Genomic DNA, 52,824 nt, shown 5'->3' on the forward strand with positions numbered 1-52,824 from the left:
GAAGCCCCAGTGACCACGACTTCTCCACTGCGCGGTGTCACACCCTGCTTCTGCAAAGCCTGTACGCACAACATGGCCGTGTAACCAGCCGTTCCCAGCGCCATGGCCTGCCGGGGGGTAAATGCTTCCGGCAAGGGAACAAGCCATTCACCCGGCACCCGAGCACGGCCTGCCAGACCACCCCAATGCTTTTCTCCCACCCCGTACCCGTTCAGCAGCACTTTCTGCCCAACAGAAAAAGCGGGATTGCTGGAGGCTTCAACCGTGCCTGCAAAATCAATGCCGGGGACCATGGGGTAAGACCGAATAATCGGCCCCTTGCCAGTAAGGGCCAGCGCATCCTTGTAGTTGAGGGTGGACCACTCCACCCGCACCGTCACCTCTCCGTCGGGCAACTGGTCTTCTGAAAGGGAACGCAGAACGACTGACGGAGTGCCTTCCGCATTCTTCTCCACGACATACGCATCGAACATGCTGTTTTTCTTTCCTGGGGTCTGAAGGCTCATCTGATCTGCATCTGAGGCCATTGGCTCCTCATGAGCAAAACACGTCCTGTTTACGGACACACTACCGGCCGCAACGCGAAACAGGCGGAGGGGATGCTGCCCAGCCCTAAAGACGCGCGATTAGCTGCCACCTGACCCGAATATGAAGCCTACGGCTTCCCCGTGCCCATCACAGAAAGGCCGGAGCTGTTATCCGTTTCCGCACATGCCACAAGAAAATGGTCTTGCAAGAAGAGAAAGAAAAAGATCAGCCGGTAAACCGCCCGCCTCTCAAGGGAAAAGAAACTAGGCGGCACGCGCTACACAAGTTATAGCTTACGGGATATTTTCATTTTTCTCTCGTTTGCAGAGTTTTCTCTTGATCCTGTTCCTGCTGGGCATTCTGGCCCTTGTCCTGCTGATTGCTGTCAGCATCCTGATTTCTCTGTCCGAGATTTCCTTCGCGGCAGCGCGGGAAGTCAGGCTTCGCTCCCGTGCGGAGGCTGGAGACAAGCGTGCGCAGGCCTTCCTGGCCCTGCGTCGCAACAGCGGGCAGGTGATGACCGTTCTTCAGATCTGCCTGAACGGGGTTGGTATTCTGGGCGGTATTGTCAGTTCGGAAATGCTGGCGCCCCCCAGTGCGGCCCTGTTGATGCAATGGGGCCTTTCCTCCGGGCTGGCGCAAAATCTGGGGTCAGCTTTCAGCTTCGTGCTGGTGACAGGTGTGTTTGTCCTGTTTGCTGACCTACTCCCCAAACGGGTGGCCATGAATGCGCCGGACAAGGTCGCGCTGGCCATTGGGTGGTTCCCCAAATTCGCACTGCGGGCGCTCTACCCATTTGTCTGGATTTTCTCCAAGGTGTCCGATGCTGTTCTGCGGGCCCTGAAAATCCCTGCGGCCTCAGCCGTGGAACCGGTTACCCCGGAAGATCTACGCGCCATTCTGGCCGCAGGCACGGCCTCTGGCGTGTTGCTGGAGCAGGAACACCAGATGATCCAGAACGTGCTGGGCCTGCAAGACCGTTCCGTTACCTCCGCCATGACCCCGCGTGATGAAATTGTGTATCTGGACGTGCAGGACACAGCCCAGAGCAACCATGAAAAAGTACGGGCCAAGCCTTATTCCCGCTACCCACTGTGCAATGGCGGACTGGATACGGTTATTGGCTCCATTCGCTCTGAAGACGTACTGGCCTCCGTAGTGGACCCATCCATTACGCCCGCTGCCGGAGAGATTGCGTTACCCAACCCCATTTTCCGCATGCGGCGTGATGTCCTGTCCGTGCCGGAAACCCTCAATTTATGGGATACGCTGGCCCAGTTTGATACGCATGGTGTGGGGTTCGCCCTGATTGTGAATGAATATGGGCTTGTTGTGGGGCTGATCACCTTCAAGGATATCATGGGGGCGCTGATGGATGGTCTGGCCAACCCCTTTGAGGAACAGGCCATTGTGCGCCGGGATGAAAATTCCTGGCTGATTGACGGCGCGGCCCCTATTGGCGATGTGATGCGCGAACTGCATCTGGCCGAACTGCCTGACAGTGCACAGTTTGATACCATCAGCGGCTTTGTCATGCATCGGCTGCGCCGCATGGCCCGCAAGACAGACCGGGTTGATGAAAGCGGCTTCCGGTTTGAAGTGGTGGACGTGGAAGGCTTCCGCATCAACCAGCTTCTGGTGACCCGCCTTTCCTGACAGAACGCTGACCTGATTTCAGCAATAGCACGGGGACTGTCGCCTGCCTTTATTTGCAGGTGATCCTTCAGCCCGCATACACTGGCACCTTTCTTCTTCTGCTGCTGTCTGGTGCCATGCCTGTTCTGTCATTTCCTCGCCTGCGCTTTCTCTCCGGGCATAGGCATGTCTTCCCGACTGTTTTGCCCGGTCTCCTTCTTTGCCTGCCGCTTTTGCTCCCGCTCAAAGCTCAGGCTCAGGCTCAGGCTCAGGCTCAGGCTCAGGCTCAGGCTCAGGCTCAGCAAAGTACTGAACAAGGTGCCGTGCTCAAACGGGTTATTCTGGTAACCCGTCACGGTATCCGTAGCCCGACCCAAACACCCGAATCCCTTGAAGCCAAGACAGGGGTTATATGGTCTGCATGGCCTGTCCCTCCCGGTGAACTGACCGAACATGGCCGCACGGATGTAGCGCGTCTGGGCGCATTTCTTCACCGCTATTATCAGGCTTTTCTCCCTCAGAACGCTCGCCCCTGCGCAACGCCCTCCCCCCTCTTTGTCTGGGCAGACGCGGCAGATAACCGCACACGGGAAACCGGAAATGTGCTCTCAAAAACCCTGAGTGCCGGGTGCCTGAAGACGGCAGCCTCTCTCCCTGCTGGGCAGAAAGATCCCCTCTTCAACGCTCTCGCCAGCGGCCATGAAACCCTTGATAAGCACAATGTTCTGAGCACTCTCACTCAGACACTACCCCACGGTGAGGCTGCACCGGAGGACGTGAGGCAGGCGACATCTTCCCTCCAGACGCTCTTCGCGCCGCAGGGCTGCACCCAATCCAAAGGCGTCTGTTTTTCCGCCCCGGCCAAATTGTCATGGAAAAAAGGAGCGCCGCATGTAACCGGCGGGCTGGCGCTCGCCTCAACCGTTTCCGAAAACCTGCTTCTGGAATATTGTGAGGGCCTTGCTTCCACCGTTCAGGCATCTGCCCTCACAAGAGAGCATGTCTCCTCAGCCTCCCCCACGTTAGATGACCACGCGCTCCCGCATCAGGCTGCTCTGTTGGCCACGGTCGTTCCCGCACATACCTACCTGAGCCATCTGACCCGACGCCTCCCAGCCATCGCCATACCGCGCGGCAGATATCTGGCGGACGCCATCGGCAGCTTACTGACAGACCCAATCACCCGGCTACCAGACGGAAGCACCATACCCGCCTCCAGCCGCATGGTTGTTTTTGTCGGACATGATACAACGCTGGACATGCTGGCCACGCTATTCGGGCTGGACTGGACCTTCACTGATCAGCCAGACCCAACCGCACCGGACACAACGCTGGGATTTGAGCTCTGGCAAGATGGTACGGGCGCGCCATTTGTCCGCTTTGTGGTGTTTCATCAAAGCCTTGAGCAACTCCGCAACGCAAGCCCAGTTGAAGACCGCACGGACAGCGGAAACCCTGTCATTCTGCGCAGTTCTCTCTGCCCGAAAGGGAAAAAAGATGAGAAATGCAGGCCATTACTCCTCGCGCACTCCCTGCGATCAGAAGAAGGCCAGATGCTCCAGAAATCTCCCTGATTCCCCGCTGTTTTCAGAACAATCTGGTTGGCATGATGAACTTCAGAGACTGCCGCGCGTTTGAAGTCTGTTGTTTGAAAATGGTCGGGGTGCCTTAAAAAAGCTAAACTAATCTGATACTTCGCTACCAACTGACAATAAGAGTTTAAGACCGATGAAACTTGGACATGCCGCCTTTTTCCTGGTTCCTGCGCTGCTGCTGGCAGCCTGCGCGGAAACTCCCATGGGCCCCACCGCCCTGGTACTGCCAGGCCCGGGCAAGGACTATGCAACATTCTCGCAGGAACAGAATTTCTGCCGTTCTCAGGCTGCCAGCAGCGTTAGCGGGCAAGCTGAACGCCAGAATCATCGCGCCATTTATGGCGGTCTGGCCGCTACGGCGCTGGGCGCTGGGCTTGGTGCAGCAGCAGGCGGTGGTGTTGGCGCTGGTATTGGTGCCGGTGCGGGCGCGCTGGCTGGAACGGCTGGCGGCGGTGCTTATTCCAACTCCCGCCAGGGCAGTATCCAGCAGCAGTATGATAACGCATACGTTGCCTGCATGATTGCTTACAAAAACGTCCTTCCGGCCCGAAACTACTAAAACCCTCTCTCGAAAGCCACGTTCTCCGGCTGCCGTATGAACGAGACTTTTCTAGCTGAAAGCCCCGCATGGTCGGGGCTTTTTGCTGTTGGTGCTGTTCTGGCCCCCGCTACCATTAGCCAACGCAGGAAGCGGGCGCAAAAGATCTTGCCCTATCCTGCGGCGTACAGGACTCTTGGCGTATGATATCTTTCCCTTCACACCCCCGCGTTGCCGCCGTCATTCTTGCGGGTGGCAGGGGCCTGCGTATGGGTGGGTGCGATAAGCCACTGCTTGCCCTGAACGAAGAACCTCTCCTCGCGCATCTTATCCGCAGTTTGATACCGCAATGCACGGCTCTGGCCCTGAGCGCCAATGGAGATCCCTCCCGTTTTGCACCCTGGGACATACCGGTTCTGCCAGACACCATGCACGACTGCGGTCCCCTTGCGGGTGTATTGGCCGGGCTGCAATGGGCGCGAACCCAGAGCTGTGACACGTTGCTGACCGTGCCGGGAGACACTCCGTTTATTCCCCCAACACTGGCAAGCGCCCTGCTGCCAGCCCCTGCCGTTGCTGTCTCGGGCGGAAGAGAACACCCGCTGGTGGCAACATGGCCCACCGCGTGCCTGGAGCAGTTACAGGACTGGCTGGCGCAGCCGCCTTCCCCCCACAGGCTACGCGTACGTTTTTTTGCAAAAACTCTTGGCGTGCGAGAAGTCCCTTTTACGGACCAGACACCTGATCCGTTCTTCAACATCAATACACCTGAAGACTACGCCGCAGCATGCCGCATGATTGAAAAAGGACTGATCAATGAGTGACCCGCTCGTGATCTCATGGCCAGCCGAGAAACTGACTGACACAGACCGCACGTCTACCCACCTGAGTCTGGCGGATGAGACCCCGGTGGGGTTTGTTTTCAACAGCGTGCCATATGCTGTGATGATGGCGACAAAAGAGCATCTTGAAGATTATGCTTTTGGTTTTTCCATAACAGAACGGCTGGTCTCTACACCTGCGTCCATCCGCTCCGTACGTGTAGAGGAGGCCGAAGATGGCGTGACGCTGCATCTTTCCATAGCGGGTGAGGATTTCAGACGTCTTCTCCAATCACGCCGGGCCATGACCGGCCGTACAGGATGTGGCATCTGCGGCAGTGATGATCTGAAAAGCCTACATACGCAACTTCCAAAAGTGCCGGCTGCCCCTCCTGTTTCCCTCAAAGCCATACAGAAAAGTCTGACTGAACTTGCCAGCCATCAGGCTTTGAACGCACAGGTCCATATGGTGCACGGCGCGGCATGGTGCGATGACACAGGCACTGTAAAGTTGATACGGGAAGATATTGGCCGTCATAACGCACTGGATAAACTGATAGGCGCAGGCTTGCGGCAAAAGACTGATTTTTCCAAAGGGTTTTGTGTTATTACCAGCCGTTGCTCTTATGAAATGGCGCAAAAAGCCATTATGGCGGGTTTTACAACGCTGGTTGCCATTTCCGCCCCCACCGTACGAGCCCTAAATCTGGCAAAAGAGGCCGGCCTGACCATTGTTGGTCTGGCGCGGCCTCCTGCACAGTTCTTATTTACCGGCGCAGTAGGATGATACAGAACATCTGTATCATCCTTTTTAAAGCCTGAAGAGTTTAGAAACCGGCCTGAACACGGGCGGCAACAGAGTTGCCCGTGCGACCATAAATGTTGGTTGCCTGCTCGCTGCGAGACACGATGAAGTGGCTGAAATCAAGCATCAGACGGAAGTGACGGTTGGGATACCAGTTCAGGCCGCCCGTCCATACTGTCTGCTGGCCACCACGGATCACGTTCTTGGCGTTTGCATCGCCCAGGTTGCTGTTCAGGTCGATCACGCTGTAATGACCCACAACTTCAAGCGCGCCCCAGTGGTTAAGAGCGGGATTGAATTCCTCGTTGTCTTTCACACCCGGAGCGGTGAACGCGCCGCTCTTTTCGCTATACATACGCGGTGTGCCGAAAATTGTGTAAGCTGCTGAACCATACCAGCCCTGGAACCCGGCAGATTTCAGACCAGCACCTTCGCGCTGAACACCGACATGATAGTATTCGCCCTTTACGAGCAGACGGTTCCAACGCACCCCGAGTTCCGGACCTGCTGCCCAGACCTGCTTGGCGTTGCTGATAGCACCCGTTGCCGCAAGATTGGCTTCCCCGATATCAAATTCAGGACGCTGCCCAAAAGACGTGGAGCGGGAGCAGGAAGTCGCCGAACTGGAGGTAGAAGACGCTGCGTTACACGCCAGACGGAAGGCGGAAATACCGGATGCACCAACGTGAACATCCCAATCTTTCGTGGCAACCGGACGACCGGCAACACGCAATGTTGCCCCTGTCTGGCTATCCATGGTGGTGCCGCTGCCGCCACCATAATAGGTGGAGCTGCTGTCAGACGCGTTGCGGTGACCCCATTCCTGGCCGGTAAAGTAGCCTGCAATCCACCAACGTTTTTCGTAATGCAGAGCACCCACGCTGAAGCGTGCGTCACCCGCCGCAATGTTACGAACCATGTCGGTAATGCTGGGACGTTCAAGGGTGAAGAAGTCGTTGGAGCTTTCAGAATCTTCTTCAGTAACGCGGGGCTGGAAGTAACCAACCGTCAGAATGGTATTCCGCAAGCCGGTGTAGTTCAGGTTTCCTTCATACAGGCCGACATACCCGTCATTATGGTTGGCCCCGAAATCTGGCGTAACCGCAGCAACAAAGTTTTTATAGCGGAAGGTAAACGGAATACGCAGGCGCCGCATGTTGCTTGTAAAGCTGTTGAATGCACCGCGACCCTCTCCACGACGCGGGCCAGCATTAAAGAACCCACCAAAATCTTCATGGAACGCCAGGCCGATGGACAGTGCATAAGCTGCGTCTTCAGAAGCGATGGTAAAGCGACCTTTGGGGAAGCCGATGATCATGCCACCAACATGCACATCTTCATCACTTGCCGTAGCTGCCTTGAAGGACTTCCAGGACATGATATCCCCACGGTCACTTGTGGGGGTGCCTGAATTGGCAAGGTGAATACGGTTTGCGCCGGGAGCAGGCTCAGCAAACTGCACGCTTGGGTCAACCGGCCCAGACGTGATCACGCGGCGGGTGGCCCGGCTATTCTCAGCGGCAGTGGTGGCAGTGCCTGCGCGCCCTGCATGATGAGCCGTTGCTTCACTACGTGCCAGGCGAACTTTCAGGGTAGAAATCTGCCCCATCATTTCCTTGCGCATTTGCGCCATTTCCAGACGGAGCGCACGGATCTGCGCATCATCCGAAGGGGCCGCAAAAGCGGAGGATGCTGCGCTGCTCAATAAAAAAGAGGCAAACGCAAAGGAAGAAACAACAGCTTTACAACGCATCAGGCCATTCCCTGAGAGAAGACGATGAGCGCTGAATACGTCGTATTCTGTTTCTTGTGCGTGATGGTTTCGTGATGGTTTCTTTACAGTTTTATGAAAAAGGGCCGCCTGATATTCAGACGGCCCTCACTTATTAAAATAACTTTTATTTATTAGGATAATCTAAAAAATAAGCACTTATTTCCAGGAAGACAGAATGGCGCTTTTCACTGCCTGCGGCAGAGCCACGTAGTCAAGTTTGGCAGCAATGGCGTCACCCTTTTCAAAGCTCCAGGTAAAGAAGCTACGCACGGCCTTGCCGCGGGCTGCATCTTTGGGCGGAACCGGGGTCAGCACATAGGTGGCGGACACGATCGGCCATGCGCCATGGCCTGCGGTATCCAGCAGATCAACAGCGAAGTGAGAGGCATTTTTCCAGTCAGCAGATTCAGCGGCATGCGCAAAGCTGGTCTGGTTGGCTTCAACATCTTCGCCCGCATGGTTGCGCAGCTTGATGGTGGTCAGGTGGTTGCGGCTGGCGTAGGCATATTCAACATAGCCAATAGCGCCTTCCGTGTTCTGCACGGTAGCGGCAACGCCATCATTCCCACGCGCACCCAGACCGCCGGGCCAAGAGATAGACGTGCCAGCCCCCAGATTGTTTTTCCAGGAGTCAGAAGACCGGGCCAGATAGGATGTGAACACAAACGTGGTGCCAGAGCCATCAGCACGGTGGATCGGCGCAATGGCCAGATCAGGCAGTTTTACACCCGGGTTCAGGGCTGCAATCTTGGCGTCATTCCATTCCGTGATGTCACCTGCATAAATACCAGCCAGCACTTCACCGCTCAGGCGCAGCGCGTTGGCCTTCATGCCCGGAATGTTCACAACAGGCACAATGCCACCCATAACGGTGGGGAACTGGAACAGATGTGCAGACTCAATTTTCTGCGCATCCATCGGGGCATCAGACGCACCGAAATCCACCGTTCCTGCCAGAACCTGATTCTGCCCGGCGCTGGAGCCAACGCTCTGGTAATTGACAGCAACACCCACAGCCGTTTTGGCGGCTTCACCCCAGGCTTCATAGATCGGGGCGGCAAAGCTGGAGCCAGCTCCCGTTACGCTTTCGGCCTTGGAGACGCCAGGCAGCGCAGCAGCAAGGCTGGTTGCCGCGAGCAGAATGGCAAGTGGCCGGAATGAAAGATGCATTTCGGTATGATCCCTGAACATCATCAAAAAAACACAGCGAAGCTGCGTCTGCCCTCTCCCTTAATGGGTCTGCCCCTTAAAAGGTAATGACGTCTTTAAGACAGTTTTATTACGTTTTTATGACAGCTGTCGCATCACCCAAGGGAAGCCAGATTTTGCAGGTTGTGCCCTCTCCCACAGTGCTGTCCACCACAAACCGGCCGCCATGACGGGTGATGATATGCTGCACAATGGCAAGCCCCAGCCCACTTCCCTGCACGATGGCGGATGTTTTGGGCACCCGATAGAACCGTTCCGTTAAACGAGGCAGATGCCGCGCGGCAATACCCGGCCCATTATCCGCCACCTGCAGCACAACGCCCGGTCCCGTTGGCCAGCCGCCACCGGATGGAACCTCCGCACAGCTTACTGTTATTTTCAGCCCGGTCTCCCGTCGGTCCTTGCCATGGCAGGCGCCGTATTTCAGAGCGTTTTCAACAAGGTTGATCAGCACCTGCAACATCTGGTCTTCATCGCCCGCCACACACAGGTCCGGATTATCGGGGGGCACAACAACCAGTTCTGCTGCATTCTTCTGCCGAAACAGAATGCTCGTCTCGCTCTGGAGTCTGCTGCACAGTTCCCCCAGCCGTATCTGTCCGCGCGGGCGCTGATGTTCCAGCATCTGCACACGGGAGAGATACAGCAGACCATCAAGCAGCCGCTGCATGCGACGACCCTGCGCGGCCATGATGCCCAGAAACTCCTTTTGGGCTTCCGGATCATCCGCTGCCGGGCCTTGCAAGGTTTCGATAAAACCCATCAGGGCCGCAAGCGGGGTTCGGAGTTCATGACTGGCAAAGGCGACGAAATCCGCATGCTGACGTTCCGTGATCTCGGCCTCGGTCACATCATAAAGGACAACAAAGGTCAGCAGAACGGTGCGGCGTTCCTCGCTCCTTTCCTCTTCAGACGCAAAAATGTTCTTGGGAAATGCCTTCTTCTGGAAAAACCCTCGCACAATGCGATGCATGGGCACATCGAGAACAATGCGGGCTTCTTCTATTTCTTCCCCCCGGGTGGGGCTGCGCGTCGCCAGCCGGTCCAGCGCCCCCTGAAACGCCGGATGCCGTTCAATACTGCCTACGCTTTCTCCAAACTGTCGGTACGCCTGGGGGGAAGCATAAAGCTGGCGTCTGTCCTGATCGAGCACCAGACTGGCCGCCGGGAGAGAAGACACCACCTGTTCCACAGCCATAAGCAGTCGCGCTCTGGCGGGAAGAAAGGGCGGAGGTTCCGGCAGTTTTTCTGGAGCAGGGTCCTGACCACGCCGTAAAGCCAGGGCCGTCAGTCCGCTTGCCAGCAGACCTCCCGCCAACGCACCACCAGCCGCAAAAAGCAGGGCGTGCATCATGAGTCAGGCCAGTTCGGGCAATCGGACAAAATCAGTCCTGCGGCAGATCAAGCGCGTAACCGCGCGCCCGCACTGTTCTGATCAGGTCTTTTTCATCCCCTTCATTCAGCGTCTGGCGCAGACGACGAATGTGTACATCCACAGTACGCAGCTCAACGTAGGAACTGCGCTCCCATGCGTGCTCCAACAGTTCCTCGCGGGAGAAAACCTGCCCAGGATGGCTCATCAGAAATTCGAGCAGCCGGTATTCGGTTGGCCCAAGCGCCAGCAGACGACCATTGCGTTCAACCTTGTGCGCTACCCGATCAAGCACCAGCGTTTCAAACTGCAAGGTTTTGCTGGGGGGGGGCACACGCCGCAAAATGGCCTTTACACGCGCAAACAGCGTTTCCATGCCAAAGGGCTTGACCAGATAATCATCCGCGCCGGTATCCAGCCCGCGCACGCTATCAGTCTCCTGCCCACGGGCACTGAGCATGATCACGGGCAGCGTGCGGGTTTTGGGCTGTTCCCTCAAACGGCGGCACACTTCAATGCCGGAAACCCCAGGCAGCATCCAGTCCAGCAGGACAAGATCAGGCATACGGCGCGCAATCTGCTCCAGCGCGTCCTGCCCATCTGCTGCCAGCCGGACCTCGTAATCCTGTTTTTCAAGATTGTAACAGATAAGCCGGGAGAGTGCCGGATCATCTTCAACCACAAGAATGTTCGTTTTCTGCGTCATGACCTACCCATAACGATTCGGACGGAGAATAGGCTGTGGCCGGACAAAAAAACAACTGCATGGCGGAAATCCGCCACCGCTGCCGCCCTTGCGAAAAACACCCTGCTGATGTGCAAAATCTTTATATACATCACCAGACTTCCTGGATTATGGGACCGGAAAGGAGCTGGACCGGCAATCGTGCCGGATGCACCTCCAGGATACGCTCGCATGAGTATTTTTCGCACTTCTCTGCCGCATAGCGGCAAAGCGTCCCGCCCCTCCGTGACAGTTTTATTAAAAACCTTCGGGAAGCAGTTTTCCCAGGCTTTCTCTGCACGCGGTATGCTGCAACTGGGTATGCTGGAAGGCATTGTTGCCACGCTGGATGAAAATGCCCGCAAAGAGCGACTGCATGCCCTTTACCCCACATCCCGCGTGTTTGGCGGGTTTGCGGAAGGTCCGGCTGCCACAGCCATGCAGCAGAACCCTGCCCAGCCACGCTGATACAAAAAAGCCCGGCTCTGCCACTTCCGCGCCAGAACCGGGCCTTCACGATACCTTGACCCAAACGTGCTTCCCTTACCTTAGCTGGCCAGGGGAAGATGTCTGTGTGCCTCAGTCTTCAAACGGGTCACGCATCAGGATGGTATCATCACGGTCAGGACTGGTGGACAGCAGGGTGACCGGTGCGCCTACCAGTTCTTCAATCCGACGCACATATTTGATGGCCTGCGCAGGCAGTTCTGCCCAGCTCCGTGCTCCGTGGGTTGTATCTTTCCAGCCTTCAACCGTTTCAAACACCGGTTTGATACGGGCTTGAGCCGCTGGAGAGGACGGAAAGCGATCAATGGTCTTACCGTCCAGTTCATACCCAACGCAGATACGGATTTCATCAAACCCGTCCAGCACATCCAGCTTGGTCAGGGCCAGACCGTTCACGCCGCCAACACGCACGGCATGACGCACCAGAACGGCATCAAACCAGCCGCAGCGACGCGGGCGGCCCGTAACAGTGCCGAATTCATGCCCACGCTCACCAATCTTGCGGCCCACATCATCATGCAGTTCAGACGGGAACGGGCCTTCCCCCACGCGGGTGCAGTACGCCTTGGCAATACCCAGCACAAAACCGGCAGCACTTGGGCCCATACCTGAACCCGTACCTGCGTTGGAGGCGACCGTGTTGGAGCTGGTAACAAACGGATAGGTGCCGTGGTCCACATCCAGCATGACAGCCTGAGCGCCTTCAAACAGGATACGGCTGCCTGTACGGCGCGCTTCATCCAGAATGTCCCATGTGGGCGCGGCAAACGGCAGCACCTTGGGGGCAATATCCGTCAGGAAGGCCAGCAGGTCTTCCTTCTTGAAGGTTGGTGCGCCAAGCCCCGCCAGCAGGGTGTTATGATGCAGCAGCAGTTCGTCCAGCTTCCAGTCCAGCGTTTCCGGCTCGGCCAGATCACACAGACGGATGGCGCGGCGGGCCACTTTGTCTTCATAGGCGGGGCCAATGCCGCGGCCGGTGGTGCCAATCTTGCGATCGCCGCGTGCTGCTTCACGCGCACGGTCAAGCGCACCATGCACGGGCAGAATCAGCGGCACGTTTTCCGCAATTTTCAGGGTATCGGGGGTCACAACCAGCCCCTGTTCCTGAATGCGGCCAATTTCTGCCAGCAGAGCCTGCGGGTCCACCACCACGCCGTTGCCGATCACACCAATCTTGCCGCTGACAACGCCGGAAGGCAGCAGGGAAAGCTTGTAAACCTGATTGCCCACCACCAGCGTATGGCCCGCATTGTGACCGCCCTGAAAGCGCACAACAATGTCTGCCCGGCTGGCCAGCCAGTCAACAATCTTACCTTTGCCTTCATCGCCCCACTGGGCGCCAATTACGGTGACGTTGGACATAAACAGTCTGCTCCTGGAAAATCTGCCTGATTACGCCCCGCATGGGGCAGAGAGGCCGCCTGAGGCTGGCAACCGTTACTCAAGCTCCGTGCACGTGGCACCTGAAAGAATATGGCTGCACCCAAGGCGTCTGGCCTCGGCCCGATCATACTCCGGCCCGTGGGCTTCTGCCTGTGTGGAAGCGGCTCCTTTTGCCCCGGCGGCAGAGACGCCTCCAAGGGCTGCAAGCGTGGCATAGCCCTGCTTGCGCAGGCTGGCAGCAACCTGACGGTCCGCCCCTGGGGCCAGATAGACACGCGGACGCGCTGCGGCGGGCGGAATCATGCGGAACAGCACGTCTGGCCGGAACGTAAGGCCACAGGCGGGTTCGTTATCATTGCACAGGTAGCGTCCGCCACGGCCCAGTTCTTCAGACCGACCAACGGCAAATACCGTAACGCATACGCCGGTGTGGTACTTCCAGCCCCGAAACTCAACCGGATCGACTGTCAGGCGCAGGGTGGGGTTCAGCGCCCGAACCGCTTCCACCGTATCAGCGAGACGCTGGATAATAGCGCGGGAGCGCGGCGGCAGATTGATACGCGCCAGCAAGCTGACAGCCTGTTCCGCCGGGCCAGCCGCCCGCAGCAGAGTAATCAGCGTTTCAGCCAGAGTGCCCCCAAGTTCCGCCACGGCGGCGGCATCCTTGCGGTCCAGTGCACGCATCAACGCAGGGCGCACGGCCGCAGGAACCTTTGCCTCTTCAAGCAAGGCAGGCACAAAAGGAGGCATGGTCAGGTCAAACGAGACACCCGGCACACCCAGTTGCGCCAGTGCTTCCGCCGCAACGGAAACAACTTCCGCATCGGCCTGAGGCGTATCCGGCCCGATCAGCTCGATCCCTGCCTGCATGATCTGGCGACCGCTTTCTTCCGCCGCTGCAGGCAGAACCACCACGCAGGAGCCGGAATAGGACAGACGCAGCGGGCGCGGGGCGCCACCAAGGCGAGTCGCGGCCATACGGGCAATCTGGGGCGTGATATCAGGCCGCAGCACCATCATGCGGCGCGTATCCGGGTCCATCACCCGGAAGCTCTGGTCAGCCAGGGAGGCCCCAGAGCCCGCCAGCAGAGTTTCTTCAAACTCCATAAGCGGCGGCCGCACCCGGTTATATCCGTGTGAGGCAAATACGCCCATAAGCGCATCCACACCTTCTGCCTCGGTCCGGGCATCAGGCGTGAGCAGATCTACAAAGCCGGCCGGCAGCAAGGCCGGGCTGAAAGGCGGGTCATCCGTCATGCTCCGGGCTATAGCACCGCAGGCCGCGCCCGTCATGCCCGCAAGGCGGCACTTTTTTGCGTATTACGCCTGCGGCGCGCCGGGCAGGGTTTCCCAACCCGGACCAATGACCGTAATCACCCGGCGACCCATGCCATCCGCCTGCAAGACAATCACGTTGCGGTCTTCCAGCCATTCCAGCAAACGGCGCGCTCTGCCTTGGGAGACAGTGCCATACACCCGGGCAATTTCCGCATCTGAGGGGCACGGCTGCCGATCAATGGCCGCGCGGGCCAGAAACAGAAACACGGATTGCAGATCTTCCGGCAGAGCATTGGCTAGCGCTTCTGCCTGCTGCCATTCCGGCGTGACGGACAGATCTTCTGTCACACCACTCCGCGCCGTGGCCAAAGCGCGATTGAAGCCTTTCAGGTCCAGCGCATTGCGGCCCAGCCCGGCAATACGGCACCGCACCAGAAAATCCTGATACAGCACAGCAGCGGAGCGAAATGCTGTTTCATCATCCGCCAGCATGTCCCGCACAATGGCGGCCATGCGGGACTCGCGTTCGCCCTGATCTTCCGGCGTTTCTTCCTGCTCCTGCTCCACCTGTGCGGCTGCTGCCTGCGCCTCGCCATGGGCGGCAAGCTGGGAAAGCAGATCAGGCGGCGGGGTGGCAGGCGCTTTTCTGGGGCGCACAAATGTTTCCGCAGCAGGCAAAGGGGCCAGAATCAGATCATGCAGCGGCTCGGAAGGGGGCTGAAAGGGTGTAAGTACCGGCCCGGCGGAGCGGCTTTCTGTTTCAACCGAGCCGATACGCACGGGTGTTGGCCTGCGGCACATTGCCGGACCCAGCGCCACAAACGTGCCGCGGGGCAGATCACGGAAGGCTTCCGCCTGCCGCCGCTCCATGCCCAGAAGGTCTGAGGCACGGGCCATATCAATATCCAGAAAGGTGCGGCCCATCAGAAAGTTGGACGCTTCGGCCGCCACGTTCTTGGCCAGTTTGGCCAGACGTTGGGTGGCGATAACGCCTGCCAGCCCACGCTTACGGCCACGGCACATCAGGTTGGTCATGGCCCCCAGCGAAGACCGCCGCGCCTCGTCCGAAACCTCACCCGCCGCTGCGGGAGCAAAAAGCTGGGCTTCGTCCACCACCACCAGAACAGGGTACCAATAGTCACGCGGGGTTTCGAACATGCCACCCAGAAACGCGGCGGCCCATTTCATCTGCTGGTCGGCATCAAGCCCTTCCAGATTCAGCACGACGGAAGCCCGATGCACGCGCATCCGCTCACCCGCCGCATGCAGCGCCATTTCAGAACATTCGGCCCCATCAATCACCAGATGGCCGAATTTGTCGGCCAGACTGACAAAATCGCCTTCCGGATCAATAATGGCCTGCTGCACCAACCTCGCAGACTGCTCCAGCAAACGCCGCAGCAGGTGCGACTTTCCTGAACCGGAATTGCCCTGCACCAGCAGGCGCGTGGCCAGAAGTTCGGCAAGGTCCATCTGTGCGGGACCGCCGCCCGGCACTTCCCCCATTGTGATCATGTTGGTCATGGGGCATCCGATACCGTCAGGAACGGGTTTCCCGCAACCATTGCAATGCACCCTTTGCTGCAGCGCGCCCTGTGGCAAGACAGGCATGCAGCAGATAACCGCCGGTTGGAGCCTCCCAATCCAGCATTTCGCCTGCAACAAAAACACCCGGTTTGGCGTGAAGCATGAAATTTGCCTCACACGCGGCCTGAGCCACCCCCCCAGCCGAGGAAATAGCCCGCTCAATAGACTCGGGCCCAGTGAGGAGAACGGGCAGCGCCTTGAGCCGCTCCGCCAGCGCCTGAGAGGTGACGGGAACCTCACCCGCCTCACGCAGTAACGCCGCGACCACGGGCGGCAGACGCAGCGCCTTGCGCAAACGATTAGACAAACTCTCGCGCGGGCGCACTTTGGCCAGTCGGCTCGCCAGAGTCGCGACACTCAGATCAGGCCGCAGATCAAGAAGCAATTCTGCCTGCCCATGCTGGGAGATGTGGTTCCGCAGCACGCCAGACAGCGCATAAAGCGCGCCGCCTTCCAAGCCAGTGGCCGTCACGACCACCTCCCCACGCACGGTATGGTCACCAAACCGCAAGGCCACAGGCTTGAGCGGCGTTCCAGCAAAACGGTCCCGCATGGCCGCGGACCAGTTAGTACGAAATCCGCAATTGGCTGGCTGCAAGGGCACCACGGTCGCACCCTGCGCCTGCAATGCTGGAACCCATGCGCCGTTGCTGCCCAACCGGGGCCAGCTTGCGCCGCCCGTGGCCAACACCACGGCATCCGCTCGGCAGGGTTCTACAAGGTCAAGCGGCAGATCAGAGCGCCCTTGTGCCGGTGTAAAAGTCAGCCTTCCGGTTGTGGCATCCCAGCCGGTCCATTCCACGCGGGTATGAAACTGCACGCCCTGCTGCTGCAAACGGGCAAGCCACGCCCGCAGAAGCGGAGAGGCTTTCATGCTTTTGGGAAAGACACGACCGGAGGAACCGATGAAGCTTTCCTGCCCCAGTCCGCTCATCCAATGGCGGATATCATCCGTTGTCCACGCTGCCAGTGCCGGGGCAAGCCACGGGGCTGCCGCACCATAACGCGCCAGCAGCTTTTCCTGCGCTTCAGAATGGCTGATATTCAACCCGCCCCGCCCGGCCATAAGGAATTTACGGCCAAGGCTGGGCATGCGTTCCACAACATGAACCACACACCCGGCGTTAGACAGCACTTCAGCGGCGGCCAGACCGGCTGGGCCGCCCCCAATAACGAAAACCCGATACGGTGTGCTCATCCGTTCAGGGCTGAACTACGCAGGGTCATCAGGCGGTTTGGTCCGCAGCGGGAACATCGGCGCGCACGGCAGCAGCCAGATCGCGGATCTGCTCCAGCACGCGCGGCAGGGTTTCCGCTGTGGCCTTGCCATCCGCATCCAGCGTTTCAGCCAGAGTTGCCAGCAGGACAGAAGCGACAACCGCGCCATCTGCAATACTGGCCGCCGTTGCCGCCTGTTCCGGAGAGCGAATACCAAACCCGATGGCGACCGGCAGATCTGTTGCCGCACGCAGACGCGGCAGGGCTTCTTTCAGATCATGCTTGCTTGCCGTGCGGGTGCCCGTAATGCCGGTGATGCTGACATAATAGACAAAGCCGGAGGCGTGGGAGAGCACGTAGCGCAAACGCTCATCAGACGTGGTGGGCGCCACCAGCCGGATAATGTCCAGCCCCGCTTCCTCGGCAGGTTTTTCGATCACATCCGCTTCTTCGGGCGGCAGATCGACAATAATCAACCCATCTACACCGGCTTTGGCGGCGTCTGTGCAGAACCGGTCATACCCGTAGGCTTCAATCGGGTTGAGGTAGCCCATCAGGATGACAGGCGTTTCCGCATTCTCCTTGCGGAATTCCGCCACCATGGCCAGCACGCCCGGCAATGTGGCTCCTGCCTTCAGTCCCCGGCGTGCTGCCGCCTGAATAACCGGCCCATCTGCTGACGGATCGGAAAACGGCATACCAACTTCAATCAGGTCCGCCCCAGCGGCAGGCATGGCCTTGAGCAGCGCCAGAGACGTTTCAAGGTCCGGATCATACGCTTCCAGATACGGGATGAGCGCGCCGCGCCCTTCGGCGGCCAGAGATTTAAAACGGGCGGCGATGCGGCTCACAGTTTCACTCCCAGATGTTCGGCTACGGTGAAGATGTCCTTGTCCCCCCGGCCGGAAATATTCACAACCAACAGGGTATCCTTGGGCAGGGTGGGTGCAATCTTGGCCGCATAGGCAATGGCGTGGGCGGATTCCAGCGCGGGAATAATGCCCTCCGTGCGGGTGCAAAGCTGGAAGGCATCCAGTGCTTCCGTGTCCGTCGCGCCCACATATTCCGCACGACCGATGTCACTCAGCCAGGAATGTTCCGGCCCAACCCCCGGATAATCCAATCCGGCGCTGATGGAGTGTGCTTCATCAATCTGGCCATCTGCATTTTGCAGCAGGTAGGTGCGATTGCCATGCAGAACGCCAGGGCGGCCACGCTCAATGGAGGCCGCAGTCTTGCCGCTATCCAGCCCACACCCGGCGGCTTCCACGCCGATCAGCCTTACGGAAGAATCATCAAGGAACGGATGGAAAATACCCATGGCGTTGGAACCACCGCCAATGGCCGCTACTACCACATCCGGCAAACGCCCTTCTGCGGCCTGCATCTGCTCCTTGGTTTCTTCCCCGATCACGCTCTGGAAATCACGCACCATGGCGGGATACGGATGCGGCCCGGCCACCGTGCCCACCAGAAAATACGTATCCGCCACGTTGGCCACCCAGTCCCGCATGGCTTCGTTCATGGCATCTTTCAGCGTGCCGGCACCTGCCGTAACAGGCACCACTTCCGCACCAAGCAGCCGCATACGGAACACGTTGGGAGACTGACGTTCAACGTCTGTCGCACCCATGTAGATCACGCATTTCATGCCAAACAGCGCGCAGACGGTGGCCGTCGCCACGCCATGCTGGCCTGCCCCGGTTTCCGCCACAATACGGGTGCGGCCCATGCGGCGCGCCAGCAAAATCTGGCCCATCACGTTGTTCAGCTTGTGGGAGCCTGTGTGGTTCAGTTCCTCACGCTTCATGTAAATCTTCGCGCCGCCCAATTCTTCCGTCATGCGGCGGGCGAACCAAAGCGGGCTGGGCCGCCCCACATAATCCCGCAGGTAGAAATCAAGTTCTTTCTGGAAAGAGGGATCAGCCTTGGCGGCGTTATAAGCCTGCTCCAGCTCCAGCACGAGCGGCATCAGCGTTTCCGCCACAAAGCGCCCGCCATACCAGCCACCAAAATGCCCACGCTCATCCGGTCCATGCCGGAGGGAATTGGCCTGATTTGCTGTTATGCCGTGTTCTACCGGGTCCGCCATTGCTGGTTCTACCGCTCCTGTGCCGCGTTATGCCGGGGCCACCCATGGCCACCTGGCAGTGTTCTGGCTTACCAGAAGCCATTGCAGCTTGCACAGCCCCCGCATGCGCAAAGCGCCATACCCTTGCCAGCCGGATGCAGACACGGGCATATCCCTCAATAGTCTTGTGGGCGCGGCACCCCGCCCGGTTCCACACCCGCACGGCCCGCAGGCTTGATGTGAATGCTGCTAGAATTTCAGGGAGATTTGCATGTTCCTGGCCCACAGGCCCGGCATGCCCGCCCGGGCGGTCGAAAACGAGGCAGACGCCCATGGCGTAACATGGCTTGATCTGCTGAACCCCACCCCACAGGAACAGGCTCTGGCCACCGCCCTGTGCGGCCAGCCCATTCCCACATTTGATGATCTGAATGAAATTGAAAGCTCATCCCGCATAAGTGTCCGCAACGGGGCGGCTTTTCTGTCCACCCCCCTGCTCAAAAAAATTGGCACCGAGTTTCAGACCTCGCCCGTCGGGTTCATTCTTACAGCGGAGCGGCTGATCACCATCCGCTTTCAGGCCTATCCCTCATTTGAAGCCGTAGCGCAGATGGTGGCCGATCACGCTGCCCCTCCCGAACATCGTGCTCCCGAGTCCCTGCCCGAGACCACCATGGCGCTTCCCCCCGGCCATATGGCTGAATCCCCCACGCCTGCGGCCGTTGTTGCTCCCCGGGCAGAAATCACACTCGGTAGTGGTGAAGTGCTGGTGGCCCTTATTGAAACCATTGTGGACCGCTTGGCCGATATTTTGGAAAGTGTGGGCAATCTGCTGGACAAACTCTCGCACGATATTTTCCGACGCCAGCGTGAACAGCCACCTTTGCGCAACGTTGCCGCATGGCAGCGGGATCTTTTGCAACGCGTTGGCAGTTCAGGTGATTTATGCTCCCGCATGCGGGATACACTGCTTGGGCTAGAGCGCATCACCATTTTTCTGGGAGAAAGCAAAAAGGACGGCGCAGCACCAGCCTCCGGCTTTCCGCTGACAACACGCCGATTTGAAGCGGGCGTAACCACCCTGCCAACGGAAAACGCGCCCTATGCACTCTCCGGCATGTTGCGCACCCGCATGACAACCGCCAACCGGGATCTTTCATCCCTTACGGATTATGTTTCACAAGCCGCAGGCAAGGTAGAGTTTCTGCTGGACGCCACATTGGGCTTTATCAGCATTGAACAGAACGGCGTGATGAAAGTTCTGACTGTTGTCAGCTTCATTGGCGTGGCCCCGACCCTGATCGCCGGGGTTTATGGAATGAACTTCAAGGATATTCCTGAACTCGATTGGCGCTTTGGCTACTGGTATTCTCTGGGGCTGATGGCGGCCTCAGTCATTCTTCCACTTCTCTGGTTCTGGCGCAAAGGCTGGTTAGGAGGCATCAAATGAACCGTTCCCTGTTTTCATTCCGCCCGGGTTTTGCGCTGGGCGCTGCTGTTGCCCTGCTGCTTTCAGTCCCGGGAGTGACCACACCAGCGCGGGCTGCCTCCTCTGCTGCTCCGCAGGAAAATTATCAGGCGTTTTTCAACCAGATGGCGGCAGAACCCCTCCGTTATGGTGGTCTTTCCTCGCATGGTGATACGCGCATTCTGCTTGGCATGCACCAGACGCAGGGTGGTGGGCTGGAAGGGGAAATGATGCGGCTGGATTCCAGCATGCGCCCGCTTGTTGCCGGTCGCCTGAAAGGACATATCAGCGCCACGGCCCTGAGCCAGACCTCCCGCTGCACATTCAGCATCGCCCTGCCCCACCGCACGTTAACACTGGATGGCCCCTGTTCCGAGGCCCAGATGTCTGGCGCGCTCACCAACCACCCTCGCCCGACGCAACTGTGGTCTCAGGTCACGCAGTTCATCTCACCTGATACGTCCATTTCCGAATACTGGCTGACACGTTCGGCATGGCAGGCCGCAACCACATCAGCCACCGCCCGCTGAAAACGGCCCGCCGCGCCATGTTGCAACACGCGGAAGGTTGACGAACGGGCCGGTTCCCACTATCTTCCCGGCCCAGACACTGGCTGACTTCACCTGTCCAGTGGCCCTCCTCCCTAAGTCAGGACCATCCTGCGTCGGCACGCTGGCGTAACACGCTGTTGTTATGCACCGGCACCTCCGATGGCAGGCTTTTCCCGGTCCAGACCTTCCCCTTCTGAACTATTGCCAGTCAGGGCATTCCTAGATGCATCTTGCGGAACTCAAGGCCAAATCACCGGCCGATCTTTTAGCCTGCGCCGAAGACCTGAATATCGAAAACGCATCGTCTCTGCGCAAACAGGACATGATGTTCGCCATCCTGAAAGCCTTGGCCGATAACGACCAGGCCATATACGGCGACGGCACGCTCGAGATCCTGCATGACGGGTTCGGTTATCTCCGCTCCCCCGAATCAAACTACCTTCCCGGCCCGGATGACATTTACATCTCCCCCACCCAGGTGCGCCGCTTCGGCCTGCGGACAGGGGATACGGTTGAAGGCCAGATCCGCGCCCCACGTGATGGCGAGCGCTATTTCTCTCTTCTGAAAATCAACAGCATCAATTTTGAACCGCCGGAGGCCGTACGCCACCGCATCAATTTTGATAACCTGACCCCGCTTTACCCTGAGCGCCGCCTCCAGATGGAAGTGGAAAACCAGGCTCCGGCCGTAAGCGAAACCAAGGGTAAAAAAGGCAAGAGCACGCAGGATTTCACGCCGCGCGTGATTGATCTTGTTGCCCCCATCGGCATGGGCCAGCGCGCCTTGATTGTGGCGCCGCCGCGCACCGGTAAAACGGTCATGCTGCAGAGCATTGCCTCCTCCATCAGCGCCAATCACCCGGAATGCTTCCTGATTGTGCTGCTGATTGACGAACGCCCGGAAGAAGTGACCGACATGGCCCGCTCTGTGCGGGGTGAAGTGATTTCTTCCACCTTTGACGAACCAGCCCACCGCCACGTGCAGGTCACGGAAATGGTGCTGGAAAAGGCCAAGCGTCTGGTGGAACACAAGCGCGATGTTGTGATCCTGCTGGATTCCATCACGCGTCTGGCCCGTGCCTACAACACCGTTGTGCCATCATCCGGCAAGGTGCTGACCGGTGGTGTGGACGCCAATGCGCTGCAGCGGCCCAAGCGCTTCTTTGGTGCAGCCCGTAACATTGAAGAAGGTGGGTCACTCACCATCATCGCTACGGCGCTGATTGATACCGGCAGCCGCATGGATGAAGTGATCTTTGAAGAATTCAAAGGCACCGGCAACTCCGAACTGATCCTTGACCGCAAGCTGGCTGACAAGCGCACCTTCCCGGCCATTGACATCACCAAGAGCGGCACCCGTAAGGAAGAAATGCTGGTTGACCGCGCCACCCTGTCCAAAATGTGGGTACTGCGCCGTATTCTGGCACCCATGGGCACTATGGACGCCATGGACTTCCTGCTGGACAAGCTGAAATACAGCAAATCCAACAATGACTTCTTTGAAGCCATGAACAACTGACCATGCGCAGGCGGAAGGGGGCCATGTTTCCCTTCCGCCTGCATCAAGGCCAGCCTGAGTGCTGGCAGTGGTCTCAGGCGGTCTTCGGGCCGCCTTTTTTCTGGATGGTCAGAACCACGCTGCCATCCGCGTCTTCCTCTTCAGAAAGAATGAGATGCCCAAGCGCCCGCACGGACCGGCTGACATTCCTGCGCGGCTCCTCCCCTTTCAGCCTGACAGCCAACAAGCTACCAGGAGGCAAACCATCCAGCGCCAGACGGGTTCTGACAAAGGTCATGGGGCACTTCTCTGCCGTGATATCCAACATCATGGCACTTGGACTGGCCCCATCCTGATGGTCGAAAAGGGCATTATGCATTGTTTTGAAACTCCTCAGGCCCACAGCAGGGGCGGGAAACTTTCTTCCTGACCGCAGCATAGAAAACCTGTAGGTCTGTGTAAAATTGGACAAACCCCTTCCATTTCGGCTACCTGATACAAGAATGAATGCAGGTGGTAATAAGCAGGATTTGCGCCCTTGAAGTCTCAGTCGGCAGAAGAATCGCGAATCGCGCAGCTCTGTGTGGAACATGGCCTGAAAATGACTGGGCAGCGTCGCGTTATTGCGCGCGTTCTGTCAGACGCAGATGATCATCCAGATGTGGAAGAACTCTATCGCCGGGCCTCGGCGCTGGATTCCCGTATCTCCGTTGCCACCGTCTATCGTACGGTCCGGCTACTGGAAGAAAAAGGGATTCTGGAGCGCCGGGATTTTGGCGGAGGTCGCGCCCGTTATGAAGCAACGGAAGGCGGTCGCCACCATTATCACCTTATTGACGTTGATAACGGCAAGGTGATCGAGTTTGAAGACCCTGAGCATGAGGAACTGATGCGCCGGGTTGCGGAACGGCTTGGATTCGATTTTGTATCCATGCGGCTTGAGCTGTTTGGCAAAAAGCGCCCACAGCCCGCCAAGGAAACCAAAGCTCCGGCCCGCGCCCGCAAGAAGAAGGAAGCAGGCTCATGAGTGCGGCCCAGCAGCCTCCGGCCGGTTCCCTCTCCACCCTTGATCTGGAACGCAATGGCTTTCCGGAACTGCGGGGAGGAAATCTGAGTGTGCGCATTGCCGCCACGGAAGCGGAACGCGATGCCGCGCAGGCCCTTCGCTACCGTGTGTTTTATGAGGAAATGGGGGCCCACCCCAGCCCGGAAACCCTCCGCCTGAAGCGCGATATTGATGAGTTTGACGAGGTAGCAGACCATCTGCTGGTGATTGATAACGCCATTGCCTCGGATGCCCGCGGCGTGGTGGGCACGTATCGCCTTGTGCAGAGCGATGCCGCCGCCAAAATCGGCCATTTCTACTCTTCCAGCGAATATGACATTTCCGCCCTGACGGAATTTCCGGGGCGTCTGCTGGAAGTCGGTCGGTCCTGCGTGGATAAAAACTACCGCGGTCGGGCCGCCATGCAGTTGTTATGGCGGGGTATTGCCTCCTACATCTTCCTGCACCGGATTGATGTGCTGTTTGGCTGCGCAAGCCTGCCTGGCACCAACCCGGATGATCTGGCTGATGAACTGACCTATCTTTATCATAATCATCTTGCGCCCCCGGCCTTGCGCGTAAAGGCCCTGCCGGAACGTAAGGTGGAGATGCTGCGGGTTGATCCGCACGCTCTTGATTACCGGAAATGTCTGGCGCGCCTGCCTCCCCTTATCAAAGGCTATCTCCGCCTTGGGGGATATGTGGGGGATGGCGCGGTGATTGACCCACAGTTCAACACAACCGATGTTGCTGTTCTGGTGAAAAGTGAACTGATGGCTGATAAATACTATCGCCATTACGAACGCCGCCTGCGTGATGCACTGGACTGAGAGAGCCCTGCCTCTCTCTTGTCTCCATTTTTTGAGTTCTCTGCCAGCATGGGCCTGATCCTGTTGTGAAACGCCCTGCTTTTTTCCGCGCCTCTTCTTCTGAAAAGCGTCGTTCTGCTTTACGCCGGGCGGCACTCATGCTTGGCATCGGGGCTTTGACAGCCCTTGCTCTGCCCCCCGTCCATTTTCTGCCCATCCTGCTTTTTACCTTCCCCATGCTGGGGCGGGTAATCAATCGCGCCACCACATGGAAAGAAGCCGCATGGGCTGGTGGGCTGTTCGGGTTCGGGCTCTACACCGCCAGCCTTTATTGGCTGGTCAATGCCGTCATGATCCGTGCGGAAGAATTCTGGTGGTTTGTGCCATTTCCGTCCCTTGGCTGCGCCCTCATCCTCGCCCCCATGACAGCAGCCCCAGCGGCACTGAGCCTGCTGGCGCGCCCCGGCCCTCGGCGCATGGTCTTTTTTGCAGGTGCATGGACCCTGTTTGACATGGGCCGTGTGTTTCTGTTCAGCGGATTTCCATGGAATCCGCTTGGAAGTTCTCTGGCCATACCCGGACGCGTGGGAGATGTGCTGATCCAGCCTGCCGCGTGGATTGGTGTTGATGGCCTCACGCTTCTTCTGGTGCTTGGAGCGTTGTTCTGTGGCGAAGCCTTGCAGGATGCATGGCGCACCCGGCAGGGAAAACAGTGCGTGCTGTTGCCTACCCCCACATCCCGCTGGCGCGTTCTGGCACTTGCCGCCTTGATTGTGGGGGGAGGACTCAGCGCAAGCCTGTTCCGACTCCATGCCGTCCACCCATCCGGAGAGAATGGACCCATTGCCGTGATTGTGCAGGGCAATGTGCCGGAAACGGAAAAAGTGGGCCACCAGAACCCACGCGATATTTTTCTGCGCTACCTCAGGCTGACAGCCAGCGGCGTATTACAGGCCCAGAAGCTGAAGCAGACCACACCCGCCCTCGCCTCCAGCCCAATCGTCTTTCTCTGGCCGGAAACATCATTTCCCGGTTATGATCTGTTGCAGGATAGTCCCCGCGCCCGTCAGCTTATCATGGCATGGGGGGCAGGCGCAGAAGCCGGAATTATTGGCGCGCTGAGGCTGGATACAGACAACCGCTACCGTAACTCCGTAATGGCCCTTGCGCCGGATGGCGGCATTGAAGCTGTTTATGACAAAGCACGGCTGGTTCCTTTTGGGGAATATCAGCCTCCGTTCATCCCGCTTCAGATTGTACCGCAGGGCGGAATGGCGGCTGGCCCCGGCCCGCAAACATGGCATCTGCCCAACGTGCCGGGTGTTGGGCCATTGATTTGTTATGAGGTCATTTTCTCTGGTGCGGTCGTGGATGAGAAAGACCGCCCCCGTTGGCTGGCCAATGTGACCAATGATGGGTGGTTTGGAAACAGCGCGGGGCCACGCCAGCACCTTTCCTCGGTCAGACTACGGGCTGTAGAAGAAGGTTTACCCGTGGCGCGCGCAGCAAATACAGGTATATCTATTGCCTATGATGGATATGGGCACGAACTGAAACGTATAAATTGGGGAAAAGCTGACATTTTAATTGTGGCTTTACCGCCTGCCTTAAAAAAGACGTTTTTTGCTCAATTTGGCAGAATTCTGCCACTTATTTTGTGCCTTATCTGTATGTTCTCTGCTTTGATTACTTACCAAAAAGACACAAAAAGCACATTGAAGCGTTAATTATTCCTTTATAATGTCTTAATATAGGATTTATATGTCGGTCTCTTCATCCGTGAGAGGCACCGTGACACACACTCCATCTCCAGAGGAACCGGTCAGTTCGTCCAGTTCTCCACGCGCTACATCCATGGATACGCATATTGGCAAACGTATCCGCCTCCGTCGCATGCTTCTGGGCTTGTCTCAGGAAAAGCTGGGCGAAGCCGTTGGCATTACATTTCAGCAAATCCAGAAATATGAACGCGGTACCAATCGCGTTGGGGCCTCTCGCCTTTATCAAATTGCCGCCGCACTGGATGTGCCTGTCAGTTTCTTCTTTGATGATCAGGAAAAACCGTCCTTCCCCCAGCGGGCAGACACGCATTCCTCCCATTATTTCGGGCTTGCGGAAAGAAAAACGCTATTTGAAGGAGCAGCCCCCAGCCGTCCTCTTCCCGGTTTTGCCCAGGACGACATGCCCTTGCTTGCCCGCAAGGAAACACTTGAACTGATCCGCGCTTACTACAGCATACCAGATGCCACGGTACGCAAACACATGCTGGACCTCATCCGCTCCATGGGGCCCGCCAAGGACAAGAAAGAAACAGATCCGTCCTGATACAAAAAAGGGCGGAAGATCCGCCCCTTTCCGGTTGATCAGAAGTTATCGTCACCCCAGCCGCCGCCAAAATCTCCGCCGTCACCGCCCGCATCCTGGCCACCCCAGTCTGCATTGTTTCCGGCATCAAAATTCGGATCAGCCGTAGTGCCCTGCCCGGCAAACGGATCAGCGGCGTCTCCATAATTATTGATAATGGTTTCGTTCTGCGGCGCGCCCGCACCCCAACCACCATCACCCATTCCGGCCCCCGCACCGTGATGATCACTGAACAGGCTGGTTAGCGCATTGGCCGCCAGCATCCCGCCGGCAACGCCCGTGGCCGTTGTCAGCGCGGACCCAAGGAACCCGCTGCCCCCGCGCTGGAACATGCCTGGCTGCATACCATACGGCATCTGTTGATACTGCGGCGGCGGCACGGCACCCGGATTCCCACCCCAACCCGGAGGAGCCTGCTGCGGCTGGGCCTGCTGAGGACGCTGGCCTCCACCAAAAAGCCCCCCCAGAAAACCACTTGAAGCAGGTTTCTGCTGCTGGGCCTGCTGCAGTTGCTGTTGTGCCTGCTGAAGCTGGAACTGAAGCTGCTGGATACGGTTCTGCGCCTCTACCAGCGCGGCTTCCTGCACAACCGCCATCTGCGTGATCCGATAGCGGGCTTCCGGATATTTCTGGAATTCCTGTGCAATGAAGTTATCTGCTTCCGGGTCGATCGGCGGCAGGTTGGGCCGGGTGCTGGGCACGCTGCCAAAGCCACCCTGTGGCGCACCGCTCACCCGTGCGACAAATTTCGAGATAAGGTCGCGTTCTTCGTTGTTCATCACATACCTTCCTGCCTGACTGCGGGCTGTTTCCATACGAACATAACATTACGCATGCTGCCACGTCACTCTCTTCAAGATGTGGCGCGCGGGCAGGAGCGTTGCAAGAGGGCTACGGCACGAGTTCACCAGGTTCTCTTCCTGTATGCCGCGCACATCTGTATGGTGTGGCGCATCATGCGCCCGGCTGGTTTACGGCTGGGCGTTTATCTGACTGTACCACGTCATCAAGCCACACTACGGAGTTTCATCCTGACCATGGACCCGGCGTCTCCCAGCCCTACTGAGCGGCCTCTTTCCTTTCAGGACCTGATCCTGACCCTCCATCAGTTCTGGTCCAGGCAGGGATGCGCCATTCTCCAGCCTTATGATCAGGAAATTGGAGCGGGAACGCTCTCCCCGCACACCACATTACGCGCCTTGGGTAGCACACCGTGGAAGGCCGCATATGTACAGCCGTGCCGCCGTCCGTCTGATGGCCGCTATGGGCAGAACCCCAATCGGCTCCAGCATTATTATCAGTACCAGGTTCTACTCAAACCCACGCCGGAAGAGAGCCAGAAACTGCTGCTGGACAGCTATCGCGCCATCGGGATCGATCCTGACAAGCATGACATCCGCTTTGTGGAAGATGATTGGGAAAACCCGACCATCGGCGCATGGGGGCTGGGTTGGGAAGTATGGTGTGATGGGATGGAAGTCACCCAGTTCACGTATTTCCAGCAGGTTGGCGGTATTCCCGTTGTGCTCCCTTCCACGGAACTCACCTACGGGCTGGAACGCCTGGCCATGTATGTGCAGGGCGTGGAAAATGTATACGACCTTGATTACAACGGTGCGGGCCTGACTTATGGCGATGTCTTTCTGCGCGCGGAGCAGGATTACTCACGCCACAATTTTGAACTGGCCGATACAGATCTTCTGTTCCGCCATTTTGCTGATGCCGAAAAAGAAAGTGCTGCACTGGCCGAAGCCGGTATAGCCCAGCCTGCCTATGACCAGTGCCTGAAGGCCAGCCACCTGTTCAACCTGCTGGATGCGCGCGGCGTGATCAGCGTGAGCGAACGTGCGTCCTATATCGGGCGTGTGCGTACCCTGGCGAAACTCTGCTGCGAGACCTGGCTGGCTGGCGAGGACAAATAAGATCATGCCTGAACTGCTGATAGAACTGTTTTCTGAAGAAATTCCTGCCCGCATGCAGCAGCAGGCTGGCGAAACGCTGGTGCGGCTGCTGACTGAAGCCCTGGCCCCCCTCAAGCCTGAAGGCCTGAAAGCCTATACCGGGCCACGCCGCATTGCCGCATCCTGCACGCTTGATGCCATGGTGCCGGGCCGCACCCTCTCCGAACGCGGCCCGCGTGAAGGCGCGCCGGACAAGGCGCTGGACGGCTTTACCCGCAAGCATGGCGTCTCCCGCGAGGCCCTGACCCTGCAAAATGGCTTCTGGGTGCTGGAACGCGAGGAACCCGCCCTGAGTGCGCAGGACCATCTTGTTGCGACCCTGCCTGATCTGTTACGGCGTTTTCCGTGGCCGAAATCCATGAGATGGGGAGCAGGTAGCAGCTTTACGTGGGTGCGTCCGCTGCGCCGCATCCTGTGCCTGCTGGATGGAAACGTGATTCCTTTCACCTTGGCGCACGGCGATGATAACGGCCACAACCTGAAGGCAGGAGACCAGACAGAAGGCCATCGTTTTCTGGCTCCGGGGGCCGTGACCGTTAGTGGAACAGCCAACTGGCAGGAAACACTGCGTAGCCGGTTTGTCATGGTCAACGCTGCTGAAAGACGCACGGTTATTAGCAAAGGGCTGGCCGAACTGGCTGGAAGCGAAGGCCTTTCCGTTGTGCCTGATGCCGGACTGGTGGATGAAGTGGCCGGACTGGTGGAATGGCCGGTGCCCTTCCTGGGCCGGATTGATGAACAGTTCATGGATCTGCCTGCTGAAGTGATGCAGGTTTCCATGCGCGTGAACCAGCGTTATTTCGCTCTGCGCAACAGTGATGGCACAGCCGCCCCCCGCTTTGCCTTTGTGGCCAATATTGTGCCAACGGATGGCGGCGCGCTTGTTGTGGCGGGGAACGAACGTGTGCTTCGTGCCCGCTTTGCCGATGCCCGCCATTTCTGGGATCTGGACCGCAAGCAGACCCTTCACTCTCGTCTGGTAGCGCTCGATAACATCACGTTCCATGCCAAACTGGGCACGCAGGGGGAACGCACACAACGCATGGTGCGGCTGGCCGGGCTGATAGCGCCCATGGTCGGTGCATCCAAAGAAGACTGTGAACGTGCAGCGCTGCTGAGCAAAACGGATCTGACAACCGGCATGGTTGGCGAGTTTCCTGAACTGCAAGGCGTGATGGGTGGCTATTACGCCCGTCATGATGGTGAAACACAGGCTGTTTCAACCGCCATCAGTGAACAGTACATGCCGCGCGGCCCCGGAGACACCGTGCCCACAGCGCCGGTTTCCGTTGTGCTGGGTCTGGCTGATCGGTTTGATATGCTGACGGCATTTTTCGCGGCTGGTGAAAAACCGTCCGGCTCTGGCGACCCGTTTGGCCTGCGCCGTGCAGCATTGGGCATTATCCGCCTGATCCGTGAAAACACCCTGCGGCTGGATCTGGTTAAGCTCTTCACGCTGGCAGCAGAAGCGCTGCCCGAAGCCTTGCAGAATGCGCCTGATCTGGGCTTGTTGCCTCAGTTCATTGCTGAACGGCTGCGCGTGCAACTGCGGTCAGAAGGCGCACGGTATGATTGTCTGGCTGCCATCTCGGTCGGCAATACGGACACAGATATCGTGCGGCTGCTCGCCCGTGCCCAGGCATTGCAGGACATGCTGGAAACGGAGGATGGCAAGAATCTGCTGGCGGCCACCCGTCGCGCCGCCAACATTCTGCGCATTGAAGACAAAAAGGATGGCCCGCACGAAAAAACGCCAGATGCCAGCCTGTACACCCAGACCGAAGAGCGCGATCTGGCCAGCGCACTGGATCACGTTGAACCGGCTGTGGAAAAGGCGTTTGCAGAAGAACGCTTTACCGATGCGATGAAGGAGGCCGCAACACTCCGCGCGCCACTGGACAAGTTCTTTGAGGCCGTGACGGTCAACGCGCCTGAACCTGAACTACGCCTTAACCGACTGCATCTTCTGGCCCGACTGGTCCGCATGATGCGCCTGATTGCCGATTTTACCCAGATTGAAGGGTAATCTTCTTCCCCCGTTGGCATCTGCTGCCAACGGGGGTTTTTCTTGTGACGCCTGACAACAAAGAAAAAGTCACTCGGCTCTCCTGCATTCCCTGCCCTCAGCCCGCTTTTTCTTTCCTTCTGCCTGATTGACGCTATCTGATTGAGGAAAGTTCTCTTTTCATGACCTCATCCAGAACATTGCTGGCCGGATTGGCCAATGGCGTGATGGCAGGTGCCCTGTGGGGCATTGTTTTTCTTGTCCCTCGGCTCCTGCAGGATTTCAGTCCGCTCCAGATGGCAGCGGGACGCTATATCCTGTACGGCATCCTTTCCTGTGTGATGCTCGCCCCTCGCTGGAAAATGGTCAGCCAGCAGGTCAATCAGGAAGAATGGCGAGCGTTGTTCTGGCTCAGCCTGCTGGGCAATCTTATTTACTACGTGTTTCTGGCCGCCGCCGTCCCGCTGATTGGCGGCCCGGCTACCTCCCTGATTATCGGGTTTTTGCCCATTACTGTGCTACTTTGCGTCTCACGCGATCAGGACAGCATGCCGCTCAGGCATGTTGGGGCACCTGTTCTGCTCAGCGTTTTGGGCATTGTGTTGATTGTCTGCGGATCATGGCTTCACACGTCAGCGTCCAGTTCTTCCCCTCTGCCTTCCTCGATGTGGGACTATGCGCTGGGTATTCTCTGTGCGGTGGGGGCTCTGGCCTCTTGGACGGCGTATTCTGTCATGAACAGCCGGTGGCTTCGGCGGCGGCCACACATCAGTGGGCATGACTGGTCTTTATTGACGGGCGTTGTCACTGGCGCACAGGCACTGGCACTCGGTCTTCCTGCTTTTTTCTACCCTGGGTCTGCAGGGTATCCACCCCACGCAGGCATGGACTGGCTCCGCTTCTGGACCATATGCGGTGGTGTGGCGATTTTTTCATCCATCATTGGTAACGGATTCTGGAACAGGGCAGCCCGCCTTCTGCCGCTCTCCCTGAGTGGGCAGATGATCGTGTTCGAAACCCTGTTCGCCCTGCTCTATAGTTTTCTGTGGGAACACCGTTGGCCCACCGGTACCGAAACCTTCGCCATGATCTTTTTGGTTACCGGAGTATTGTGGTGCATGGCCGCACATAGAAAACAGGCCTGAACCTGCCGGAGCTTTATGCCCCCGCTGCCCATCCTGCATCAAAAGCGGTAACCATTTGGTGAAGCCGCATCAGCCCGCTTTCTGCACGTCCTTTATTCGATGTCAGGCCATAAAAAAAGTGTGGGGCAAAGAGCCACCACACTTTTGTCTCGTCCTATCCGTTCGTGAAAATGCTGTTATGGAGAGCGACCAAAGAAGAAGCTGATCACCAGCAGAACCACAAAGACAAACACCAGAATTTTGGCAATTCCAGCAAAGCTGGACGCCGCGCCGCCAAACCCGAAAACGGAAGCGATCAGCGCCAAAATCAGAAAAACAAGAACCCATCTCAAAATCGCCATCGCGTCTCTCCTCAAGAAAACCGTTGCCCCTGTTCAGAGAAAGCTTCGGCATGCTTATGCTTCTAAGGATACAACGCGCTAACGGCCTGAAAGTTCTCCAAAAAAGAAACGATAGCAAACTGAAGAGACGGCCTCAGTGCTCCTCTGACCCAGGAATGATATCATACCCTGCACTCCCCGGTGCCGGGCCGGGGGGCGGACCATTACCAACAGCAATGCCTGTCAACTGGTTGGCAGAAGGCCCGATCTCACGCGCATCAATTGCCGTGCCGAGTTCCCCGCTGCTGCCGGTGCCTACCGCATAGAGGGGCTGACCCGGCTTGAGCCATGCCGCCACGCGGCCCGCTTCACGCGCAGAAAGATAGACAACGGAGTGATCTTTCAGCACCGCCCCCGTTACCTGCCCATCCAGATTATAGAGGGAGAGCCAGACCTCGCCATGCAGGACAATATCCGGCCCTGCAATCATCTCGGTCGATTGCTGCGGCATGGAGATGAAATTATCCTGCATGCCACGGCCGCGCGGGCTGGTAATGCCAAAAGCCCGAATAAGCGGAAGAGTACGCGCCTTCAGCCCGCGGATGGAAACCGTATCACCCGGCTTTACCAATCCGGCCAGTGTATGCCCCTGCTCCGGCGAGACGAGAACCTGCGTTCCATCTTCCAGCACCAGCCCTGTCACACTGCCATGAGGAGAGGGCAGAAACTGCGCCACCTTGCCACTGAACTGCGGCAGACCGGACAGATCATACACGCCAACAGCCTGTTGCTCCGTAACAGTCTGATGCGCGGCATATTGTGAGGAAGAGGCATGGTGTGCGGCCGGTGCGGCCACCGCAATGGAAGAAGCCAGCAGCGATGCTGGAAAAGAAAGCAAAAGGCGCATGGGATCAACCAATGAAACCATCTCCGCCCGGCATCTGATCGACACCAGACAGAGATGTGTGAAACTTTACGCCATTGTTCGACAGGAAAGCCGTTCCGGCAAGAGCCGGAAAAGCGTGTCAGTGACGGAAATGACGCATACCAGTGAAGACCATGGCAATTCCAGCGGCATCCGCCGCAGCAATCACCTCATCATCCCGAATGGAACCACCAGGCTGAATAACAGCCGTGGCCCCTGCCGCAACAATGGTTTCAAGGCCATCAGCAAACGGGAAAAAGGCATCAGACGCCGCAACTGAACCTTGGGTCAGCGGCGCATCCAAGCCAGCGGCCTTGGCGGCCTCCCCGCTTTTGGACGCCGCAATTCGGGCGGAATCAACGCGGCTCATCTGCCCTGCGCCAATGCCCACAGTTGCGTTGTTTTTGGCATAGACAATGGCGTTGGACTTCACGTGCTTGGCCACACGGAAGGCAAATTCCAGATCTGCCATTTCCTGTGCGGACGGCGCGCGTTTGGTCACCACACGCAGGGAGTCTGGTGTAATGCGGCCGTTATCGCGCGTCTGGGCCAGGAACCCACCCGCCACGGAACGCACAACCACCCCTGCTGCTGCCGGATCAGGCAGAGCACCCGTTAGCAGCAGACGCAGGTTTTTCTTGCGGGCCAGAACCTCTTTAGCGGCCTCTTCGGCATCCGGGGCAACAATCACTTCAGTAAAGATACCGGCAATCTGTTCCGCCGTTGCGGCATCCAGTGTGCGGTTCAGCGCTACAATTCCCCCAAAGGCGGAAACTGGATCACAGCGCAGCGCACTCTGCCACGCTTCCGTCAGGGAAGAGCCGATAGCCACCCCACACGGGTTGGCATGCTTCACAATGACAACGGCAGGTTTGTCAAATTCCGACACGGCTTCAAACGCGGCATCCGTATCATTGATGTTATTGTAGGAAAGCGCCTTGCCCTGCACCTGCACAGCGGTCGCCACGCCGGGGCGGGTACTGCCATCACGGTAGAAAGCAGCCTGCTGGTGGGGGTTTTCACCATAACGCAGCACTTCTGCACGCTGGCCAGCCAGTGTGAAGCGTTCGGGCAGAACCTCATTCGCCTGCTTGGCAAACCACGCAGCAATAGCGGCATCATAAGCCGCAGTCCGCGCATAGGCGGCACCCGCATAAGCGCGCCGTTGATCCAGCGTGCTGCCGCCTTTGTTGAGGGCGTCAATCAGGCCGGCGTACTGGGCCGTATCCGTCAACACCACAACATGATCATGGTTCTTGGCTGCCGCACGGATCAGGGCCGGGCCGCCAATATCAATATTTTCGATGCAGTCTTCAGCCCCTGCGCCAGAGGCAACCGTCTTTTCAAACGGGTAAAGATTGACCGCCACCAGATCAATCGGGGCAATGCCGTGTTCTTCCATCTGCGCCACATGGGCAGGCAGATCGCGCCGACCAAGAATGCCGCCATGGATCTGGGGCACCAGCGTTTTGACGCGCCCATCCAGAATTTCAGGAAAACCCGTGTGATCAGAAACTTCCGTAACCGGAAGGCCAGCCTCCCGCAGGGCCTTGGCGGACCCCCCTGTGGAGAGAATTTCCGCCCCGTGCGCCACAAGAGCGCGCCCAAGGTCAAGAAGCCCCGTTTTATCGGAAACAGAAATCAGAGCGCGGCGCACAGGCTGCGGGGACTGGCTCATAAGCGGAGACCTTTCGCACGGCTAAAAGCTGTAAAGCGGCTGCTTACCCAACCTGCCGTGCCAGAGCAACCGTATGCTGAGGCAGGTCAGGCACTCAGCGGCGGGTAAATGTCCAGTAAAGCGGTTGCCGGCCTGCGGCGATGGCTTTTGCCTCATACCGCGTGGGGAACCAGCCTTCTGGCCGTTCGGTGGCAGGTGGGGGCGCTTCAAAATAAGGCTGCGCCGCCATCACCTCTTCCACCCATGCCTGATAGGTTGGGTCATCACTGGCAACCCGCCACACAGCACCGGGTTTGAGCACGCGGGCAACCAGTTCAACATTCTGGGGATGCACAAAACGGCGTTTGGCATGCCGTGCCTTGGGCCATGGGTCCGGAAACATCAGGAACAGCCGGTCCAGCGAGGCGTCCGGCATGGCCTTCAGCAGTATGCGGGCATCATCATCCCACAAACGCAGCATGTCCGGAATGAGTGCGGTTGCTTCCTGCCCAACCGGCACAAGGCGGGTCAGGAGCGAGCAAAGCCCGTTATCAAAAACTTCTGAGGCAATATAGCCAATATCAGGATGTGCGGTGTGTTGGGCGTAGGAGTGTTCTCCTCCCCCAAAGCCGACTTCAAACCAGATCTGCCGGGGCGGCTTGCCAAAACCGGCAACCGGTGTGGCTGCCTTATCAAGCGGGAAGCGGAGCCGGGGCAACGCTTCCTCCAGCAGACGTTCCTGACGCGGGCGGAGCGGATGGCCGCGCTGCCGTCCATAGAGTCGCTCAGGGGGCGGCTTTACATCAGGCGCGCGGGCATCGTCCGTCATAGGTAACGTCAGGCTTTTCTTCTTAGCGGTTCAGTGCGCTGCGCAGGGCGTCAACCAGATCCGTGCGTTCCCACGTGAAGTTATCACGCGCATCATCCGGCTTGCGGCCAAAATGACCATAAGCAGATGTTTCAGCATAAATCGGACGGTTCAGACGCAGATGCTTCCGGATACCGCGCGGAGACAGATCCATCACATCACGCAGAATCTTGCCCAGACGGGCTTCATCCACATCCTTGCCGGTTTCATCCAGATCCACATAAACGGACAGCGGATGAGACACGCCAATGGCGTAGGAAAGCTGAATGGTGCAACGATCAGCCAGACCAGCAGCCACAACGTTCTTGGCCAGATAGCGGCAGGCATACGCGGCAGAGCGGTCAACCTTCGTGGGGTCCTTGCCGGAGAATGCGCCGCCGCCGTGCGGGGCTGCACCACCGTAGGTATCCACAATGATCTTACGACCGGTCAGCCCACAGTCACCGTCCGGGCCGCCAATCACGAAAACACCGGTCGGGTTAACGTAGAATTCGTTATCTTCCGGCATCCAGCCTTCCGGCAGAATACCACGCACCACACCGCCCAGACGATCGCGCAGTTCTTTCTGATCAATACCCGCATCATGCTGGGTGGAGATCACCACGGACGTTGCCTTGACGGGGCGACCATTGGAATAATGAAGCGTAACCTGGCTTTTGGCATCCGGCTGCAAGCCCGCAACGCGTGCATCGCCAGCGCGACGCAGATCACGGATTTCGTGCAGAATGCGGTGTGCATAATAAAGCGGAGCCGGCATCAGGGTGTCGGTTTCGTTAGACGCATAACCGAACATGATGCCCTGGTCGCCTGCGCCTTCGTCCTTCTCACCGGCACTGTCAACGCCAACAGCAATGTCAGCGGACTGTGCGTGCAGGTAATTGGCGGCATCAGCCGTACGCCAGGAGAAACCTTCCTGATCGTAACCAATGTCCTTTACCGCATCACGCGCGGCCTGAATCAGGCCTTCTGAGGTAACGGAAGCCGGGCCACGCACTTCACCGGCCAGAATGATCCGATTGGTGGTAACCAAGGTTTCACAGGCCACGCGAGCTTCAGGGTCTGCTGCAAGATAGGCATCGAGAACAGTATCGCTGATCCGGTCCGCAACCTTATCGGGATGACCTTCGGAAACAGATTCCGAAGTGAACAGGAAATCGCCGTCTTTACGCATGATGGTGCCGTCTGCCCCACGCACTGTGAAATAGGAATTGTGATATCACCCTTGAGGAAAGGGGACGAAACCGTGTGGCGGAATAGTGACCAATGGTCAAGTGTATTGCCGCCATGCGTAGAAAATGTCCGTCGCTCCCGTGCGGGTGGATTAGCGGATAACCGCCGCTTTCATGAGCATTTACAACTGCAAAGCCATTTTTGCCGTTATGAAAAAAACGGCTAACTATTTTTATTTACAGCAAAACTTCGTAAATCATACGCCCCGGCAAAGGGCTGGGGCGCGTTCCAAAAAGGCCGCCTTTATTAAAGAGGCGGAAGCCCCAGAACATCTTCCATACCAAAATATCCCGGCGCATGGCCTTCCACCCAGAGAGCCGCTCTTACCGCTCCGGTCGCAAAAATACGCCGGTCAAACGCGCGATGCGAGAGTGTGATCTGCTCATCAGCCGAGGTAAACAGAACATCATGCTCCCCGACAATCTGCCCACCGCGCAGAGCAGCGAACCCGATAGCGCCGGTTTTGCGCGGACCGGTATGCCCGTCTCGCCCACTTTCCTTCACATCAACCAGAGCCACACCACGCCCTTGGGCCACAGCTTCCCCAATTGCCAGAGCCGTGCCTGATGGAGCGTCCACTTTCTGCCGATGGTGCATTTCCAGCACTTCAACATCATAGGACTCAGCCGGTAATGCACGGCCCATCATCTGCGCCAGACGCTGCACCAACGTCACACCTGGCGAAAAATTGGCCGCATGCACAATAGCGATGGTCTGCGCGGCCTTATAGACGGCAGCACTCTGTTCAGCAGAAAGACCCGTGGTGCCCAGAACCCACGCCGTACCGTGCTGAGACAAAGCCTGAGCATGAGGCACGACTGTCTCTGCATGAGTGAAATCAATCACCACATCGCTGATTGCTGCCAAAGATGCCATGTCCGAAAAAACAGGGACATTTTCCGGCAAGCCGACAACACCACCCGGCTTGCGGGCCGTGCCCCCCGCCAGAATGGCCCCGGCCGCCTGTACTTCTTCTACCAGCAACTGGCCCACACGCCCTGAAATACCGGCAATCCCGACCCGAAGGGATTTTTCTGTCATGCGGGCTGTTCCTTTAGTGTCAAAATTCAGCTTTTGTTTTCAAAAAAATCACGCACGCGGGCAAAAAAGCCGGAGTGTTCCGGGCTGCCCTTCACGTTTTCACCGGCTTCTTTCTCAAACTCCTCCAGCAATTCGCGCTGGCGCTTGTTCAGATGCTGCGGTGTTTCAACAGTGACCTGAATATACATATCCCCCCGCGCACTGGAACGCAGGACGGAGAACCCTTTGCCACGCAGACGGAAATGTTCGCCCGTCTGCGTGCCTGCGGGAATTTTTACCTTTGCGCGGCCGCCATCAATAACGGGAACTTCAATTTCCGTGCCTAGAGCAGCCTGGCCCATGCGCAACGGCACACGGCAATAAACATTCGCACCATCACGCTGGAAGATGGAATGTTCCGAGACAGACACATGCACATACAGATCACCCGGCGGCACGCCCTGCCCGGCTTCGCCCTCGCCAGAGATGCGGATACGGGTGCCATCTTCCACGCCAGCGGGAATCTGCACGCCAATTGTGCGCTCTTTTTCCACCGTGCCCGCACCATGGCAGGCCTTGCAGGGGTCTTTCACACTTTTGCCGGTACCGTGGCAGGTGGGGCACGGCCGTTCCACCACAAAGAATCCCTGCTGGGCGCGGACTTTCCCCGCACCATGGCAGCTTGGGCAAACCGTCACACCTGTCGCACCATCGTTGGACCCGGTGCCATGGCAGGACTCACAGGCCACACGGGTAATGACCCGCACATCTTTTTTCACGCCGGAAAACGCTTCTTCCAGCGTGATCTCAACATGGGTCTGGATGTCGCTGCCGGTACGGGCACGGCCACCGCGACGGCCACCCATCATGTCCCCGAACATCTGTTCGAAGATATCGCCCAGACCACCGCCACCAAAACCGCTGAAATCAAACCCGCCGGGGCCACCGCCACCGCCGCCTTCAAAAGCAGCATGGCCAAACCGGTCATATGCGGCGCGTTTCTGCTCGTCTTTCAGAACATCATAGGCCTGGTTGACGTCCTTGAACTTGGCCTCGGCCTCTTCATCACCAGGATTCCGATCCGGGTGATATTTCATGGCCATCTTACGATAGGCTTTCTTGATTTCGTCAGCCGATGCTGTGCGGGAGACCTCAAGAAGTTCGTAGTAATCAACCTGGGTGGCCATGAAAATCCTCTTACGGAGTTCTGCCTCTTACTGAGCGCAGCATGTGTCAGATATGACAAAGGCGTCCGCCTTCCAGGAAGCACGGACGCCAGAGAAAAAACGGTCATGGCAGGGGAAAGTCACCCCCGCCACCCGTGGTAGTCGCGCCCGATCAGGCTTTTTTGTCGTTTACGTCCTCAAAGTCCGCATCGACAATTTTTTCCTCATTCGGGTTGGCACCAGCCGCACCGGCACCGCCCGGAGCAGCACCTTCGCCAGCCTGACCAGCCTTATATACAGCCTCACCAATCTTCATGGCAGCCTGTGTCAGACGATCGCTTGCGCTCTTGATGGCTTCGGCATCGCTGCCTTCCAGAGCCGTCTTAACCGCAGCAATAGCGCCTTCAGCTTCTGTCTTGTCAGCAGCAGGAACCTTGTCACCCGCTTCAGACAGAGACTTTTCAACCTGATGCACAAGGCTTTCAGCGTTGTTACGCACTTCAACCTGTTCACGCTTGGCCTTGTCTGCTGCCGCATTGGCTTCAGCATCCTTGACCATCTGTTCGATATCGCCTTCAGACAGACCACCAGATGCCTGGATCTTGATCTGCTGTTCCTTGCCGGTTGCCTTATCCTTAGCGGACACGGACACAATACCGTTGGCGTCGATGTCGAACGTCACTTCAATCTGCGGCACACCACGCGGAGCCGGGGCAATACCCGTCAGGTCAAAGTTGCCAAGCAGCTTGTTATCAGCCGCCATTTCACGTTCGCCCTGATAGACCTTGATGGTCACCGCGTTCTGGTTGTCTTCCGCGGTGGAGAAGGTCTGGCTCTTCTTGGTCGGGATGGTGGTGTTGCGGTCGATCAGGCGGGTAAACACGCCACCCAGGGTTTCAATACCCAGAGACAGCGGGGTTACGTCCAGCAGCAGAACGTCTTTAACGTCACCTTTCAGCACCGCACCCTGAATGGCTGCACCAATGGCCACCACTTCGTCCGGGTTCACGTTACGGGCCGGGTCCTTGCCGAAGAAGCTTTTAACAGCCTCAATCACCTTCGGCATACGGGTCATGCCGCCAACCAGAATGACTTCATCTACTTCAGAAGCAGAGACGCCAGCGTCTTTCAGAGCAGCCTTACAGGGTTCAAGCGTGCGCTGGATCAGATCATCAACAAGGCTTTCCAGCTTGGCGCGGGTCAGCTTCAGCACCAGATGCTTCGGACCAGAAGCGTCTGCGGTGATGAACGGCAGGTTGATTTCCGTTTCCTTGGAGGAAGACAGTTCGATCTTCGCTTTTTCAGCAGCTTCTTTCAGACGCTGCAGAGCCAGCTTGTCAGCGCGCAGGTCAATGCCCTGTTCGCGTTTGAACTCATCCGCCAGATACCCGATGATGCGGTTATCAAAGTCTTCACCACCCAGGAACGTATCCCCGTTGGTGGATTTCACTTCGATCACGCCGTCAGAAATTTCCAGAACGGAAACGTCGAACGTGCCGCCACCAAGGTCATAAACCGCAACCGTGCCGCCGCTCTTCTTTTCCAGCCCGTAAGCCAGAGCCGCTGCTGTAGGTTCGTTGATGATACGCAGCACTTCAAGACCGGCGATACGACCGGCGTCTTTCGTTGCCTGACGCTGGGCATCGTTAAAGTAAGCAGGAACGGTAATAACGGCCTGCGTCACTTTTTCACCAAGGTAAGCCTCGGCGGTTTCCTTCATTTTGCCGAGCACGAACGCGGAAATCTGGGAAGGGGCATATTTCGTGCCGCGCGCTTCCACCCATGCATCACCATTGTCACCCTTGACGATGGTGTAAGGCACCATTTCCTTGTCTTTCTGAACGGTCGGATCATCAAATCGACGACCAATCAGACGCTTCACGGCATAGAATGTGTTTGCCGGGTTGGTGACAGCCTGACGTTTCGCAGCCTGTCCAACCAGCATTTCACCACCTTCGGTGAAAGCAACCATGGACGGCGTTGTGCGTGCGCCTTCGCTGTTTTCAATAACCTTGTTTTCATTCCCTTCGCGCACGGCCACGCAGGAGTTGGTTGTACCAAGGTCAATACCAATAACTTTGCTCATTCATACTCTCCTTCAGCGACCTAGCCTGGCCCGAAGCACCGGACTGGGTCCTTAGTCTCTCACCTGATTTTCCTTTGCCGGAAAACAGGTTGCGAGTGTTAAGCCTGATGTATGGTGCGGCCTGCGCTCTTTCAAGTAGAAGCAAGCCGTTGGCAAACAAAATTTTTACCACCCATACCCTTGCCAGAAACCCGGCTTATTCCGGTGCTTTGGCCACCACCACCATGGCAGGCTTGAGAAGACGCCCGTGCAGCGTCCATGTCGGCGTCCATGCCTGCATTACAGTGCCCGGCGCATGCTCAGCACTCGGCTGTTCCGCCATGGCCTGATGCAAATTGGCGTCAAACGTCTTGCCTTGCGCGTCTTCACACTTGATGCCGTGACGCTCAAGAATGGAGATGAAAGAACGTTCAGTGCTTTCAATGCCTTCACGCATCTTGGTCAGAACGCTGTCTTCCCCTTCCTGATGCGCAGGCAGACTGGCCAGCGCACGGCGCAGGTTTTCAGCCGCTTCCACCACATCCCGCGCAAATTTCTGCACGGCATATTGCCGGGCGTCTTCCACATCCCGCTTGGCACGGGTGCGTAGGTTCTGGTTATCGGCCTCGGCCCGCAGCCATTTCTCCTTGAACTCGGCAGCTTCCTGCTCAAGCTCCTGAAGACGGCCCTCGGCAGCAGAGGACGGCTCGGCATGGGTCTCCGCTTCAGGTGCAACCGCTTCCTGAGGCTGGGAGATCTGGTCGGTTTCAGCCGGCTCTGCCGGCGTGCCGACCCGGTTGGGATCTGTATCGTGGGTCATGCACCAAGAAGTAAGCAACCCGTCCGGAACCGACAAGACCCGCACGGCACCGCGATGATGATTTTACAACGCATGCAAGCCGTGCTCAAAAAACGCGGCAACATGAAAGACTCTGCCCCCATGGCGCAAACAGGGCGAACCCCGTATGCTCATGGGCTGGCGTTGAAGGCGATGAAGGAACACGCACACAATGGTAGAGCGTACCAAGCAGACGATTGCGCTGGTTGATGACGACCGCAACATCCTGACCTCGGTACAAATGACGCTGGAAGCCGAAGGCTTTCACGTCCGCACCTATACTGATGGCGAATCGGCCCTGCAGGGCATGACGGCTTATCCTGTTGATCTGGCCGTGCTGGATATCAAGATGCCCCGCATGGATGGCATGGAACTGTTGCAGCGCCTGCGCGCCCGGTCCAATCTGCCGGTCATCTTCCTCTCCTCCAAGGATGAGGAAGTGGATCAGCTTATGGGGCTGCGCCTTGGCGCTGATGACTACATCACCAAGCCCTTTTCCCAACGCCTGCTGCTGGAACGCATCCGCGCCCTGCTGCGCCGGAACGAAGTCAGCCGTGCGGAAGCCAATGGCACGCCAGTTGGCGGTGCACTGGTCCGCGGTCCGCTCTCTCTGGATGAACTGCGCCACAAATGCACGTGGAACGGGCAGGATGTCCCGCTGACGGTTACGGAGTTCCTGCTGGTAAAAACGCTGGCCCAGCGCCCCGGGCTGGTGAAGTCACGCGATCAGTTGATTGATGCCGCCTATGGGGACACGGTTTATGTGGATGACCGCACAATCGACAGTCACATCAAGCGTGTCCGCAAGAAATTCCGGCAGGTTGATGACAATTTCAACCAGATTGAGACCCTCTACGGCATTGGCTACCGATACCGGGAAGACTGAGGCCCGCTGGTGACACAACGGACACGCATGTCTGTTTCTTCCTCGCTCTCCAGACTGAAAAGTCTGAAGCTGCCGGGGCAGGGCAACAAGCAGGGTGGCATTGAGGCCACCGCCGCGTATGAGGCCTCCAAAACACGGCTGGTCTCTCCGCTCATGCGGCGCATCATGCTGGTTAATATTCTGCCGCTCGCGCTGCTGGCAGTCACCATGCTGTTTCTCAATCAGTTCCGAAACAGCCTGCTGACCACAGAAGTTGCAGGCTTGCGGGAGCAGGCGCGCATCTATGCCGGAGCCCTTGGGGAAAGTGCTGTGCGCAATACGCGCGCGCGCAGCACTGGATCGGATGGTGAATTTTCACTGGAATCCTCACAGGCCCGCCGCCTGTTGCTGCGCCTGACCGAGCCCAGCCCCAGCGCACATGCCCGCCTTTTTGGCCCGGATGGGCAGTTGGTGGCGGATAACCTGGCTGATCAGCCGGACCATCCCCCCCACTCCTTTCCGTTCCGTCATGGCTATCGCCCTCCGCCGCCAGGCGGCGTGAATGACCCAAGCGGGCCGCCCCCTTTTGGCCCCAGCTTTTTTGAACGCCTGCTGACATGGGTGTGGCGCAGTAACGAAACCAATATTGTCAGGCTCGACACAAACGAGGCCGACATCCCCGCAGACCCGGCCCGTCCGCCAGAAGCCAACGGTCCCAATTTTCGCCCGCCGCCAGAAGCCCCTCCCTACATCCGCCGCACAGCCAATGGCCGCCTGATCATCACCGTGGCGGAGCCCGTTATTCGTGATGGCCATACGGTCGGGATTATCCAGCTTACCCGCGCCGCATCTCAGGTTGATCGTTCGGTTTTTGCCGTGCGTTCCTCCATTTTATCCCTGTTCCTCACGGTTCTGGTTATTACCATCCTGCTCTCATGGTATCTGTCCCTTACAATCGCCCGCCCCCTGTTGCGGTTGGCAGCGTCCGCCCAGATCATGCGCGAATCTTCGGGGCGCACAGGGACCGTGCCAGCCCGCCTGCTGGCGCGGCGCGATGAAATTGGCGATGTGGCCCGCGCCCTGCAGGCCAGTGCGCAGGCGCTGTGGAAACGGATGGACGCCATTGAGCGGTTTGCCGCGGATGTCAGTCACGAGATCAAAAACCCGCTTTCTTCCATCCGCTCCGCCATTGAAACCCTGCTCCGTATTGAAGACCTAAATCAGCAGCGTCGCCTTCTGACCATCATCAACGAAGACGTTCGCCGTCTGGACCGTTTGATCACCGATATCTCTGACGCCAGCCGTCTGGATGCCGAAATGTCCCGCGCTCAGGCCGAGCCGGTTTCCATCAAACCGCTTCTCTCTGTTCTGGCGGAAATCCATCAGGCCACCCGCAAGGAAGGTCAGCCGATCATCACCACAAAAGTGGAAGGCGATTCCCCCGAACATCCCCTCCGCGCTCTGGCGGTGGAAGACCGGTTGGTGCAGGTGCTCCGCAACCTGATTGGCAACGCCATTTCCTTTTCCCCACCCAACGGCCACATTCTGCTGGAAGCAGCACCTGCCGGGAACATGATCTCGATTTCCGTTTCGGATGAAGGACCGGGCATTCCACAGGCCAAACTCGATTCCATTTTTGACCGCTTTTATTCAGAGCGTCCCAAGAACGAGAATTTTGGCCAGCATTCCGGGCTGGGTCTTTCCATCAGCCGCCAGATTGTGGAAGCGCTGCACGGCACAATCGCTGTTGAAAACCGGCATGACGCACAAGGCAATGTCGCCGGGGCCCGCTTTACAGTGCGCTTGCCCAAAGTCACCACCTGACAGCTCATCCTACAAGCAAAACCGCACGCAAAGCCGGATTTGAGAGCAGCCAGACCTCTGTCAGCTATTTTTTGAAGGGAGAGCGCGTTGGCTGTTATGGCCTGTCACCAACGCGAAAAGGCGTCTGCGTTTTTTAGACGGGCTCCGCTTCAACGCAGAGTTCGAGTTCTATTTTCACGCCAGCAGGGGTCATGCTCTTGACCCACATAAAGGTCAGGGATGGCGAAAAATTGGAGAAAACCTGCCTTAACAAGGGAAAGCAGGAAGGGAAATCGGCTGCCCCTTCAATGATATACACCACCCGCGTGACATCTTTCAGGGACAGATCATCACGCGCCAGAATAGCCGTTCCCGTCTCCAACGCCGCCGCACATTGCTCCGCTATGGTCTGCGTTTGCGGAGAAGAGGACCGAAGCCCCCTGATCCGTATCCCTGCCGGTGTGTGCTCTACCCGTGGCATAGCGGCAGAAGGAGAACCAAAAGGAGTGTGGTGTAACGCGTCAGTCATGAGCATCCATCATACCGTCAGGCCTGTAAAAATCGCAAATTGCTCTTTCGTAACAATACATACATCATAATGGTGTAAAGCATGGCATGCACGCGGTGCAGGCAGGCATTGCCACACCAAAGCTGTGCAGACATATTGCGTAACATGGGGTGACCCGAGCATAATGCCGCTACCGTAATTTGGGTCAGTGCTTTATTCAGGACCGGATGCCTGCTTTGCCCACCGCAGGCGCTGGCTCCCCGCTTGCCATGCAGGCCTGAAAACTTTTTGCCCGCCTCAGGCCACAGAAAGGAACAGATGTAATGTGCGCGGATGATACACTTGTTCCACGCCGTATCCTGCTGGTTTCAGGGCTATCTGGTGCTGGCAAGTCCTCAATCCTGCGCATTCTGGAAGATCTGGACCACGAGGTTATTGATAATCCCCCCTTGGGAATGCTCGATGACATTGTGGCGCGCGCGGAACGCCCCGTGGCCATTGGTGTGGATTCCCGCACCCGGGGGTTTGATGCCTCTGCTGTGCTGGAGGCACTGGCGCGGCTACGCGTGAACCCCAACCTGCGGGTTGAACTGATCTACGCCACGGCGGAAGAAAGCGTGCTGCTGCGGCGCTATACAGCAACCCGGCGCCGTCACCCCCTTGCCCTGCACGGCAGCATCAAGGAAGGGATTGAGGAAGAAACAATACTGACCGCGCCCCTCCGCGCTGCGGCAGATCTGGTCATTGATACCTCGGACATGCCGCCACCAGAACTACGGCAGTTTGTAGAAAGCCGTTTCAGCCCGTGGCAGGGAGGATCAGCCGAAGGGCTGACCGTAGCCCTGATGTCCTTCGCCTTTCCTGCAGGTTTACCGCGTGAGGCCGACATTGTGTTTGATGCGCGCTTCCTACGCAATCCTCACTACGACCCTGCCCTAGCCCCCAAAACCGGGCTGGATGCTGATGTAGCGGCTTATGTGGCTGAAGATTCGGATTATCTTCCGTTTCTGGATCAGATTCACACCATGCTGCAACTGGTGCTGCCGCGCTTTGTGCAGGAAGGAAAGAAATACGCCACCATCGCCATTGGCTGTTCTGGCGGACGCCATCGCTCCGTGACTTTGGTGGAAGCCCTTGCCAAGCGCCTTGCGGCACCGGATGGCATGGGCACCTATCAGGGGTCCGGCCAGTGGCCCATCATGATCATGCACCGCGAACTGGCCCGGCAGGGGCTGGGTGCGTGGCGATGGGCCAGAAAGCCAACCGGCAGCCTTGCGGATGAAGCTCTTCCACCTGTCAGTTAAAGAAATTCCTCGCCTCTTCCGTCCCTCTGAAGGGACTTTTACTGCCGCTGCAACGCAGCTCAGCCTGAACCTCTTTGTTGCTCAGGCGTCTTTCATCTAGCCCCCTCTCTCTTTTTTTAACGCTGGCATTTCAGGAGCAGCGTAGCGCCCGCATTTTTTATTCGTTTACGGCAAGGTTCCTACTTCTCTTTATGTCCATCACATCCACCACCCTCCAGCATGAACCCATGGCGGAGACCATTCAGACCAAACTGACTCCTCTTGTCTCTTCCTTCCGCACATGGCTGAGCTGGCTTCCTCCTTCGCTGGTCTCTCTTCTGGTCCTTGCCCTCATCGGTCTTTGCGCAGCGCTTCTCAGCCGTCTGGTCACAGACCGCATTCTGATGCGTATTCCCGGTGCCAAACGCGGGGCCTTTGTTCGGTCCTTCACACGCACCATGCGGCGTCCTGTCCGGCTGACCGTTGTCATTCTGGCCATGAGCGTGGCCCTTCCCGCCTGCGGCCTGCGCGGAGACCTGCTGGATACGGTCGCGCATCTCCTGTTGATGAGTTTTGTGGCCGTCATGGGCCTGGGCACCCTGCTGACAACACGGGTGATTTCAGACGCCTATCTGGTGCGCTTTGCCGAAGCCGATCAGGATGATGATATTCTGGCCCGCAAACATGCCACACAGGTACGTCTGCTCCGCCGGGTGGCGGAAATTCTGATCTGCGTACTCACGGTCAGCGCGGAGTTGATTACGTTTGAGCCGGTCAGGGAATATGGGCTCAGCCTGTTTGCTTCGGCAGGTGCCGCATCCCTGATTGCGGGCCTTGCGGCGCGCCCCATTCTGGTCAACCTGTTTGCCGGTGTTCAGATTGCCATGACGCAACCCATCCGCATGGGGGACCTGATTGCGTTTCAGGGAGACTGGACATGGGTGGAGGAAATCACGTCCACCTATGTGGTGCTGCGTTCATGGGACTGGCGCAGGCGTATTGTGCCTATTGCCTATTTTCTCGACACACCTTTTGAGAACTGGACCTACAACTCGGCAGAGCTGATTGGCGCAGTCTATCTGCATGTGGACTACCGCGCCCCCATGGATCGTATCCGCGCCAAGCTGGAAGAAATTGTACGGGGCTGCCCACAATGGACAGGAAAAGATTTCAGCGCGCAGGTTGCTGACTGCACAGACCAAACCATGATTATCCGCGTTACGGCCAGCGCACGCACGGCCATCAGAAGCTGGGATCTCCGCTGCGAGATTCGGGAAAAAATCATTCGGTGGATGTGTGACGATTGCCCGGAAGCCTTGCCCCGCAACCGCTTCGCCATGACACCAACGGAACAGGGTGCGCTACAAGCGCCATTCCCTACGATGGATCATCCCGCCATGAGCAACTGGCCTGCCGGTGTGCCCAAGGGCCCGTTTGGACCATTTGACACGCCCCCGGCCCCATCAAAATCAGCCTCTCAGCCACCCATCCCACCCCAAACAGCATTCCGCCCTCTCTAACTAAAGAGAACATTCTGTTCAGGACGGTCAGCCAGAGGTTTTTATATCAGAAAAGGAAGCGGCCCCTCTGGGCCGCGCCTGCCATCAGAACGTCTTTTCCGCCTGTGTCAGCCCTGATAAATCTGATCAAAGATGCCGTTATCGCCAAAATGCTTTTTCTGAACTGTGGCCCACCCGCCCAGACTGGCAATGTCAAATGTTTCCACTTTTGGAAAACGGCTCGCGCTTTCAGCCGCGACAGTGGGGTCCACCGGGCGGAAATAATGTTTCGCGCCAATCCGTTGCCCTTCGGGCGAAAACAGAAACTCAACATAGGCCTGTGCCGCGGCCTGAGTGCCATGCTGGGCCACGTTTTTATCCACCACAGCCACTGGCGGCTCGGCCAGAATGGTCATTTTGGGCACGACAATATCAAACTGGTCCGGGCCGATATCCTTGGCAGCGAGAAGAGCCTCATCTTCCCACGCAAGCAGAACATCCCCCAATCCGCGCTGCACAAAGCTGTTTGTCGCGCCCCGCGCGCCTGTATCCAGCACGGGGACATGCTTGAAAAGCGCCTTCAGATAAGCACGTGCAGTTTCTTCAGACCCACCAGGTTGACGCAGTGCCCATCCCCACGCAGCCAGATAGTTCCACCGCGCCCCACCGGATGTTTTGGGGTTAGGCGTAACAACCTTCACATCATCCCGGATCAGATCCGGCCAGTCATGAATGTTTTTGGGATTTCCCTTCCTGACCAGAAAAACAATCGTGCTGGTAAACGGCGTGGAATTATGTGGCAGGCGCTTCTGCCAGTCCTGCGCAAGCAGGCCATGCTGGGCTAGGATATCAATATCATAGGCTAAACCAAGCGTAACAATATCTGCCGGAGCGCCTTCCAGAACGGAGCGCGCCTGCGCCCCGGAACCACCATTGGAGGTTCTTACAAAAACAGAACTATCTGCATGTGCTTTGGTGTATGCTGCTGCGAAGGCCTTGTTGATGTCCGCATACAATTCACGCGTAGGATCGTAAGATACATTCAGCAACCGGAGCGTATCCGCCTTTGCGGGCCGGAAAGCAAAACCGGCGGTTACACCACCAACCAAAGCTGCGGCACCCAGAAACGCGCGCCGTGACAGGATATCTGACACTGTAATTGTCTCTCCATCTTCCTTGCGCGTGTCTTTTCGGTAGCCTTGGCAAACCTTGGAACGTCAGCGCCTAATTCACGGTATCATTTGTATATTATTCGTCAAGTAAAAACATAACTCATAGTATTTTTTGATAACCCTTATCCTTCATCCTCATACGCCTTTTGAACCGCCACCTTTCCGCCAATTTGGCGCGTTTTTTGGCTGAACTCCATATAATCATCATAAATCGTTGTTATTTGTATATTGCGTTCATATTCGTGATATGCATATTCTTTTTTGTTACGATTAGATTTCGTTCAATTTGTGTCTACGCCTTTTCTGGAAAATCCCATGGTCGGTTTTCAACCTTCTGCAGTTCAGCGCCTCCTCTCTCTCGCCTCCTCTTCGGCGCTCTGCCTCATGGCGTCTCCAGCCATGGCAGCGCCCCCTACTTCTGCCGGTCTTTCCACCCCTGCACCGCCCCCGGCATCAGTACAAACGGCGCCTTCTGCGGCAAAGGCTGCTGCTCCGCTTCCATCCCATTCAGGGGAACAGATCACCGTTCACACCGCACCGTTGCCCCACATTGTCCTGTACCCTCACGCAACCCCAACCGGACAGCCCATCCGCACAACCGGGGCGCAAGGGCGCTCTTCCGGACGGCAATATGACTGGGGCGTCTTCAACCGGGGTAATGGTGAAGCAGCAGGATTCGGCCCTGTGGGGCAATACGGCGTTGCCCCTTGGGCAGAAGACTGGAGCCGCCTGCGTGACAAAAGCAAACGGACCGATCCTTTTGATATTCTGAAATATATTGCCCTGAACAACAGCGGCTCAATCTGGCTCAGTTTTTCTGGCGAGACCCGGTTACGCAACTGGTTTGAAAGCCGCCCCAATCTGGGTACACAGAAAAATAATGATTCCGGCCGCTTCGGCGTGAGAAATCTGTATGGCGCGGATCTGCACCTTGGGTCCCACGTGCGCCTGTTTGGTCAGCTTATCAATGCGGATGCAGGCGGATGGAACGGATACGGGTACGGCACCACTTACAGAAAACGCCTTGATGTCCAGCAGGCCTTCATTGAAACCCGCTGGAGCATGCTTGGCGCAAAAAGTGGCTTCATGTTTGGCCGCCAGCAGTTTCTGGATGCTCCTTCTTACATGCTCTACAATCGGGAAACGCCGAACGTCCCGCTCTCGTGGAACGGGTTTCGCGCCTATATGGTCTGGCCGCGCCTGCGCATTGATGGGTGGGATTTTGTCCAGACCAATGACAGCTATACAAAAATGTTTCGGGATACCGAAAACTATAATACCCGCCTTTATGGTTTCAACATGACATGGTCCGCACCGGATGGACATTTCATGGGAGACCGGACCTATTCCTTTCTGGATGCCTTTTATATTGGCTATAAACTGTCCGGCTCCAGCGGCGCCATTGCAACCGCTACCGGTAGCAGCAATGGCTCCAACACCCGCAACAATTTTGGCATCCGCTGGCATGGTATTGCCGGACCTTTTGAATTTTCCCTTGGCGGAATCTGGCAGGGTGGCGTCTTCCGGTATGCCAAAACCAATGAAGCCCGCTCTGTCAGCAGTTATGCCATCAACACCCTTGTCGGATACCGCTTGCCCAAAAATCCGTTCCACACCTTTCTGGGGCTACAGACCGATGTCTATTCCGGGGGAAACAAAAACAAGAATTCCGGCACCATTGGTACTTATATTTCCCCCTTCAATCCGCAGACCAACTATCTGGACACCACAACCTACATGACAGGTTCCAACCTGATCAGTTTTGCGCCATTAGTGCGGGCCACATTTGTGAAATCTCTCAGCCTACAAGTTAAATATCCTCTTTTCTGGCGTTACAGCACGCAGGACCCCATTTACCGGTCCTCAGGGTTTTATACGTTCGCCCACAATTTTGATGGAAAATTCATTGGCATGGCCCCTCAGGCCTCGCTGACATGGCAGATCACGCCCCATCTTTCCTGGACGCAATATGTGTCCCGTTTCATGACGTCGCACAGCCTCAACCGTGCAGGCGGATCAAGCGCGACCTATTACCAGTCAAACTTCGTTTTCCGGTTTTAACATGTTCATAGCAGGCACCCCTGATTGCACGACATCCTGTCAGCAAAAAATCAGGGAGATGCCTGCTTGAACCCCATTCGTAAATTACAAAATCACTGAAAAATAATGATCTTTGCGTAAAGTTTACCATTTACTTGAACAGAGAACCTGCAAAACAACATTAGGCGAGACGATGGCCATTGCAGCACGACCCTCGTACTCTTTCACCGGCACCTGAAACCGGTTGCCCATAAGAATGGCGCTCTCTCAACCCTTCCGGCCTGTCTGGAATGACGCATTCAAGCCAGTCCCCCAAGGATAGCAGTTGCCAAGCGGCGTTCATCCCTTCTTTCTCTTCATACCATGATCCGCAATCAACGCTCCGCTTTCCGAAACTAGACGCCCTGTGCGCTATCGCCCATCCTTACTGAGCGCCCCTCACTTTTCCTTCCAGCGACTGCTCACAATACAGCCCGCAAGTCGGGAAGCAGGGCACTCAAGTCCCCTCCGCTTATTCATTGGCCTGCTGACACACTACAAACCAATGACAAATGCTTGTTCGGTATTGCAAGCCCAACACCGCCATGCTGGATCACATAACCAGGTTCGTTGAATAACGCCCGCGCGTCATGATGGTGCAAGCCGCTGTTCAATCAGAAGACAATATGAATATCAAAGACCGGTTTGAGCACTATACTCAGATAAACATCGCCTCATTCAAAAAAGTTTACATGTAAATGTACAAATAATGTCACATTAAATGGAATAAACATAAACTATTCATAGAAATAATTTAATTAACTGAAGAATATCATTAAAAACCCAAACATATCTCCAATCCATTTTTATGGAATACAATATCATCCAGCATTGCCCCACAACCTTTCCCTATGCATCGACCTCTGCATGAAATGGGGCCGCCCCACGTTCGCCTCCAATACCTGACCATTTGCACAGATGCTCCGGGGCAGGAGCCACAGAAACGTCCCGGCTCAGCGGAAAGACTGTTACCAATTTGACACGACCATGCATGAAACACATCTCTGCCCTGATTTCTGTGTGTTCCTTGATGTTGTTTTATCGTAATGATGCGGCCTTGTCATTCTGTGACTTCACGCCCCCATTTTTCCAGCTGATGTGGACAGTACCCAATGCCCTCCTTCATGCGCCGCCTTCTTACAACCTCAGCATTGATCAGCTTTGCCATTCCTGCGGCAAGCGCACTCGCCGCTCCAGCAAGCGTGCAGAGTGATGGAAGCGAAAAACCTGTCCGCCAGGTCAAACCGGCAGTAGCGGCTGCGTCTTCTTCTCAGCCATCGATGATGGGATCGACAGCGCCGACGGATCAGGCGCCTGAGAACCTTGATGTCAAAGGGGCGCGGCATCGGTCAGTGGGCGGCGGTCTGATGATCAAGGAAGACGCGGCCAAGTCACGCTCCACCGTCACATCCGAATTCATCCAGAAACAGGCTCCCGGCCTGAACCCCATGCAGCTCATTGAAATGCTGCCAGGCGTGAACACCACCTCCACCGACCCGATGGGGCTTTCCGGCGGCCATGTCAGCATGCGCGGTCTGACCGAAAGCCAGATCGGCTTCACGCTGGAAGGCTTCCCCATCAACGATATCGGCAGCTATGCCGTCTATCCGCAGGAAATCGTCGATCCGGAAAACC

Annotated in this window: 46 protein-coding genes; 22 read left to right on the plus strand and 24 right to left on the minus strand. The window is 57.4% G+C overall.

Features of this window, described 5'->3' with window-relative positions:
• Positions 1-473, minus strand: a 473-nt coding sequence (locus AD948_RS07380) for an alcohol dehydrogenase catalytic domain-containing protein (protein ID WP_156478979.1), incomplete at its 3' end; no start/stop codon positions are given.
• Between the two features lie 391 nt (positions 474-864).
• Between AD948_RS07380 and AD948_RS07385 the strand changes: the two genes are divergently transcribed.
• From AD948_RS07385 to fdhD, 5 genes are all read left to right on the plus strand, one after another.
• Positions 865-2,184: a hemolysin family protein gene (locus AD948_RS07385; RefSeq protein WP_039905704.1), complete on the plus strand. Its 1,320-nt coding sequence runs from the start codon at positions 865-867 to the stop codon at positions 2,182-2,184.
• A gap of 116 nt (positions 2,185-2,300) precedes the next feature.
• Entirely contained in the window at positions 2,301-3,737 is a 1,437-nt protein-coding gene (locus AD948_RS07390; protein WP_156478980.1) for a histidine-type phosphatase, read from the plus strand.
• A gap of 154 nt (positions 3,738-3,891) precedes the next feature.
• Positions 3,892-4,317 (plus strand): glycine zipper family protein, encoded by a 426-nt coding sequence (locus tag AD948_RS07395; protein ID WP_006560162.1) that lies wholly within the window; start codon positions 3,892-3,894, stop codon positions 4,315-4,317.
• Between the two features lie 182 nt (positions 4,318-4,499).
• On the plus strand, positions 4,500-5,120 hold the full coding sequence (gene mobA / locus AD948_RS07400) for a molybdenum cofactor guanylyltransferase MobA (RefSeq protein ID WP_061471355.1): 621 nt from the start codon (positions 4,500-4,502) through the stop codon (positions 5,118-5,120).
• The gene (gene fdhD, locus AD948_RS07405; protein WP_152834719.1) at positions 5,113-5,904 is read left to right on the plus strand and encodes a formate dehydrogenase accessory sulfurtransferase FdhD; all 792 of its coding nucleotides are present in this window, start codon (positions 5,113-5,115) and stop codon (positions 5,902-5,904) included. Before mobA ends, fdhD begins: the two co-directional genes overlap by 8 nt.
• Positions 5,905-5,944: 40 nt before the next feature.
• Here the strand turns inward: fdhD and AD948_RS07410 are convergent, their stop codons facing one another.
• The 4 genes from AD948_RS07410 to phoB all read right to left on the minus strand — a co-directional run bounded on the left by AD948_RS07410 (position 5,945) and on the right by phoB (position 10,983).
• Positions 5,945-7,675 carry an OprO/OprP family phosphate-selective porin gene (locus AD948_RS07410; RefSeq protein WP_006560159.1) on the minus strand — a complete coding sequence of 577 codons (1,731 nt, stop codon included), beginning with the start codon at positions 7,673-7,675 and terminating at the stop codon, positions 5,945-5,947.
• A 177-nt stretch (positions 7,676-7,852) separates the two neighbouring features.
• Complete coding sequence (pstS, locus tag AD948_RS07415) at positions 7,853-8,866, minus strand: phosphate ABC transporter substrate-binding protein PstS (protein ID WP_006557886.1); 1,014 nt, start codon at positions 8,864-8,866, stop codon at positions 7,853-7,855.
• A 109-nt stretch (positions 8,867-8,975) separates the two neighbouring features.
• The gene (locus AD948_RS07420; RefSeq protein WP_061471356.1) at positions 8,976-10,259 is read right to left on the minus strand and encodes a sensor histidine kinase; all 1,284 of its coding nucleotides are present in this window, start codon (positions 10,257-10,259) and stop codon (positions 8,976-8,978) included.
• Between the two features lie 31 nt (positions 10,260-10,290).
• Positions 10,291-10,983, minus strand: coding sequence for a phosphate regulon transcriptional regulator PhoB (gene phoB / locus AD948_RS07425; RefSeq protein WP_006557884.1), 693 nt, complete (start codon positions 10,981-10,983; stop codon positions 10,291-10,293).
• Between the two features lie 210 nt (positions 10,984-11,193).
• Between phoB and AD948_RS07430 the strand changes: the two genes are divergently transcribed.
• Positions 11,194-11,469, plus strand: a complete 276-nt coding sequence (locus tag AD948_RS07430; protein ID WP_006557883.1) for a hypothetical protein — start codon at positions 11,194-11,196, stop codon at positions 11,467-11,469.
• A gap of 111 nt (positions 11,470-11,580) precedes the next feature.
• Here AD948_RS07430 and AD948_RS07435 read toward each other — a convergent pair whose 3' ends face one another.
• From AD948_RS07435 to trpB, 6 genes are all read right to left on the minus strand, one after another.
• Positions 11,581-12,870: an adenylosuccinate synthase gene (locus AD948_RS07435; RefSeq protein WP_006557882.1), complete on the minus strand. Its 1,290-nt coding sequence runs from the start codon at positions 12,868-12,870 to the stop codon at positions 11,581-11,583.
• 75 nt (positions 12,871-12,945) lie between these two features.
• Positions 12,946-14,184, minus strand: a complete 1,239-nt coding sequence (locus tag AD948_RS07440; RefSeq protein ID WP_006557881.1) for an ATP phosphoribosyltransferase regulatory subunit — start codon at positions 14,182-14,184, stop codon at positions 12,946-12,948.
• 27 nt (positions 14,185-14,211) lie between these two features.
• A complete protein-coding gene (locus AD948_RS07445) occupies positions 14,212-15,693 on the minus strand; it encodes an ATP-binding protein (RefSeq protein ID WP_061471357.1) in 1,482 nt (493 codons plus the stop codon).
• 16 nt (positions 15,694-15,709) lie between these two features.
• The gene (locus AD948_RS07450) at positions 15,710-16,954 is read right to left on the minus strand and encodes a TIGR03862 family flavoprotein (RefSeq protein ID WP_061471358.1); all 1,245 of its coding nucleotides are present in this window, start codon (positions 16,952-16,954) and stop codon (positions 15,710-15,712) included.
• A gap of 28 nt (positions 16,955-16,982) precedes the next feature.
• Entirely contained in the window at positions 16,983-17,825 is an 843-nt protein-coding gene (trpA, locus tag AD948_RS07455) for a tryptophan synthase subunit alpha (RefSeq protein ID WP_061471359.1), read from the minus strand.
• Positions 17,822-19,066, minus strand: coding sequence for a tryptophan synthase subunit beta (gene trpB, locus AD948_RS07460; protein WP_006557877.1), 1,245 nt, complete (start codon positions 19,064-19,066; stop codon positions 17,822-17,824). The genes trpA and trpB overlap by 4 nt, the downstream gene beginning before the upstream one ends.
• Positions 19,067-19,316: 250 nt before the next feature.
• Here trpB and AD948_RS07465 point away from each other — a divergent pair, with 250 nt between their 5' ends.
• The 3 genes from AD948_RS07465 (at position 19,317) to rho (ending at position 22,583) form a co-directional block, all read left to right on the plus strand.
• Positions 19,317-20,495 carry a magnesium transporter CorA family protein gene (locus AD948_RS07465; RefSeq protein ID WP_231948450.1) on the plus strand — a complete coding sequence of 393 codons (1,179 nt, stop codon included), beginning with the start codon at positions 19,317-19,319 and terminating at the stop codon, positions 20,493-20,495.
• Positions 20,492-21,043, plus strand: a complete 552-nt coding sequence (locus AD948_RS07470) for a hypothetical protein (protein WP_052427141.1) — start codon at positions 20,492-20,494, stop codon at positions 21,041-21,043. The genes AD948_RS07465 and AD948_RS07470 overlap by 4 nt, the downstream gene beginning before the upstream one ends.
• Positions 21,044-21,287: 244 nt before the next feature.
• Complete coding sequence (gene rho / locus AD948_RS07475; protein WP_006557874.1) at positions 21,288-22,583, plus strand: transcription termination factor Rho; 1,296 nt, start codon at positions 21,288-21,290, stop codon at positions 22,581-22,583.
• Between the two features lie 73 nt (positions 22,584-22,656).
• Here rho and AD948_RS07480 read toward each other — a convergent pair whose 3' ends face one another.
• Complete coding sequence (locus tag AD948_RS07480) at positions 22,657-22,941, minus strand: sulfurtransferase TusA family protein (RefSeq protein WP_006557873.1); 285 nt, start codon at positions 22,939-22,941, stop codon at positions 22,657-22,659.
• A 222-nt stretch (positions 22,942-23,163) separates the two neighbouring features.
• Between AD948_RS07480 and AD948_RS07485 the strand changes: the two genes are divergently transcribed.
• From AD948_RS07485 to AD948_RS07500, 4 genes are all read left to right on the plus strand, one after another.
• The gene (locus AD948_RS07485) at positions 23,164-23,589 is read left to right on the plus strand and encodes a Fur family transcriptional regulator (protein WP_039903643.1); all 426 of its coding nucleotides are present in this window, start codon (positions 23,164-23,166) and stop codon (positions 23,587-23,589) included.
• Positions 23,586-24,437 (plus strand): GNAT family N-acetyltransferase, encoded by an 852-nt coding sequence (locus AD948_RS07490; protein ID WP_006557870.1) that lies wholly within the window; start codon positions 23,586-23,588, stop codon positions 24,435-24,437. The genes AD948_RS07485 and AD948_RS07490 overlap by 4 nt, the downstream gene beginning before the upstream one ends.
• Positions 24,438-24,502: 65 nt before the next feature.
• Positions 24,503-26,143: an apolipoprotein N-acyltransferase gene (gene lnt, locus AD948_RS07495; protein ID WP_061471360.1), complete on the plus strand. Its 1,641-nt coding sequence runs from the start codon at positions 24,503-24,505 to the stop codon at positions 26,141-26,143.
• Between the two features lie 127 nt (positions 26,144-26,270).
• Positions 26,271-26,741: a helix-turn-helix domain-containing protein gene (locus AD948_RS07500; protein ID WP_061471361.1), complete on the plus strand. Its 471-nt coding sequence runs from the start codon at positions 26,271-26,273 to the stop codon at positions 26,739-26,741.
• Between the two features lie 38 nt (positions 26,742-26,779).
• On the opposite strand, the gene AD948_RS07505 is transcribed toward AD948_RS07500, so the two are convergent.
• Positions 26,780-27,559, minus strand: a complete 780-nt coding sequence (locus AD948_RS07505) for a DUF2076 domain-containing protein (RefSeq protein ID WP_058987893.1) — start codon at positions 27,557-27,559, stop codon at positions 26,780-26,782.
• Between the two features lie 177 nt (positions 27,560-27,736).
• On the opposite strand from AD948_RS07505, the gene AD948_RS07510 reads away from it, so the two are divergent.
• From AD948_RS07510 to AD948_RS07520, 3 genes are all read left to right on the plus strand, one after another.
• The gene (locus tag AD948_RS07510; RefSeq protein WP_408736057.1) at positions 27,737-28,702 is read left to right on the plus strand and encodes a glycine--tRNA ligase subunit alpha; all 966 of its coding nucleotides are present in this window, start codon (positions 27,737-27,739) and stop codon (positions 28,700-28,702) included.
• Positions 28,703-28,706: 4 nt separating this feature from the next.
• Positions 28,707-30,767 (plus strand): glycine--tRNA ligase subunit beta, encoded by a 2,061-nt coding sequence (gene glyS / locus AD948_RS07515; RefSeq protein WP_061471362.1) that lies wholly within the window; start codon positions 28,707-28,709, stop codon positions 30,765-30,767.
• 161 nt (positions 30,768-30,928) lie between these two features.
• Entirely contained in the window at positions 30,929-31,891 is a 963-nt protein-coding gene (locus AD948_RS07520) for a DMT family transporter (RefSeq protein WP_061471363.1), read from the plus strand.
• Positions 31,892-32,067: 176 nt separating this feature from the next.
• Here the strand turns inward: AD948_RS07520 and AD948_RS17700 are convergent, their stop codons facing one another.
• From AD948_RS17700 to AD948_RS07560, 9 genes are all read right to left on the minus strand, one after another.
• Entirely contained in the window at positions 32,068-32,232 is a 165-nt protein-coding gene (locus AD948_RS17700; RefSeq protein ID WP_006557861.1) for a DUF1328 domain-containing protein, read from the minus strand.
• Positions 32,233-32,365: 133 nt separating this feature from the next.
• Positions 32,366-33,118: a hypothetical protein gene (locus AD948_RS07525; RefSeq protein WP_035377143.1), complete on the minus strand. Its 753-nt coding sequence runs from the start codon at positions 33,116-33,118 to the stop codon at positions 32,366-32,368.
• Positions 33,119-33,236: 118 nt separating this feature from the next.
• Positions 33,237-34,814 carry a bifunctional phosphoribosylaminoimidazolecarboxamide formyltransferase/IMP cyclohydrolase gene (gene purH, locus AD948_RS07530; protein WP_061471364.1) on the minus strand — a complete coding sequence of 526 codons (1,578 nt, stop codon included), beginning with the start codon at positions 34,812-34,814 and terminating at the stop codon, positions 33,237-33,239.
• A gap of 94 nt (positions 34,815-34,908) precedes the next feature.
• Positions 34,909-35,622: a tRNA (guanine(46)-N(7))-methyltransferase TrmB gene (gene trmB, locus AD948_RS07535; RefSeq protein ID WP_061471365.1), complete on the minus strand. Its 714-nt coding sequence runs from the start codon at positions 35,620-35,622 to the stop codon at positions 34,909-34,911.
• A gap of 22 nt (positions 35,623-35,644) precedes the next feature.
• Positions 35,645-36,832, minus strand: a complete 1,188-nt coding sequence (metK, locus tag AD948_RS07540; RefSeq protein WP_039903637.1) for a methionine adenosyltransferase — start codon at positions 36,830-36,832, stop codon at positions 35,645-35,647.
• Between the two features lie 305 nt (positions 36,833-37,137).
• Entirely contained in the window at positions 37,138-37,932 is a 795-nt protein-coding gene (gene dapB / locus AD948_RS07545; RefSeq protein ID WP_061471366.1) for a 4-hydroxy-tetrahydrodipicolinate reductase, read from the minus strand.
• A 26-nt stretch (positions 37,933-37,958) separates the two neighbouring features.
• Entirely contained in the window at positions 37,959-39,098 is a 1,140-nt protein-coding gene (dnaJ, locus tag AD948_RS07550) for a molecular chaperone DnaJ (RefSeq protein WP_061471367.1), read from the minus strand.
• Positions 39,099-39,249: 151 nt separating this feature from the next.
• Positions 39,250-41,163 carry a molecular chaperone DnaK gene (gene dnaK / locus AD948_RS07555; RefSeq protein WP_006557854.1) on the minus strand — a complete coding sequence of 638 codons (1,914 nt, stop codon included), beginning with the start codon at positions 41,161-41,163 and terminating at the stop codon, positions 39,250-39,252.
• 196 nt (positions 41,164-41,359) lie between these two features.
• Positions 41,360-41,962: a nucleotide exchange factor GrpE gene (locus AD948_RS07560; RefSeq protein ID WP_006557853.1), complete on the minus strand. Its 603-nt coding sequence runs from the start codon at positions 41,960-41,962 to the stop codon at positions 41,360-41,362.
• Between the two features lie 190 nt (positions 41,963-42,152).
• On the opposite strand from AD948_RS07560, the gene AD948_RS07565 reads away from it, so the two are divergent.
• Together AD948_RS07565 and AD948_RS07570 are read left to right on the plus strand one after the other, a co-directional pair.
• Complete coding sequence (locus AD948_RS07565) at positions 42,153-42,866, plus strand: response regulator transcription factor (protein ID WP_006557852.1); 714 nt, start codon at positions 42,153-42,155, stop codon at positions 42,864-42,866.
• Positions 42,867-42,893: 27 nt separating this feature from the next.
• Positions 42,894-44,669, plus strand: a complete 1,776-nt coding sequence (locus tag AD948_RS07570; RefSeq protein WP_006557851.1) for an ATP-binding protein — start codon at positions 42,894-42,896, stop codon at positions 44,667-44,669.
• Between the two features lie 133 nt (positions 44,670-44,802).
• Here AD948_RS07570 and AD948_RS18150 read toward each other — a convergent pair whose 3' ends face one another.
• On the minus strand, positions 44,803-45,177 hold the full coding sequence (locus tag AD948_RS18150) for a RidA family protein (RefSeq protein WP_140385918.1): 375 nt from the start codon (positions 45,175-45,177) through the stop codon (positions 44,803-44,805).
• A gap of 302 nt (positions 45,178-45,479) precedes the next feature.
• Here AD948_RS18150 and rapZ point away from each other — a divergent pair, with 302 nt between their 5' ends.
• Both rapZ and AD948_RS07585 read left to right on the plus strand, forming a co-directional pair.
• A complete protein-coding gene (gene rapZ, locus AD948_RS07580; RefSeq protein ID WP_061471368.1) occupies positions 45,480-46,460 on the plus strand; it encodes an RNase adapter RapZ in 981 nt (326 codons plus the stop codon).
• Between the two features lie 191 nt (positions 46,461-46,651).
• The gene (locus tag AD948_RS07585) at positions 46,652-47,959 is read left to right on the plus strand and encodes a mechanosensitive ion channel family protein (RefSeq protein ID WP_061471369.1); all 1,308 of its coding nucleotides are present in this window, start codon (positions 46,652-46,654) and stop codon (positions 47,957-47,959) included.
• A 107-nt stretch (positions 47,960-48,066) separates the two neighbouring features.
• On the opposite strand, the gene AD948_RS07590 is transcribed toward AD948_RS07585, so the two are convergent.
• Positions 48,067-49,092: a sulfate ABC transporter substrate-binding protein gene (locus tag AD948_RS07590; RefSeq protein ID WP_006557846.1), complete on the minus strand. Its 1,026-nt coding sequence runs from the start codon at positions 49,090-49,092 to the stop codon at positions 48,067-48,069.
• A 417-nt stretch (positions 49,093-49,509) separates the two neighbouring features.
• On the opposite strand from AD948_RS07590, the gene AD948_RS07595 reads away from it, so the two are divergent.
• Positions 49,510-51,171: an alginate export family protein gene (locus tag AD948_RS07595; protein ID WP_248845959.1), complete on the plus strand. Its 1,662-nt coding sequence runs from the start codon at positions 49,510-49,512 to the stop codon at positions 51,169-51,171.
• A gap of 1,298 nt (positions 51,172-52,469) precedes the next feature.
• Positions 52,470-52,824: TonB-dependent receptor plug domain-containing protein (locus AD948_RS07600; protein ID WP_156478981.1), on the plus strand; the 355-nt coding region annotated here is incomplete at its 3' end.

It is taken from the genome of Acetobacter senegalensis, from assembly GCF_001580995.1.
GTDB lineage: Bacteria > Pseudomonadota > Alphaproteobacteria > Acetobacterales > Acetobacteraceae > Acetobacter > Acetobacter senegalensis.

What these genes read in the sequence shown, in the direction of transcription:
- AD948_RS07485 (WP_039903643.1), top strand. Translation starts at nt 23,164, where the DNA reads ATGACTGGGCAGCGTCGCGTTATTGCGCGCGTTCTGTCAGACGCAGAT.
- metK (WP_039903637.1), bottom strand. Translation starts at nt 36,832, where the DNA reads ATGCGTAAAGACGGCGATTTCCTGTTCACTTCGGAATCTGTTTCCGAA.
- AD948_RS07445 (WP_061471357.1), bottom strand. Translation starts at nt 15,693, where the DNA reads ATGACCAACATGATCACAATGGGGGAAGTGCCGGGCGGCGGTCCCGCA.
- phoB (WP_006557884.1), bottom strand. Translation starts at nt 10,983, where the DNA reads ATGACGCAGAAAACGAACATTCTTGTGGTTGAAGATGATCCGGCACTC.
- rho (WP_006557874.1), top strand. Translation starts at nt 21,288, where the DNA reads ATGCATCTTGCGGAACTCAAGGCCAAATCACCGGCCGATCTTTTAGCC.
- dapB (WP_061471366.1), bottom strand. Translation starts at nt 37,932, where the DNA reads ATGACAGAAAAATCCCTTCGGGTCGGGATTGCCGGTATTTCAGGGCGT.
- AD948_RS07490 (WP_006557870.1), top strand. Translation starts at nt 23,586, where the DNA reads ATGAGTGCGGCCCAGCAGCCTCCGGCCGGTTCCCTCTCCACCCTTGAT.
- trpB (WP_006557877.1), bottom strand. Translation starts at nt 19,066, where the DNA reads ATGGCGGACCCGGTAGAACACGGCATAACAGCAAATCAGGCCAATTCC.
- mobA (WP_061471355.1), top strand. Translation starts at nt 4,500, where the DNA reads ATGATATCTTTCCCTTCACACCCCCGCGTTGCCGCCGTCATTCTTGCG.
- AD948_RS07505 (WP_058987893.1), bottom strand. Translation starts at nt 27,559, where the DNA reads ATGAACAACGAAGAACGCGACCTTATCTCGAAATTTGTCGCACGGGTG.
- dnaK (WP_006557854.1), bottom strand. Translation starts at nt 41,163, where the DNA reads ATGAGCAAAGTTATTGGTATTGACCTTGGTACAACCAACTCCTGCGTG.
- AD948_RS07510 (WP_408736057.1), top strand. Translation starts at nt 27,737, where the DNA reads ATGCGCCCGGCTGGTTTACGGCTGGGCGTTTATCTGACTGTACCACGT.
- glyS (WP_061471362.1), top strand. Translation starts at nt 28,707, where the DNA reads ATGCCTGAACTGCTGATAGAACTGTTTTCTGAAGAAATTCCTGCCCGC.
- AD948_RS07500 (WP_061471361.1), top strand. Translation starts at nt 26,271, where the DNA reads ATGGATACGCATATTGGCAAACGTATCCGCCTCCGTCGCATGCTTCTG.
- fdhD (WP_152834719.1), top strand. Translation starts at nt 5,113, where the DNA reads ATGAGTGACCCGCTCGTGATCTCATGGCCAGCCGAGAAACTGACTGAC.
- AD948_RS07525 (WP_035377143.1), bottom strand. Translation starts at nt 33,118, where the DNA reads ATGCGCCTTTTGCTTTCTTTTCCAGCATCGCTGCTGGCTTCTTCCATT.
- AD948_RS07520 (WP_061471363.1), top strand. Translation starts at nt 30,929, where the DNA reads ATGACCTCATCCAGAACATTGCTGGCCGGATTGGCCAATGGCGTGATG.
- dnaJ (WP_061471367.1), bottom strand. Translation starts at nt 39,098, where the DNA reads ATGGCCACCCAGGTTGATTACTACGAACTTCTTGAGGTCTCCCGCACA.
- AD948_RS07560 (WP_006557853.1), bottom strand. Translation starts at nt 41,962, where the DNA reads ATGACCCACGATACAGATCCCAACCGGGTCGGCACGCCGGCAGAGCCG.
- AD948_RS07435 (WP_006557882.1), bottom strand. Translation starts at nt 12,870, where the DNA reads ATGTCCAACGTCACCGTAATTGGCGCCCAGTGGGGCGATGAAGGCAAA.
- trmB (WP_061471365.1), bottom strand. Translation starts at nt 35,622, where the DNA reads ATGACGGACGATGCCCGCGCGCCTGATGTAAAGCCGCCCCCTGAGCGA.
- AD948_RS07430 (WP_006557883.1), top strand. Translation starts at nt 11,194, where the DNA reads ATGAGTATTTTTCGCACTTCTCTGCCGCATAGCGGCAAAGCGTCCCGC.
- AD948_RS07565 (WP_006557852.1), top strand. Translation starts at nt 42,153, where the DNA reads ATGGTAGAGCGTACCAAGCAGACGATTGCGCTGGTTGATGACGACCGC.
- AD948_RS07440 (WP_006557881.1), bottom strand. Translation starts at nt 14,184, where the DNA reads ATGACGGGCGCGGCCTGCGGTGCTATAGCCCGGAGCATGACGGATGAC.
- AD948_RS07420 (WP_061471356.1), bottom strand. Translation starts at nt 10,259, where the DNA reads ATGATGCACGCCCTGCTTTTTGCGGCTGGTGGTGCGTTGGCGGGAGGT.
- rapZ (WP_061471368.1), top strand. Translation starts at nt 45,480, where the DNA reads ATGTGCGCGGATGATACACTTGTTCCACGCCGTATCCTGCTGGTTTCA.
- AD948_RS07465 (WP_231948450.1), top strand. Translation starts at nt 19,317, where the DNA reads ATGTTCCTGGCCCACAGGCCCGGCATGCCCGCCCGGGCGGTCGAAAAC.
- AD948_RS17700 (WP_006557861.1), bottom strand. Translation starts at nt 32,232, where the DNA reads ATGGCGATTTTGAGATGGGTTCTTGTTTTTCTGATTTTGGCGCTGATC.
- AD948_RS07480 (WP_006557873.1), bottom strand. Translation starts at nt 22,941, where the DNA reads ATGCATAATGCCCTTTTCGACCATCAGGATGGGGCCAGTCCAAGTGCC.
- AD948_RS18150 (WP_140385918.1), bottom strand. Translation starts at nt 45,177, where the DNA reads ATGACTGACGCGTTACACCACACTCCTTTTGGTTCTCCTTCTGCCGCT.
- AD948_RS07585 (WP_061471369.1), top strand. Translation starts at nt 46,652, where the DNA reads ATGTCCATCACATCCACCACCCTCCAGCATGAACCCATGGCGGAGACC.
- AD948_RS07395 (WP_006560162.1), top strand. Translation starts at nt 3,892, where the DNA reads ATGAAACTTGGACATGCCGCCTTTTTCCTGGTTCCTGCGCTGCTGCTG.
- AD948_RS07390 (WP_156478980.1), top strand. Translation starts at nt 2,301, where the DNA reads ATGCCTGTTCTGTCATTTCCTCGCCTGCGCTTTCTCTCCGGGCATAGG.
- pstS (WP_006557886.1), bottom strand. Translation starts at nt 8,866, where the DNA reads ATGCATCTTTCATTCCGGCCACTTGCCATTCTGCTCGCGGCAACCAGC.
- AD948_RS07595 (WP_248845959.1), top strand. Translation starts at nt 49,510, where the DNA reads ATGGCAGCGCCCCCTACTTCTGCCGGTCTTTCCACCCCTGCACCGCCC.
- AD948_RS07450 (WP_061471358.1), bottom strand. Translation starts at nt 16,954, where the DNA reads ATGAGCACACCGTATCGGGTTTTCGTTATTGGGGGCGGCCCAGCCGGT.
- purH (WP_061471364.1), bottom strand. Translation starts at nt 34,814, where the DNA reads ATGAGCCAGTCCCCGCAGCCTGTGCGCCGCGCTCTGATTTCTGTTTCC.
- AD948_RS07570 (WP_006557851.1), top strand. Translation starts at nt 42,894, where the DNA reads ATGTCTGTTTCTTCCTCGCTCTCCAGACTGAAAAGTCTGAAGCTGCCG.
- AD948_RS07470 (WP_052427141.1), top strand. Translation starts at nt 20,492, where the DNA reads ATGAACCGTTCCCTGTTTTCATTCCGCCCGGGTTTTGCGCTGGGCGCT.
- AD948_RS07410 (WP_006560159.1), bottom strand. Translation starts at nt 7,675, where the DNA reads ATGCGTTGTAAAGCTGTTGTTTCTTCCTTTGCGTTTGCCTCTTTTTTA.